General features: G+C 72.8%; 49 protein-coding genes and 1 tRNA gene (1 of these 50 running past the window's edge). 14 read left to right on the top strand and 36 right to left on the bottom strand.

Annotated features, from left to right (window positions below; genetic code table 11):
* A protein-coding gene (locus tag ABT106_RS05185; RefSeq protein ID WP_351272514.1) for an exodeoxyribonuclease III crosses the window boundary here: on the bottom strand, positions 1-574 show its 5' portion. The gene continues 230 nt to the left of window position 1, outside the view; only the first 574 of its 804 coding nucleotides appear in the window; the start codon lies at positions 572-574; the stop codon falls past the left edge of the window.
* A 38-nt stretch (positions 575-612) separates the two neighbouring features.
* Between ABT106_RS05185 and ABT106_RS05180 the strand changes: the two genes are divergently transcribed.
* The gene (locus tag ABT106_RS05180) at positions 613-1116 is read left to right on the top strand and encodes a GNAT family N-acetyltransferase (protein ID WP_351272512.1); all 504 of its coding nucleotides are present in this window, start codon (positions 613-615) and stop codon (positions 1114-1116) included.
* A 93-nt stretch (positions 1117-1209) separates the two neighbouring features.
* On the opposite strand, the gene ABT106_RS05175 is transcribed toward ABT106_RS05180, so the two are convergent.
* From ABT106_RS05175 to galU, 8 genes are all read right to left on the bottom strand, one after another.
* A complete protein-coding gene (locus ABT106_RS05175; RefSeq protein WP_351272509.1) occupies positions 1210-4533 on the bottom strand; it encodes a hypothetical protein in 3324 nt (1107 codons plus the stop codon).
* Positions 4534-4803: 270 nt separating this feature from the next.
* Positions 4804-4877, bottom strand: a tRNA-Ala gene (locus tag ABT106_RS05170).
* Between the two features lie 75 nt (positions 4878-4952).
* Positions 4953-5987 carry a divisome protein SepX/GlpR gene (gene sepX / locus ABT106_RS05165; RefSeq protein ID WP_351272507.1) on the bottom strand — a complete coding sequence of 345 codons (1035 nt, stop codon included), beginning with the start codon at positions 5985-5987 and terminating at the stop codon, positions 4953-4955.
* Between the two features lie 162 nt (positions 5988-6149).
* Complete coding sequence (locus ABT106_RS05160) at positions 6150-6758, bottom strand: GNAT family N-acetyltransferase (RefSeq protein WP_351272504.1); 609 nt, start codon at positions 6756-6758, stop codon at positions 6150-6152.
* 17 nt (positions 6759-6775) lie between these two features.
* Positions 6776-7309 carry a MogA/MoaB family molybdenum cofactor biosynthesis protein gene (locus ABT106_RS05155; RefSeq protein WP_351272574.1) on the bottom strand — a complete coding sequence of 178 codons (534 nt, stop codon included), beginning with the start codon at positions 7307-7309 and terminating at the stop codon, positions 6776-6778.
* Between the two features lie 56 nt (positions 7310-7365).
* Entirely contained in the window at positions 7366-7845 is a 480-nt protein-coding gene (gene moaC, locus ABT106_RS05150) for a cyclic pyranopterin monophosphate synthase MoaC (protein WP_351272502.1), read from the bottom strand.
* Positions 7846-7919: 74 nt separating this feature from the next.
* Entirely contained in the window at positions 7920-9272 is a 1353-nt protein-coding gene (gene glp / locus ABT106_RS05145) for a molybdotransferase-like divisome protein Glp (protein WP_351272499.1), read from the bottom strand.
* A gap of 4 nt (positions 9273-9276) precedes the next feature.
* Complete coding sequence (gene galU / locus ABT106_RS05140) at positions 9277-10179, bottom strand: UTP--glucose-1-phosphate uridylyltransferase GalU (protein ID WP_351272496.1); 903 nt, start codon at positions 10177-10179, stop codon at positions 9277-9279.
* A 94-nt stretch (positions 10180-10273) separates the two neighbouring features.
* Between galU and ABT106_RS05135 the strand changes: the two genes are divergently transcribed.
* Entirely contained in the window at positions 10274-10888 is a 615-nt protein-coding gene (locus tag ABT106_RS05135; RefSeq protein WP_351272493.1) for a 5-formyltetrahydrofolate cyclo-ligase, read from the top strand.
* 12 nt (positions 10889-10900) lie between these two features.
* Here ABT106_RS05135 and ABT106_RS05130 read toward each other — a convergent pair whose 3' ends face one another.
* On the bottom strand, positions 10901-13783 hold the full coding sequence (locus ABT106_RS05130; protein ID WP_351272490.1) for a penicillin acylase family protein: 2883 nt from the start codon (positions 13781-13783) through the stop codon (positions 10901-10903).
* 278 nt (positions 13784-14061) lie between these two features.
* Here ABT106_RS05130 and ABT106_RS05125 point away from each other — a divergent pair, with 278 nt between their 5' ends.
* The 6 genes from ABT106_RS05125 (at position 14062) to mscL (ending at position 20317) form a co-directional block, all read left to right on the top strand.
* Positions 14062-15522 carry a potassium/proton antiporter gene (locus tag ABT106_RS05125; RefSeq protein WP_351272487.1) on the top strand — a complete coding sequence of 487 codons (1461 nt, stop codon included), beginning with the start codon at positions 14062-14064 and terminating at the stop codon, positions 15520-15522.
* A 435-nt stretch (positions 15523-15957) separates the two neighbouring features.
* Positions 15958-17367: an MFS transporter gene (locus ABT106_RS05120; RefSeq protein WP_351272484.1), complete on the top strand. Its 1410-nt coding sequence runs from the start codon at positions 15958-15960 to the stop codon at positions 17365-17367.
* A gap of 67 nt (positions 17368-17434) precedes the next feature.
* Positions 17435-17749: an FmdB family zinc ribbon protein gene (locus ABT106_RS05115; RefSeq protein WP_351272481.1), complete on the top strand. Its 315-nt coding sequence runs from the start codon at positions 17435-17437 to the stop codon at positions 17747-17749.
* 69 nt (positions 17750-17818) lie between these two features.
* Positions 17819-18652 (top strand): S-methyl-5'-thioadenosine phosphorylase, encoded by an 834-nt coding sequence (locus ABT106_RS05110; protein WP_351272478.1) that lies wholly within the window; start codon positions 17819-17821, stop codon positions 18650-18652.
* A gap of 333 nt (positions 18653-18985) precedes the next feature.
* Positions 18986-19633 carry a hypothetical protein gene (locus ABT106_RS05105; RefSeq protein ID WP_351272476.1) on the top strand — a complete coding sequence of 216 codons (648 nt, stop codon included), beginning with the start codon at positions 18986-18988 and terminating at the stop codon, positions 19631-19633.
* Positions 19634-19753: 120 nt separating this feature from the next.
* On the top strand, positions 19754-20317 hold the full coding sequence (gene mscL, locus ABT106_RS05100; RefSeq protein ID WP_351272473.1) for a large conductance mechanosensitive channel protein MscL: 564 nt from the start codon (positions 19754-19756) through the stop codon (positions 20315-20317).
* A gap of 22 nt (positions 20318-20339) precedes the next feature.
* Here the strand turns inward: mscL and ABT106_RS05095 are convergent, their stop codons facing one another.
* From ABT106_RS05095 to ABT106_RS05050, 10 genes are all read right to left on the bottom strand, one after another.
* A complete protein-coding gene (locus tag ABT106_RS05095) occupies positions 20340-20573 on the bottom strand; it encodes a hypothetical protein (protein ID WP_351272471.1) in 234 nt (77 codons plus the stop codon).
* Between the two features lie 37 nt (positions 20574-20610).
* Entirely contained in the window at positions 20611-22038 is a 1428-nt protein-coding gene (locus tag ABT106_RS05090; RefSeq protein ID WP_351272468.1) for a NarK family nitrate/nitrite MFS transporter, read from the bottom strand.
* Positions 22039-22040: 2 nt separating this feature from the next.
* Complete coding sequence (locus ABT106_RS05085; protein ID WP_351272465.1) at positions 22041-22409, bottom strand: hypothetical protein; 369 nt, start codon at positions 22407-22409, stop codon at positions 22041-22043.
* Entirely contained in the window at positions 22406-23065 is a 660-nt protein-coding gene (locus ABT106_RS05080) for a QcrA and Rieske domain-containing protein (RefSeq protein WP_351272462.1), read from the bottom strand. Before ABT106_RS05080 ends, ABT106_RS05085 begins: the two co-directional genes overlap by 4 nt.
* Positions 23062-23661, bottom strand: coding sequence for a 4Fe-4S dicluster domain-containing protein (locus ABT106_RS05075; protein ID WP_351272459.1), 600 nt, complete (start codon positions 23659-23661; stop codon positions 23062-23064). Before ABT106_RS05075 ends, ABT106_RS05080 begins: the two co-directional genes overlap by 4 nt.
* 6 nt (positions 23662-23667) lie before the next feature.
* Positions 23668-26004 carry a molybdopterin oxidoreductase family protein gene (locus ABT106_RS05070; protein ID WP_351272456.1) on the bottom strand — a complete coding sequence of 779 codons (2337 nt, stop codon included), beginning with the start codon at positions 26002-26004 and terminating at the stop codon, positions 23668-23670.
* On the bottom strand, positions 26001-27110 hold the full coding sequence (locus ABT106_RS05065) for an MFS transporter (RefSeq protein ID WP_351272453.1): 1110 nt from the start codon (positions 27108-27110) through the stop codon (positions 26001-26003). Before ABT106_RS05065 ends, ABT106_RS05070 begins: the two co-directional genes overlap by 4 nt.
* A gap of 79 nt (positions 27111-27189) precedes the next feature.
* Positions 27190-28074, bottom strand: a complete 885-nt coding sequence (gene pflA / locus ABT106_RS05060) for a pyruvate formate-lyase-activating protein (protein WP_351272450.1) — start codon at positions 28072-28074, stop codon at positions 27190-27192.
* Between the two features lie 102 nt (positions 28075-28176).
* Positions 28177-30447 carry a formate C-acetyltransferase gene (gene pflB / locus ABT106_RS05055; protein WP_351272447.1) on the bottom strand — a complete coding sequence of 757 codons (2271 nt, stop codon included), beginning with the start codon at positions 30445-30447 and terminating at the stop codon, positions 28177-28179.
* Positions 30448-30727: 280 nt separating this feature from the next.
* Positions 30728-32134 carry an MFS transporter gene (locus tag ABT106_RS05050; protein ID WP_351272444.1) on the bottom strand — a complete coding sequence of 469 codons (1407 nt, stop codon included), beginning with the start codon at positions 32132-32134 and terminating at the stop codon, positions 30728-30730.
* A gap of 378 nt (positions 32135-32512) precedes the next feature.
* Here ABT106_RS05050 and ABT106_RS05045 point away from each other — a divergent pair, with 378 nt between their 5' ends.
* Positions 32513-33679 carry a low temperature requirement protein A gene (locus ABT106_RS05045; protein WP_351272441.1) on the top strand — a complete coding sequence of 389 codons (1167 nt, stop codon included), beginning with the start codon at positions 32513-32515 and terminating at the stop codon, positions 33677-33679.
* Positions 33680-33800: 121 nt separating this feature from the next.
* Complete coding sequence (locus tag ABT106_RS05040) at positions 33801-35066, top strand: cytochrome P450 (RefSeq protein ID WP_351272439.1); 1266 nt, start codon at positions 33801-33803, stop codon at positions 35064-35066.
* A 48-nt stretch (positions 35067-35114) separates the two neighbouring features.
* Here the strand turns inward: ABT106_RS05040 and ABT106_RS05035 are convergent, their stop codons facing one another.
* Complete coding sequence (locus tag ABT106_RS05035) at positions 35115-35612, bottom strand: DUF5949 family protein (RefSeq protein ID WP_351272436.1); 498 nt, start codon at positions 35610-35612, stop codon at positions 35115-35117.
* Positions 35613-35669: 57 nt separating this feature from the next.
* A complete protein-coding gene (locus tag ABT106_RS05030) occupies positions 35670-36281 on the bottom strand; it encodes a DUF4352 domain-containing protein (protein ID WP_351272433.1) in 612 nt (203 codons plus the stop codon).
* A 177-nt stretch (positions 36282-36458) separates the two neighbouring features.
* On the opposite strand from ABT106_RS05030, the gene ABT106_RS05025 reads away from it, so the two are divergent.
* The gene (locus ABT106_RS05025) at positions 36459-36905 is read left to right on the top strand and encodes a DUF6299 family protein (protein ID WP_351272431.1); all 447 of its coding nucleotides are present in this window, start codon (positions 36459-36461) and stop codon (positions 36903-36905) included.
* 48 nt (positions 36906-36953) lie between these two features.
* Here the strand turns inward: ABT106_RS05025 and ABT106_RS05020 are convergent, their stop codons facing one another.
* Genes ABT106_RS05020 through ABT106_RS05000 form a run of 5 tightly spaced genes read right to left on the bottom strand, consistent with a single transcriptional unit; the run spans position 36954 to position 42568 of the window.
* Complete coding sequence (locus ABT106_RS05020) at positions 36954-37154, bottom strand: hypothetical protein (RefSeq protein WP_351272429.1); 201 nt, start codon at positions 37152-37154, stop codon at positions 36954-36956.
* A gap of 53 nt (positions 37155-37207) precedes the next feature.
* Positions 37208-39295: a SpoIIE family protein phosphatase gene (locus ABT106_RS05015; RefSeq protein ID WP_351272428.1), complete on the bottom strand. Its 2088-nt coding sequence runs from the start codon at positions 39293-39295 to the stop codon at positions 37208-37210.
* Positions 39296-39309: 14 nt separating this feature from the next.
* Entirely contained in the window at positions 39310-39621 is a 312-nt protein-coding gene (locus tag ABT106_RS05010; RefSeq protein WP_351272426.1) for a hypothetical protein, read from the bottom strand.
* A 24-nt stretch (positions 39622-39645) separates the two neighbouring features.
* Positions 39646-40929 carry an NAD(P)-binding domain-containing protein gene (locus ABT106_RS05005; RefSeq protein WP_351272423.1) on the bottom strand — a complete coding sequence of 428 codons (1284 nt, stop codon included), beginning with the start codon at positions 40927-40929 and terminating at the stop codon, positions 39646-39648.
* A gap of 25 nt (positions 40930-40954) precedes the next feature.
* Positions 40955-42568 carry a carboxylate--amine ligase gene (locus ABT106_RS05000; RefSeq protein ID WP_351272420.1) on the bottom strand — a complete coding sequence of 538 codons (1614 nt, stop codon included), beginning with the start codon at positions 42566-42568 and terminating at the stop codon, positions 40955-40957.
* A 150-nt stretch (positions 42569-42718) separates the two neighbouring features.
* Between ABT106_RS05000 and ABT106_RS04995 the strand changes: the two genes are divergently transcribed.
* The gene (locus tag ABT106_RS04995) at positions 42719-44260 is read left to right on the top strand and encodes a glycoside hydrolase family 26 protein (RefSeq protein WP_351272417.1); all 1542 of its coding nucleotides are present in this window, start codon (positions 42719-42721) and stop codon (positions 44258-44260) included.
* Between the two features lie 32 nt (positions 44261-44292).
* On the opposite strand, the gene ABT106_RS04990 is transcribed toward ABT106_RS04995, so the two are convergent.
* From ABT106_RS04990 to ABT106_RS04950, 9 genes are all read right to left on the bottom strand, one after another.
* Positions 44293-45435, bottom strand: a complete 1143-nt coding sequence (locus ABT106_RS04990) for a GNAT family N-acetyltransferase (RefSeq protein ID WP_351272414.1) — start codon at positions 45433-45435, stop codon at positions 44293-44295.
* A complete protein-coding gene (locus ABT106_RS04985; RefSeq protein WP_351272411.1) occupies positions 45432-46154 on the bottom strand; it encodes a YveK family protein in 723 nt (240 codons plus the stop codon). The genes ABT106_RS04990 and ABT106_RS04985 overlap by 4 nt, the downstream gene beginning before the upstream one ends.
* A gap of 73 nt (positions 46155-46227) precedes the next feature.
* Positions 46228-47520: a glycosyltransferase gene (locus tag ABT106_RS04980; protein WP_351272408.1), complete on the bottom strand. Its 1293-nt coding sequence runs from the start codon at positions 47518-47520 to the stop codon at positions 46228-46230.
* Positions 47517-48293: a polysaccharide deacetylase family protein gene (locus ABT106_RS04975; RefSeq protein ID WP_351272405.1), complete on the bottom strand. Its 777-nt coding sequence runs from the start codon at positions 48291-48293 to the stop codon at positions 47517-47519. Before ABT106_RS04975 ends, ABT106_RS04980 begins: the two co-directional genes overlap by 4 nt.
* On the bottom strand, positions 48283-50076 hold the full coding sequence (gene murJ, locus ABT106_RS04970) for a murein biosynthesis integral membrane protein MurJ (RefSeq protein WP_351272403.1): 1794 nt from the start codon (positions 50074-50076) through the stop codon (positions 48283-48285). The genes ABT106_RS04975 and murJ overlap by 11 nt, the downstream gene beginning before the upstream one ends.
* Before the next feature lie 227 nt (positions 50077-50303).
* Complete coding sequence (locus ABT106_RS04965) at positions 50304-51680, bottom strand: O-antigen ligase family protein (RefSeq protein WP_351272400.1); 1377 nt, start codon at positions 51678-51680, stop codon at positions 50304-50306.
* Positions 51680-53212 carry an exopolysaccharide biosynthesis polyprenyl glycosylphosphotransferase gene (locus ABT106_RS04960; RefSeq protein WP_502979217.1) on the bottom strand — a complete coding sequence of 511 codons (1533 nt, stop codon included), beginning with the start codon at positions 53210-53212 and terminating at the stop codon, positions 51680-51682. The genes ABT106_RS04965 and ABT106_RS04960 overlap by 1 nt, the downstream gene beginning before the upstream one ends.
* A complete protein-coding gene (locus ABT106_RS04955; protein WP_351272397.1) occupies positions 53209-54402 on the bottom strand; it encodes a glycosyltransferase in 1194 nt (397 codons plus the stop codon). The genes ABT106_RS04960 and ABT106_RS04955 overlap by 4 nt, the downstream gene beginning before the upstream one ends.
* Before the next feature lie 19 nt (positions 54403-54421).
* Positions 54422-55516 carry a DUF3344 domain-containing protein gene (locus ABT106_RS04950; RefSeq protein WP_351272395.1) on the bottom strand — a complete coding sequence of 365 codons (1095 nt, stop codon included), beginning with the start codon at positions 55514-55516 and terminating at the stop codon, positions 54422-54424.
* Between the two features lie 471 nt (positions 55517-55987).
* On the opposite strand from ABT106_RS04950, the gene ABT106_RS04945 reads away from it, so the two are divergent.
* Together ABT106_RS04945 and ABT106_RS04940 are read left to right on the top strand one after the other, a co-directional pair.
* Positions 55988-56398 (top strand): rodlin, encoded by a 411-nt coding sequence (locus ABT106_RS04945; protein ID WP_267721697.1) that lies wholly within the window; start codon positions 55988-55990, stop codon positions 56396-56398.
* Positions 56399-56637: 239 nt separating this feature from the next.
* Complete coding sequence (locus ABT106_RS04940; RefSeq protein ID WP_351272392.1) at positions 56638-56871, top strand: chaplin; 234 nt, start codon at positions 56638-56640, stop codon at positions 56869-56871.
* Positions 56872-57038 lie beyond the last annotated feature (167 nt).

Here is a 57038-nt window from a genome sequence, read left to right as displayed (position 1 = left end):
AGCCGGCCTCCCCGTAGACCTTCCCGAGCCACTCCCGCTCCTCGGGGAGGAAGCCGGCGTTCTTGCGGTTGGTCTTCCAGTTCTTGAGGTCGGCTTCCCGGTGGCAGATGTTCCAGTCGCCGCAGACGACGACCTCGCGCCCGTCGGCGGCGGCCCGCGCCTTCAGTTCCCGGAGGTAGCCGAGGAACTCCTCCATGAACCGGTACTTCTCGTCCTGCTTCCCGGTCCCCGCCTCGCCCGAGGGCAGGTAGAGGCTGGCGACGGTCACCCCGGGGAAGTCCGCCTCGACGTACCGGCCGGAGGCGTCGAACTCGTCGCTGCCGAAGCCGATCCGCACCCGCTCCGGCTCGCGCCGGCTGTAGAGCGCGACCCCGGCCCGGCCCTTGACCGCGGCGGGCGCGAAGACGGTGTGCCAGCCCTCGGGCTCCCTGGCCTCGGCGGGAATCTGCCCCTCCTCGGCCCGCACCTCCTGGAGGCAGACGACGTCGGCGTCGGACCCGGCGAGCCACTCCACGAAGCCCTTCTTCGCGGCGGCGCGGATCCCATTCACATTCACGGAGGTCACAGTGAGCATCCCTGCACGATAGCGGGAGGCTTCCGTACGATATTCGAATGTCTCACGGGATGATCCAGCTCCGCGCCGTACCCTACGACCACTCTGACGCGGTCAAACTCAACGACCAGGTCCAGCTCGAGTATCAGGAGCGGTACCAGGGTGAGGGCGACGTCACGTACCTCGACCCGGCGATGTTCGCCCCGCCCCGGGGCCTCTACCTCATCGCCTACGACCTCCAGGACGCTCCCGTCGCGAGCGGCGGCTGGCGCCGCCAGGACGAGAACGACGAGGGGTACGCGGACGGCGACGCCGAACTCAAGCGGATGTACGTCGTCCCCGAGGCCCGCGGCCTGGGCCTCGCCCGGCGCATCCTGGCCGTGCTGGAGGACGACGCCCGCGCGGCGGGCCGTACCCGGATGGTCCTGGAAACGGGCGACCAGCAGCCGGAGGCGATAGCCCTGTACCTCTCCTCGGGCTACGCCCCGGCCGCCAAGTTCGGCCACTACCGCTTCCACGACTCCAGCCGCTGCATGGCCAAGGCGCTCCACACCCCCTCCTGACCCGGCCCGGGCCACGGCCCCGGCCCCGGCCCCGGAAACGACGGAGCCGCGGACGGCGCCGGCCTGAGGCCGGGCCGTACCGCGGCTCAGGTCTCAGCCGAGGTAGCCGAAGAGGTCGACGATCACGTGGGCGGAGCCCCAGCCGATGTTGGCGAACTCCACCTTGCCGTCGGCGCCCACCGGCACCGTCACCAGGTTGGCCACGGTGGCGCCGGCCGTCCAGTTGAGGTTGGACGAGTCGGGGCGGGTCGTGCCCGAGGGCCAGGCGGTCAGGTGACCGTCGGACTTCGGGTCGGTGACCGTCACGTTCAGCACGACCGCCTTGGCGCGGGCCGGCGCACCACTGCCGGAGAGGTCGAGCACGGTGCTCCCCCGCGCGGCCACCGGGCTGGTGGTGCGGGTGTCGAACATGCGCTGGGGACCGGCGGTGCGGAAGGTGGCGCCGGCCGGGTCGTCGGAGTAGTAGCCGAAGACGTCGGCGATCAGGTGGGCGGAGCCCCCGCTCGCGTTGTAGAGCTTCACCTTGCCGTCCGCGCCGACCGGGACCACCACGTGGTTGGGCACGGTCTGGCCGGCCGTCCAGTTGAGGCTGGAGGAGGTCGGCCGGGTGGTGCCCGACGGCCACACCGTCAGGTGCCCGGCGTCCTTGGCGTCCGTCAGCGTGAGGTTCAGCACGACGGCCTTGACCCCGCTCTGCGGGACACCGCCGCGGCCCGCCACGGTCAGCGACACCTCGCCGCGGGCCGGCACCGGGTCGGTGCCCGGCCTGCCGACGGCCGCCCGCGAGTCCAGCAGCCGCGCCGGTCCCGCCGAGGCGAAGGTGCTGCCGGCGGCGTCCGCCGAGTAGTAGCCGAAGACGTCGGCGATCACGTGCGCCGAGCCCGGGCTGGCGATGCGCAGGTTCACCTTGCCGTCCGCGCCCACCGGGACCACGACCTGGTTCGGCACGGTCCGCCCGGCCGTCCAGTTGAGGTTGGAGGAGCCGGGCCGGGTGGTGCCCGACGGCCAGGCGGTCAGGTGACCGTCGGCCTTCGGGTCGGTCACCGTCACGTTCAGCACGACGGCCTTCACCCCGGACTGGGGCACTCCCGCGCGGCCCGCGACCTGGAGCGACACCTCGCCGCCTCCCGCCACCGGCTGGGTTCCGGGACGGCCGAGGGCCTCCCGGGTGTCCAGCAGCCGTGCCGGGGAGAGCGCGGTGAAGCGGTCGCCCGCCGGGACGGCCGGAACGGCCGGGATGCCGTTGTTGGCGACGTGGACGCGCCTCCCGTCGGCATCGGTCCAGACGATGTTCGCGCCGGTGCGGTCGACGGACCAGGACCGGTGCGGCTGGCGCAGCGACTTCCACTCGTCGCCCTGGGCGAGCGTGCGCACCTGCACGGTGTTCTCGCCGCCGGAGGTCTTGATGCCCTCGTGGAAGTCGAGCAGCAGCAGCCGGCCGGTGGCCATGTCCTGGCGCACCAGGTAGCCGTCGCCGAGCAGCGACTCGCGGCCCCAGTTCACCTGGGACCAGCCGACGGTCTGCGCCGGCACCGAGAGGGTCTGGCGGGTCACCGTGTCGTACACGCCGCTGGTGCGCACGGTGCCGTGGTCGTCCTGGCAGTTCCAGGCGACGTAACGCCCGACGGCCTCGAGCAGTGTGGCCGGGCACGGCGTGGTGAAGCTGCCGCGGGCCTGCCCGCCCCGCACGTCGGTGGCGGAGACGGTGGTGCTGCCCTCCTTGGAGGTCCAGAGCGTGTCGCCCTGCAACGCGACGCCGGTCGCCTGCGTCGTGAACACCCGGGTGCTGGTGTCGAGGTCGTTGACGATCACCTGGTGGTTGGCGGTCCAGTTGCCGTACGCGGTCTGGGCGAGCGCCATGTAACGGCCCGAGACGTCAGCGGTCTGCATGCCGCTCTCGCCGTTCATGGGGATCGTGCCGGCCCACTCCTTGTTCCCCGCCTCGCGGACGACGACGTACCGGTCCCGCTCGACCGGCTCGTGCTCCAGGTAGCGGCCGTCTCCGGTGGACCGCAGGCCGACGCAGCCCGCGTTGAAGCTGAAGCAGTCGCTGATGCGGTGCTGGCCGTCGAGGTACTCGGCGGTCTTGACCGGGGTCGCGTCGTTCGAGACGCGGTAGCTGCGGTAGGCGCCCGTGATGTCGCCCGGCTGGAACTGGACGGTGTCCGAGGCGGCGGTGACCACGCCGCCGCCGATCGTCAGCCCGAAGACGGTGGCGGGCGCGTGGGGCACGTCGACCAGCTTGACGGCCTGTGGCTTGGCGGCGCCGGCCGCGGTGATCCGGTGGACGGCGGTCTGCGGCTGGGCGCCGTGCTCGGGGGCCTTCGCACTGCCGATCGCGATGAGCGAGCCGTCCGGCGCGGGCAGCAACTGGGAGTCGGCGAACTCCAGCAGGAACTCGACGCCCCCGGAGGTCGAGCCGACCTCCGCCAGGTGCAGCGGACGGCCGCGGTTGTCGCCCGAGGTCCCCGCGACGGACTGGGTGCCGAGCAGCCAGCCGCCGAGCAGCCGCAGTTCGCCGTCGACCGGGTTGAAGTAGGTGGAACTGACGACGGTCTGCGGCTGCGCCCGGTCCAGCACCTCGACCGTGTTCTGCTGGTCGGTGCGCAGCACCTTGCCCTTGGCCAGCCGGAATCCGTACGTGAAGTCGTACGGGCCCTCGTCCGGCAGCGCGGTGGTCTGCCCCGTCGCGACGTCCACGAGGACGGAGTGCGTGAGGTCGTCCAGGCGGTGACGCAGGATCAGCGCGTTCTGGTCGCCGTCGTGCACCGAGGTCGCGAGCACCGCGCCGGCGGGCAGCGCCACCTTGGTGCGGACGGTGGAGCCCGCGTCCAGCCGGTTCAGGAACCAGCCGGTGACGGCGGAGTCGCCGCCCTCGAAGGTCAGTACGGTGCGCCCGTACGTCCCGTAGTAGGTCTGCCCGGCGGGAATCGTGACCGTGCCCAGCACGACGGGCCGACCGGTCGTCAGGTCGTACAGGTCGACCTTGGCGGGTGCCTTCGCCTTGGCCGCCGTGTGGACCGCCACCGTGTCGGAGGAGGTTCCGTAGCGGGGGTCGGGGGCTCCGTTGTGGCCGCGCGAGGGCTGGCCGGCGTCCAGGTCCGCACTGAGCGGGGCGGGCAGGCGCAGCCCCGTGTCGGTGGTGGCGCCGGTGTCGTACAGGGTCCACAGCAAGCGGTCGCTGCCCTCGCGGGCGTGCAGGAGGCCGGTGGCGCCGGCCACGAACAGCCGGTCCCGGGCCGGGAGGCCGCGCGGGGCCGCGGGAAGCACCAGTTCGCCGGCTGCGGCGCCCGCGGCCGGGACGGCGACCGCCTCGGGCAGGGCCACGGTCAGTGACGTGGCGCCGGTGACCAGGGCCAGCGTGACGGCTCCCAGTCCTCGGCGGAGCCTCGACGATCGTCGTACGGTCGGATCCACAACCACCCTCTCTTGGGCGAGCACAGGAGAGGGGGATTGGCGCGGAGCGAACGACGTCCGGCCGCTCTCGCGGGCCGGGCGGATCTGACTCTTCGCGACCGGTCCCCCTCCGATCGTGTCGGATCATAACAACGGCGATCTTCCGTTCGCACAGGAGTTCTTGGCGCACCGCCGGGAGGAACGCCCCCGGAAACGCCGAGATCCCGCCCGGTCTTTCGACCGGACGGGATCTCATGACGTTCCCGAGAGCTACTCGCGAACTGTCGTTTGTGGACCTGTGGGGATTTGAACCCCAGACCCCCTCGATGCGAACGAGGTGCGCTACCAGACTGCGCCACAGGCCCTTGCGACGTGTGAAACATTAGCATCCCCTCGCGGGTGCTCCAAAACCGGATTCCGGGAGCTCCGCGCAGGTCCGCTCACTCGTTGGCGGCTCGCGGACGCTCGTCGCTCTCGTACTGGTCGAACAGCGGAGTACGGCCCCGCTCGCGCCCCCGGGGGCGCGGCGCGGTCTGCGGCTTGGGCTCCTGCGCGGGCGCGGGAACCGCGGGCTGGGCGCGCAGCCGCGGCTCCGTCGGCTCGGCGGTGCTGGAGCGGGTCGAGCTCCAGGCGTCCGGGGCGGCGGGTCCGGTGGCGCGCGGGGCGACCGGCGCCGTCACGTACGTGGGCAGCGGGACCGGGACCGGCTCCCAGCTGTCACCGCGGGCGGGGCCGCGCTCGCGCTCGCGCTGCTGGTCCACCCACTCGGCGTGGTCGGTCTGCTCCACGAGCGCCCTGCGGCCGGCTTCCTGCGGGGAGACCGGTGGCGCGGGGTCCGGATCGGCGCCCGCGGCGGCCTCGGGCTCGCGGCGGCGCGGGCGGTTCTCGCGCAGGTGCCGGGCGGCGGCCTCGGCGCGGCGTCGGTCCATCGTGAACTCGTAGCGGCGGCGCTCCTGGACCCGCAGGTGCACGATGTACGCGCTCAGCAGGAAGGCCGGTACGGCGGGAGCCCACAGCAGGCGCAGGCCGCCCACCGCGGCGACGACCGCACCCAGGGTGAAGACCAGGAACAGGAGCGCGGTGGTGCGCCGGCGGCGGGCGAGGACCTGGAGACGCTGCTCGCGCCGGGCCCGCTCCGCGCGCTGCTCGCGCTCGGCCTCGGCGCGTCTGGGCTCCGACCGGGTCGGGGGCACGACGAAGGCCCGGGCGTCGGCGTCCACGGATTCGACCTTTTCCGTGGCGGCGTCCGGGTCCGTGCGGGGCTGGGGCTCCGCCTCCTCGTCACCGCGCTCACGCAGTCCCTTGGCGTAACGGCGCTCCATTCCCGCCCGGCCGGAAAGCAGCCGAATGGCAGTGGAGAAGCGTTCCGTCGGACGGGCTTCGTTCAGCTCGTCCTGCCTCCGGAGCCACATGGGCACCAAGTAGGCGGCCCAGGCCCCGACAATGACTGCGTAGATGAGGCCGCTGCTGCTCACACCTCACACCGTAGAGGGGCGGGGCCGACGGGATCGGCCAATTGGGCCGGTGTGTCGCACGAACTCGCTGATATCACGGACTTTTTTTGTGATTCTTCGGATCAAGTTATGGGCGAATCGGTTCCGCGCCCCTTAATCCGAACATGTATTCGGTTTTGGTTTCTATTTCGTCGGGCTCTCCGGATGGCGGGCCCGGTGCCAGCGGCGCAGCAGTCCCTCCGGGAGTTCCTCCACCGTGACCGCGTACACGAGGTGGTCGCGCCAGGCCCCGTCGATGTGCAGGTAGCGCGGACGCAGCCCCTCCTCGCGCAGCCCCAGCTTCTCCACGACCCGGCGGCTCGGCCCGTTCTCCGGGCGGATGCACACCTCGATCCGGTGCAGCCCGACCCGGCCGAAGCAGTGGTCCACCGCGAGCGCGACCGCCGTCGGCATCACGCCGCGGCCCGCGACCTCACGGTCCACCCAGTAGCCGACGTGGCCCGCGCACATCGAGCCCCAGGTGATCCCGGCGACCGTCAGCTGCCCGACGAGCCGGCCCTGGTACTCGATGACGAAGGGCAGCATCCGGCCCGCGTTCGCCTCGGCCCGCAGGTGGCGCACCATCTGGCGGTACGTCGGCCGCTGGACCACCGGCCCCCACGGGGCGGGCGGCGGGATCGTCGCCTCCCACGGGCGGAGCCACTCGCGGTTGCGCCGGTTGACCTCGCGCCAGGCTTTCTGGTCCCGCAGCCTTATCGGCCGGAGCGTGACGTCGCCGTCCGCCAGGACCACCGGCCAGGTCGGGCCGTTCAGCTCGTGCTCCCGGAGGGTCCCGCCGGTCTGGGGTGGTCGCCGCCGCGGATCTGGTCCACGGCGTGCGGCAGGATCCGGGACAGGACGGCGAGGCCGTCCTTCACCCCGCCCGTCGAGCCCGGGAGGTTGACGATCAGGGTGTGCCCGGCCACGCCGGCCAGGCCCCGCGACAGGGCCGCGGTGGCGACCTTCGCCAGTCCCTCGGCGCGGATGGCCTGCGGGATGCCCGGGATCTCGTAGTCCAGCACCCGCGCGGTGGCGTCCGGGGTGCGGTCCGTGGGCGAGATGCCGGTGCCGCCGGTGGTGAGGATGACGTCGTACCCGGCGGCCACGCCCTCGCGGAGCGCCTGCCCGACGGGGTCGCCGTCCGGAACGATCCGGGGGCCGTCCACCGTGAAGCCGAGCTGCTCCAGGGCCTCGGCGAGCAGCGGCCCGCCCCGGTCGGGGTAGACGCCCTGCGAGGCCCGGTTCGAGGCGGTGACCACCAGGGCCCGCAGCGCCGCCGGGGCGGTCTCGGGCCCGGTCTCCACGGGCGCCGCGGGCACCGCGTGCAGGTGGCTGTGGACCTCGCCGCCGCGCGGGGCGTTCACGCGCGCGTCCAGTCGCCGGACTTGCCGCCGGTCTTCTCCTCCACCCGGACGTCCGTGATGACGGCGCCCTTGTCGACGGCCTTGACCATGTCGATGACGGTCAGCCCGGCGACCGCGACGGCGGTGAGCGCCTCCATCTCTACGCCCGTGCGGTCGGTCGTCTTCACGGTCGCCAGGATCTCCACGGCGTCGTCGGCGACCTTCAGGTCCACCTTGACCCCGGACACGGCCAGCGGGTGGCAGAGCGGGATCAGGTCGGGGGTCTTCTTCGCGCCCATGATCCCGGCGATCCGCGCGGTGGCGAGGGCGTCGCCCTTGGGGACGCCCTCGCCGCGCAACAGCTCGATCACCCGGGGGGACACGAGCACCCGTCCACTGGCCCGGGCCGTCCGGCTGGTGACGTCCTTCTCGGAGACGTCGACCATCCGGGCCGCACCGGCCTCGTCGAGGTGGGTCAGCCTGCTCTGCGTACTCATAGCTCTGCGCGCCGCTTCCGTCCGGGCCCCCGGGGGCCTGTGTGATGCAACACGCTACCCGCACCGGCCGGACTTCAGCCGAGCAGGACCACTTCCAGCTCGGCCCCGGGCTCCACCGAGGTGACGTCCTCCGGTACGACGATCAGCGAGTCGGCGTGCGCCAGCGCGGCGATCAGGTGGGAGCCCGCTCCGCCGACCGGGCTGACGGTTCCGCTTCCGGCGTCGTACGTGCCGCGCAGGAACTGGCGGCGGCCGGCCGGTGAGCCGATCGCCTTGTCTGCGGTGAGCACCGCGCGCACGGTCGGGCGGCTGACGTCGGCCTCCGGCAGGCCCATGAGCGTGCGGATCGCAGGGCGCACGAACAGCTCGAAGGAGACATAGGAGGAGACCGGGTTGCCGGGCAGCGCCAGCAGCGGGGTGTGGTCCGGGCCGATGACGCCGAAGCCCTGCGGCTTGCCGGGCTGCATGGCGAGCCTGCGGAAGTCGATCCCGGCGCCGTCGACGCCGTCCTCGCCGGTGGCGACGGCGGACAGCGCCTCCTTCACCACGTCGTACGCGCCGACGCTGACGCCGCCGGTGGTGACCAGCAGGTCGGCGCGGATCAGCTGGTCCTCGATGGTGGAGCGCAGGGTGTCGGCGTCGTCCGCGACGGCGCCGACCCGGTAGGCGATGGCGCCCGCGTCCCGGGCGGCGGCCGCCAGCGCGAAGCTGTTGGAGTCGTAGATCGTCCCGGCGGTCAGCTCCTCGCCGGGCTGGACCAGCTCGCTGCCGGTGGACAGGACGACCACGCGGGGGCGCGGCCGGACCCGGACGGTGCCCCGCCCGATCGCGGCCAGCAGGGCGATCTGCGGCGGCCCGAGGACCGTGCCGGACGCCAGGGCCAGGTCACCGGCCTGTACGTCGCTGCCCCGGGCGCGGACGTGCGCCCGCGCCTCGGCGGCGCGGTGGACGCGTACCTCGCCGCCCGCGCCCTCGGGGGCGGAGCTGGCCGGGGTCATCCCGGAGGCGGCGCCGCCGCCGGTGCCGCCGTCGGTCCACTCGACCGGGACGACGGCTTCCGCGCCGGGCGGCAGCGGGGCGCCGGTCATGATCCGCGCGGCCTGGCCGGGGCCGACGGTGGGCAGCTCGCCGCTGCCCGCCGCGACGTCCCCGATGACCGTCAGCACCGCGGGGAACTCCTCGCTCGCACCCTGGACATCGGCCGTGCGGACGGCGTAGCCGTCCATGGAGCTGTTGTCGAAGGGCGGGAGGGCGACGGGCACGGTGACGTCCTCGACCAGGACACAGCCCTGGGCGTCCAGCAGCTGGAGCTCGATGGGCTCCAGCGGCCGGACGGTGGCGAGGACGTCCGCGAGGTGCTCGTCCACCGACCAGAGGCGCTGCTCGCGCCGGGCCTGTCCGGTGTCCTGCGGTGCGGAACTGCTCAAGGTGCTACATCTCCTCCGTGACGTAACGGTGAAGCCAGGTGCGGAACTCCGGGCCCAGGTCCTCACGCTCGCACGCGAGGCGGACGATGGCCCGCAGGTAGTCCCCGCGGTCCCCGGTGTCGTAGCGGCGGCCCCGGAAGACCACGCCGTGCACCGGGCCGCCGATGGTCTCGTCGGCGGCCAGCTTCTGCAGGGCGTCGGTGAGCTGGATCTCCCCACCGCGGCCCGGCTCGGTCTCCCGCAGTATGTCGAAGATCGCGGGGTTGAGGACATAGCGTCCGATGACCGCGTAGTTGCTGGGCGCGTCCGCCGCGTCCGGCTTCTCGACGAGACCGGTGACGCGGACCACGTCCTCCTCGTCGGTGGCCTCGACGGCGGCGCAGCCGTAGAGGTGGACGCTGGCCGGGTCGACCTCCATCAGCGCGACGACGGTGCCGCCGGTGCGGGCGTAGATGTCGGTCATCTGACGCAGGAGCGGGTCGCGCGGGTCGATGAGGTCGTCGCCGAGCAGGACCGCGAAGGGCTCGCGGCCGACGTGCGGCTCGGCGCAGAGGACGGCGTGGCCGAGGCCGCGCGGGTCGCCCTGGCGGACGTAGTGCATCGTGGCCAGGTCGCTGGACTCCTGGACCTTCTTGAGCCGGTCGTCGTCGCCCTTGGCGATGAGGGCCGATTCCAGCTCGTAGTTCCGGTCGAAGTGGTCTTCCAGCGCGCGCTTGTTACGCCCTGTGATCATGAGTACGTCGTCCAGCCCGGCCGAGACGGCCTCCTCGACCACGTACTGGATGGCCGGCTTGTCCACGACCGGGAGCATTTCCTTCGGAGTGGCCTTGGTCGCCGGGAGGAACCGAGTACCCAGGCCCGCAGCCGGGATGACGGCCTTTTTGATCACGGGGTGCAACATAGTCATGGACGGAACGATAGTGGGTCCAGCCGAACGTGCGGCCGGATCGCGCCCAATATCATTATATATGTCCATCTTCACAAGGATATTTGAGTCAGTAGTGACCGAGAACCCGTCCTCTCCCACCGCGAAGGCGGAGCTGCGCCGAGAACTCCTCGCCGCCCGCCGGGCCTTGTCCCCCGACGACCGCGCCGCCGCGGCCCGCGCGCTCGCCCGCACCGCCCTCGCCCTGCCCGAACTGGCCGGTGCCCGCACGGTCGCGGCGTACGTCTCCGTCGGCGCCGAGCCCGGGACCCGCGAGCTGCTCGACGCCCTGCGCGCGGCCGGCAAGCGGGTCCTGCTGCCCGTCCTGCTGGCCGACAACGACCTCGACTGGGGCGCGTACGGCGGCCCCGGCACCCTCGCCGGGGCCGCGCACCCCGGGAAGATGCGGCTGCTGGAGCCGGCCGGGCCGCGGCTCGGGCCGCAGGCCGTCACCGGGGCGGACGCCGTGCTGCTCCCCGGACTGGCGGTGGACCGGCGCGGCATGCGCCTCGGCCGCGGCGGGGGCTCGTACGACCGGGTGCTGGAGCGGCTGGAGCGCGCAGGGGCCCGTCCCGCGCTGGTCGTGCTCCTCTACGACGACGAGGTGGTCGCGCGGGTCCCGGAGGAACCGCACGACCACCCCGTCCAGGCGGTCGCCACCCCGTCGGGGGTGCGCCGTTTCGGCTCGTGACCGACAGGCCCCCTAGGAGCCCGCGGGCTTCAGGGTCAGGGTGTCCACCGTCGCCTTGTCGACGGCGTCCTTGCCGAAGGGCCACTCCAGCAGCTCGCCCTTGGCCCACATCGTCGTCTGGTCGGTGTAGTTGCCGCTGTACGCGTGTCCCGAGGCGCCGGTCAGGTTGATCCAGCGGGACTTGTCCAGGTCGTTGAGGTTCACGACCATCCGCATCGACGGCACCCAGGTGACCCCGTAACCGCCGGAGGCGTTCCAGCCGGTCGCGTTGACCGTGGCCTCGCCGCCGCCCAGGTTCCACGGGCCGCGGTTGAGGAGCCACTGCATGAAGCCGGGCCCCTCGGTGCCGATCGTCTGGTTCTTCAGCGTCAGCTGGTGCAGCCGGCCCCAGGTCCAGGTGGACTGCTCCTTGCCGAGCTTGGCGGTCAGCTCCCAGCGGGCGTCCTCCATGGCGCGCGCGAAGATCTCGTCACGGTTGGTGGCCGCCGGCTCCCTGCGGGTCGCGGGCGCCGTCCACCACGGCGACTTCTCCTCCTTGACCAGGCGGCGGACCACCTCGAACCAGCGGTCGCCGCCGTCGGGCTGCGCCGATTCGGCGTCCCGGGCGCCGCACTCGCGGACCGTCTCGGCCAGGTCGTCGGCCGGGCCGGTGCCGTTGCCGCGCACGTTCATGCAGCTGCCCTCGATGCGCAGTTCCTTCGGCATCTTGTCGCCGAAGGACAGCTTGAGGATGTTGCGCCAGACCGCGTTGAAGTAGGCGGCGGCCGCCGAGTCGGGCTCCTGGGTGTAGTTCCAGCCCTCCAGGAGCTTCTGGGCGGAGCGCACGTCCGGATCGGACACCTCGATCTTGGCGAGCATCGGGGTCAGCAGCGCGGCGATCTCGCTGCTGTTGTCCATCTGCATGGTGCGCATGTCGTCGGTGGAGATCTTCCCGCTGTCCTTGATCTTCGCCTCGATGAGGTCGTTGATCCGCTGGCTGCGGGCTCCGTAGCCCCAGTCGGTGGTCAGCAGGTTCGGGTACTTGCCCGCGCCGGTGCCGGACTCCACGACGGCCTGGTTGGCGGTGACGATGTAGCCGCGGGACGGGTTGTAGTCCCAGGGCAGCTCGCTCTGCGGGAGGTAGCCGGTGCCACCGTCCTTGCCGCCCTTCCAGGCGTACTTGGAGTCCCAGCCGGGGGCGGGCATGCGGCCGTCGCCCTGGCCGCGGACCGGGATCCGGCCCGGGGCCTGGTAGCCGATATTGCCCTTGTTGTCCGCGTAGATCAGGTTCTGCGAGGGAACCTCGAAGTCGGCGGCCGCCTGCCGGAAGGCCGTGAAGTCCTTGGCCTTGTTCAGCTTGAAGACGGCGTCCATCGACTTGCCCGGGTCCAGGGCGGTCCAGCGCAGTGCGACGGCGTAGCCGTTGCCGCGGTCCGGGGCGGAGCTGGTGACGGGGGCGCGGGCGCCGACCGTGCCGAGCTCGTCGCTGCGGTCGGAGATCAGCGGTCCGTTGTTGGTGGTGCGGACGGTGATCTTCTTGCTGGCGCCGCCGGCGACCTTGATGACCTCTTCACGGGTGGTGAAGGGGAGCACCTTGTTGTCGTAGACGTAGCCCTCGGGCCTGACCTGCTCCAGGTAGAGGTCGGTGACGTCCGCGCCGAGGTTGGTCATGCCCCAGGCGATGTCCCCGTTGTGGCCGATGACCACGCCGGGCATGCCCGAGAAGGTGTAGCCGGCCACGTCGTACTGGCACTGGGCCGAGGCCGCCCGGCAGTGCAGGCCCATCTGATACCAGACCGAGGGCAGCTGCGGGGACAGGTGCGGGTCGTTCGCGAGCAGCGGCTTGCCGGTGGTCGTGTGCGCGCCCGAGATGACCCAGGAGTTCGAACCGATGCCGCTGCCGTTGGGGCCGAGGATCGCGGGGATCTCGTCCAGGGTCTTGGCGAGGGCGGTCAGCCGGGTGTTCAGGCCGACGGTCGCGCCCTGGGCGGTGGCGTTGCCGGCGAGGCCGGTGGGCGTACCCGTGCCCGTGCCCGTGCCCGTGCCCGTGCCCGTGCCCGTGCCGGCGGCCGGGGCCGTGGATGCCTGCGAGCCGTTGGCGCTGCCGGAGCCGGAGCCCGGGCCGCTGGAACCGCTGCCGGAGCCGGCGGAGCCCTGGGGGGTGTACTTGCCGCTGTCGGTCTTGCCGCCCTCGACGATCGGCTTGTTCCGGCCGAAGGGGTACGGCGGGTAGAGCTCGTCGATCTGCGCCTGCGTGAGCTTGCCGGACATCAGCGCCCGGTCGATCTCGTCCTGCATGTTGCCGCGCAGGTCCCAGGCCATCGCCTTGAGCCAGGCCACCGAGTCGACCGGCGTCCACTGCTCGGGCTGGTAGTCGCCGCTGAGCTTGAGGGCCGCGTGCTCGACGGACAGGTCCTTGCCGGACTTCCCCTTCAGGTACGCGTTGACCCCGTCGGCGTATGCCTGGAGGTTCTTCTTCGCCTCTTCCGAGAGCTTGCTGTCGAACTCGGCCTGCGCGACCTGGCGCCAGCCGAGCGTACGCAGGAAGGCGTCGGTCTCGACCTGGCCGGAACCGAACATCTCCGACAGCCGGCCGGAGGTCATGTGACGGCGTACGTCCATCTCCCAGAACCGGTCCTGGGCGTGGACGAAGCCCTGCGCGCGGAAGAGGTCCGAGTCGCTGTCCGCGTAGAGCTGGGGAATGCCGTGGGCATCGCGTTTGACGTCGACGGTCCCGGACAGGCCGGGCACGTCGAGGGAGCCGGTGGTCTGGGGGAAGGAGGCGCGCACGCTGTCCACGCCCCAGTACGCCCCGTAGCCGAGGCCCGCGACGAGAGCCAGGACCAGAACGAGCACGATCAGACGGGCGCGTCGCCCCTTCTTCTTGACGGGAGGAGCGGATTCGTTGGCGGGCATCGCTGTCCTTAGAGGGGCAGGGTGGTCCTGGGAGTGCTGGGAGCAACCATAGGCGCAGGACCCGACTCGTTGATCCGCCAGGGGTCGGGCTCCCGAGGACAGGGGCGAACGGGCGTTTCACAATGTGGGTATCGCGTCAAGAAAGCGTCAAAGATTAGGTAAGGTAACGAAGTACTTGCCGACGCGCCGCGGGAGCAACGATCCGCCGTGCGCTTTGAGGAAAGGGCCGCCCGCTGACTGTCCACGATCTCAATGAGCTGCTGCTGGTCTGCTCGCTCGTGCTGCTCATCGCCGTCGCGGCGGTGCGCGTCTCCTCGCGGAGCGGCCTCCCCAGCCTGCTCATCTACCTCGGCATAGGCATCGCGATAGGCCAGGACGGCATCGGCAACGTCGTCTTCGACAACGCCGAGCTGACCCAGGTCATCGGCTATGCCGCGCTCGTCGTGATCCTCGCCGAGGGCGGTCTGGGCACCAAGTGGAAAGAGATCAAACCCGCCCTGCCGGCAGCGATCGTGTTGTCACTGGTGGGTGTCGCGGTCAGCGTGGGCGTGACCGCGGCCGGGGCGCACTACCTCGTCGGGCTCGAATGGCGCCAGGCCCTGCTGATCGGCGCGGTCGTGTCCTCGACCGACGCGGCGGCCGTCTTCTCGGTCCTGCGCAAGGTCCCGCTGCCGTCGCGGATCACCGGTGTCCTGGAGGCCGAGTCCGGCTTCAACGACGCCCCCGTGGTGATCCTGGTGGTGGCGTTCGCGACCGTCGGCCCCGTGGACGACTGGTACGTCCTCATCGGCAAGATCGCGCTGGAGCTGACGATCGGCGCGGCCATCGGCCTGGCGGTCGGCTTCATGGGCGCGTACGGCCTGCGGCACGTGGCCCTGCCCGCCTCCGGCCTGTACCCGATCGCGGTGATGGCGATCGCGGTCGCGGCGTACGCGGCCGGCGCGATGGCGCACGGCTCCGGCTTCCTCGCCGTCTACCTGGCGGCCATGGTGCTGGGCAACGCGAAGCTCCCGCACTGGCCGGCCACCCGCGGCTTCGCGGACGGGCTCGGCTGGATCGCCCAGATCGGCATGTTCGTCCTGCTGGGCCTGCTGGTCACCCCGCACGAGCTGATCCACGACTTCTGGCCCGCCGTGATCATCGGGCTGGTGCTCACGATGGTGGCGCGGCCGCTGGAGGTCTACCTCAGCCTGCTGCCCTTCCGGGTGCCCTGGCAGGAGCAGGCCCTGATGTCGTGGGCCGGCCTGCGCGGCGCGGTCCCCATCATCCTGGCGACCATCCCCATGGTGTCCGGGATCGAGGGCAGCGACCGCGTCTTCAACATCGTCTTCGTGCTGGTCGTCGTCTACACCCTGGTCCAGGGGCCGACCCTGCCGTGGCTGGCGCGCAAGCTGGAGCTCGGCGGCAGCGACGAGGCCGCCTCCGACCTCGGCATCGAGTCGGCGCCGCTGGAGAAGCTGCGCGGGCACCTGCTCTCCTTCGCGATCCCGCCTGCCTCGCGGATGCACGGCGTCGAGGTGAGCGAGCTGCGGCTGCCGCACGGGGCGTCGGTGACGCTGGTGGTCCGGGACGCGACGAGCTTCGTGCCGGCGCCGTCCACGGTGCTGCGGCGCGGGGACGAGCTGCTGGTGGTGGCCACCGATCCGGTACGGGACGCGGCCGAGGCGCGGCTGCGGGCGGTGGCCAAGGGCGGCAAGCTGGCGGGCTGGCTCGGGACGGGTGGCGGGACACGGTCCTGAGGGCGGACGGTGTCCGACAGTCGGCTTTCGATGTCCGGAATCCGACGGATCTTCGTACGAGTTTGAATTAGAGCGGCATTCTAATTCGCCATTTCCGGGGGCGTGTGGGCTATTTTGCCCGCGTTTCAGGGGCTCCCACCGGCAAAATTTCCGTTAATCGCAGGTGAAGACCCGCCCTGTCGCCGGAATCACAGGGCCGGGTAGCCGCATTCCCTGTACGATGAAGGCACACCACATCGAACCAACTCTGCCTGACGCAGAGCTGGCGCGACCGCAAAGCGGCCGTGGCACCCCCCGCAGTGGGCGCCCAGGTATCACTCGGTATTGCGCAAGAGGACAGCTCTCGGGGCTCCCACATGTACGGGTGCGGTCGCTCACGAGGCGGCGCATCGTCCGCAGACGGGGAGTTCTACCAGGCAGCGGAAAGGCCAGGCCGTGACATCCGCGGTCACGACCGACACGTCCGCCCGCCCCGGTTACGGACAGCTCCTGCGCACACCCGGCGCCCTCGGCTTCCTGCTCCCCGGCTTCGCAGCCCGCCAGCCCTTCGCCATGCTGATCATCGGCATCGTCCTGCTGGTCCAGCACACCACCGGCTCGTACGGGGACGCCGGCATCGTCGCCACCGTCACCGGTGTGTCCATGGCCCTCTTCGCCCCCCAGATGGGCAAGCTCGTCGACCGCCGCGGCCAGAGCGCCGTCCTGGTCCCCGTCGTCTTCGCGCACGCCGCCGCCATCGGCGCCCTGACCACGCTCGCCCTGCTGGGCGCGCCGATGTGGGCGCTCGCGCTGGCCGCCGTGCCCGCCGGTGCCTCCGTACCGCAGGTCGGGCCGATGGTCCGGGCCCGCTGGGCCGCCAAGCTGGAGGGCTCGCCGCTGCTGCCGACCGCGGCCGCGTTCGAGTCCGTCACCGACGAGCTGACCTTCGTCGTCGGCCCGGTGCTCGCGACCTTCCTGTGCACCACGATCCACCCCTCCGCCGGCCTGATCGCCGAGGCGTCCCTGACACTGCTCGGCGGCCTGCTGTTCGCCGCCCAGCGCGGCACCCAGCCCAAGCCCGCACCGCGGCTCGCGAGCGGCGAGAAGCACACCTCGGCGCTGTCCATCCCCGGTCTGCGCGTCCTGGTCATCGCCTTCGTGGGGATCGGCGCCGTCTTCGGCGGCATGCTGATCTCGCTCGCCGCGTTCTCCAACGAGATCGGCAACCCGGGCGCCAACGGCCTGCTGTACGGCGTCTTCGCGGGCGGCAACATGATCGCGGGCATCGCCTGCGGCACGATCGCCTGGAAGATCGGCCCGCGCCGCCGGCTGATCCTCGGCTACGTCGGCCTCACCGCCGCCGCGTCCGTCCTGTGGGCCGCGAACTCCGCGATCCTGCTGGGCGCGCTCGGCCTGGTCGTCGGCCTGTGCATCGCCCCCGCCCTGATCACCGGCTACACCATGATCGAGCAGCTGGTGCCGGCCTCCTCCCGGACCGAGGCGTTCACCGCGCTGACCGGTGCGGTCGCCCTGGGCCAGGCCGCCGCCGTCACCGTCGCGGGCCGGCTGACCGACGCCTACGGCTCGGCCGCCGGGTTCCTGGTGCCGATGGCCGCGACCGCGCTCGCGCTGGTCGTCCTGCTGTCCCTGCGGGGCAAGCTGGCGCCCAAGGCGCCGAGCCGGATCGTGAGCTCGTCCTCGGACGCGGGATCCCCGAGCGCGGGAGCCTCCGGCGCCGGCTCCCCGAGCGCGGCGCCGTCGAACACCTCGGCGTCGAACACGGCGTCGTCCACGCGTCCGCCGGCCGCCCCGAACCGGGTGAACGAGCGTGGGATCGGTCACCGCGTGCCGGTGACGGTGGACTGATCGGCCGGAATACGTCACCATGGAGCGTCGTTAGCACTCATTGAGTCAGAGTGCCAGGAGGAAATTCGTGCCGACCTACCAGTACCAGTGCACCGAGTGCGGTGAGGGCCTTGAGGCCGTGCAGAAGTTCACCGATGACGCGCTGACCGTGTGCCCGAGCTGTGACGGACGCCTGAAGAAGGTGTTCTCCGCGGTCGGCATCGTCTTCAAGGGCTCCGGTTTCTACCGGAACGACAGTCGCGGCTCTTCGTCGAGCAGCACCCCCGCCTCGAAGCCGGCCTCGACCTCGTCGTCCTCGACGTCGACCGCCGCGCCCGCTCCCGCCGCTTCGTCCTCCACGACGTCGTCGAGCTCGAGCAGCAGCTCCACCTCGGCTGCCTGACCGCTGCCGCGAGACCCCGCCGCCCCACCGGGCAGCGGGGTCTTCCGCATGCCCGGTTAGGGTGACTCCATGGTGAACGCAGAGATCGGTGTCATCGGCGGCTCGGGCTTCTACTCCTTCCTGGAGGACGTCTCCGAGGTCCGGGTGGAGACCCCGTACGGACCCCCCAGCGACTCCCTGTACGTCGGTGAGCTGGCCGGCCGCCAGGTGGCCTTCCTCCCCCGGCACGGCAGCGGCCACACCGTTCCACCGCACAAGATCAACTACCGGGCCAACCTGTGGGCGCTGCGCTCGGTCGGTGTGCGCCAGGTGCTCGGCCCGTGCGCGGTCGGCGGCCTGCGGACCGAGTACGGCCCCGGCACGCTGCTCGTTCCCGACCAGCTGGTCGACCGTACGAAGGCCCGGGCGCAGACCTTCTTCGACGGAGAGCCCCTGCCCGACGGCAGCGTCCCGAACGTCGTGCACACCACCTTCGCCGACCCGTACTGCCCGGTCGGCCGCTCGGTCGCCCTCGCGGCGGCCCGGGGGCGCGACTGGGAGCCGGTGGACGGCGGCACCATGGTCGTCGTCGAGGGGCCCCGCTTCTCCACGCGCGCCGAGTCCCGGTGGCACGCGGCGGCCGGCTGGTCGGTGGTCGGCATGACGGGGCACCCGGAAGCGGTCCTCGCCCGCGAGCTGGGACTCTGCTACACCTCCATGGCCCTGGTCACGGACCTGGACGCGGGAGCCGAGACCGGGGAGGGCGTGTCCCACACCGAGGTCCTGAAGGTGTTCGGCGAGAACGTCGGCCGCCTGCGCGAGGTCCTCTTCGACGCGGTGGCGGCCCTGCCGTCGACGGAGTCGCGGGACTGCCTGTGCACGCACGCGCACGACGGCTGGGACCTGGGGATCGAGCTGCCTTAGCTCCGTAGCGCCGTAACTCCGTGGCCCTGGGAGGGGGCGGGGCGGGGACGTGCCTTCGCGGAGGGTGTCACTCTCCGCGAAGCTGCCCGGTCCCCATGGATTGAGGGCCCATCGGGACCGTCCGTCCGCGCCGGATCCCGGACGGACGGTGACTCCGCACGCGGCGGGTGGTGCGGGGGGCGGACCCGGGGTAACCCGTGGGGGTGACTCGGTTGTCCACAGGCCGGGGGCCGTCCACAGGCCGGAGCGGGACGCGGCGGGAGACCGGATCGTGGGGGTGGTCCGGACGCCGTGTCCGGACCCCGCAACCCACTCAGCTCGGCGGTGGTCGTCATGTCCCGTACGTCTTCGGCTTCTTCGGTCTCCTCGGTCTCTTCGGTCTCTTCGGCTTCTTGGGTCTCTCCGGCGTCTTCCGTTGCGCCGGCCGCTTCCGGCTTCCCGACGCACGCGGCGCTGCCCGCCCCTGCGGGGCTCGCCGTGGCGCCGGGGGCGCCGGTCTGTCCCTCCACGTGTCCCCCCGCGCGCCCGGTTCCGGCCTTCGCGCCGCTCCGGGTGGGGCGGGGCGGATACCGGCTGCGCCGGGCCGTGCGGCGCCGGCGGCGGGCGGCCGCGGCGGGGATGGCCGTTCTCGCGGCGGCCCTGGCGGTGGGCGCCACGGAGGCGCGGGCCTCGCGCGGGGCCGCGCCACCGGTGGTGAAGCCGCCCCCGGCGGCGGTCCGGCTGGTGTCGGCGCCGGTGCGCATCGCGGACGCTGCGACCGTACGGCTGCTGCGGCCCGGAGACCGGGTCGACGTGGTCGCGGCGGAGCGCGCGGGACCACCGAGGGTGGTGGCCGCGGGGGCGCGGGTCGCCGAAGTTCCGGCCCCTGAGCAGGGTGCTGGGGACGGCGGGGCGCTGGTGGTCCTGGCCGTGCCCCGGGACACGGCGCGGGTTCTCGTGGGTGCGGGCACCACGGCGCGGCTGGCGGTGACGTTGTGCTGAATCGCACACGCGCACAGTCAAGTCACCTTGAGGCGCGCCTCGATTGGACAGGCCGGGCCCGGACTGCCGTAACTTTCGGAACCGTTGGCTCCGAAATCGGCACATGTGAAGAAAGGCTCAATGGTGAGCGAGAAGAAGAAGGAGAGCGTCCTGGCGGGCTTCAAGGCCTTCCTGATGCGCGGCAACGTGGTCGACCTCGCGGTCGCCGTGGTCATCGGCGCGGCGTTCACGAACATCGTGAACTCCATCGTCAAGGGAATCATCGGGCCGCTGGTGGGCGCCATCGGCACCAAGAACCTCGACGTCTACAAGTCGTGCATCAAGGACCCGTGCGGCCTCGACGCGAAGGGGCAGCCCACGGGTGTCGAGATCCTCTGGGGCTCGGTCCTCAACGCGACGCTCACCTTCGTGATCACCGCGGCGGTCGTCTACTTCCTGATGGTCCTGCCGATGGCGAAGTACCTCGCCAAGGTGGAGGCGCGGCGCAAGGCCAAGGAGGGCGTCAAGGAGACCATGGAGATCACCGAGCTGGAGGTCCTCAAGGAGATCCGCGACACCCTGGTCGCCCAGCGGGGGGCCAACGGCGGCGGCGCGGGTCCGACGGGTACCGGTCCGACGGGTACCGGTCCGACGGGTACCGGTCCGACGGGTACGGGTCCCACGGGGTCGCGCGACGCGTTCTAGGCGTACGGGCCGCTCCGACGGCTCAGACGTGGTGCGGGGGCTTCTCGTCGAGGAAGCGGGCCAGGTCGGCCGTGCTTCCGCCGGCGGGCGGCCGCTCGCCCCAGCCGCGGTCGGTGTCGTCCGAGGACTGCTGGTCCAGCGGGTCGTCGAAGACCAGCCGGGCCTTCGGCCGGGGCTTCCCCCCGGCCGGCGAGGGCTCGGCAGGCCGCGGGGACGGCTGCGGGGACTGCGGGTCGGAGGCGGGGGCGGGGCTCATGCCTCCAGGGTACGGCCGCCCCCTCCCCCGGCCCCGGTCAGCTGGGGGCTTCGGCGCCCTTGCGGGCGTAGAACCACCAGCACACCACGAGGCACGTGGCGTAGAAGGCGATGAAGATCCACAGCGCGTTCGTGACCGCCATCGCGGCGAACATCGCCGGGATGAAGAAGAAGCCGTAGGCGGCGATCGCCGAGGAGAAGCCGGTGACGGCCCCGGCCTCCATCTCCGACTGCCTGAGGGCGGCGGCCTGCGCCTCCGGTCCCTTGCCCTCGGCCTCCCGCATGTGCTGGTCCCGGAAGATCACCGGGATCTGCCGGAAGGTCGAGCCGTTGCCGAGGCCGGAGAAGGCGAAGGCCGCGAGGAAGCCGATGAAGAAGGCCCAGAAACTGCCCTGGTCACCACCCGACGGCAGAGCGAAGACCACCACGACCAGGGCCGCGGCCATGCCCACGAAGGACAGCATGGTGACCCTGGCCCCGCCGATCCTGTCGGAGAGCCAGCCGCCGGCCCAGCGCATGAGCGCGCCGACGAACGGGCCGATCCAGGCATAGGTGGTGGCCTGATAGCCCTGCGCCTCGAAGTTGTTCTTGATCAGCAGGGGCAGGCCCGCGGCGAAGCCGATGAAGGATCCGAAGGTGCCGACGTAGAGCCAGGTCATCAGCCAGTTGTGCCTGCGCTTGAAGATGATCTTCTGCTGGCTGAAGGGGGCCGCGGCCACCTTGAGGTCGTTCATCAGGAACCAGGCCAGCAGCGCCATGATGACCAGCAGCGGCACCCAGAGGAAGGCGCCGTTCTGCAGCCAGATGTCGGTGTCCTTCTTCCCGTCGTACTGCGGGCCGCCCGCCGGGGCGCCGAGCACGGCGGCGGTGACCACCAGCGGGGCGACCAGCTGCACCACACTCACGCCGAGGTTGCCCAGGCCGCCGTTGAGGCCGTTGGCGCTGCCCTTCTCCCGCTTGGGGAAGAAGAACCCGATGTTCGCCATCGAGGAGGCGAAGTTCGCGCCGCCGATGCCGCAGACGGCGGCGATGAGGGCCAGTTCCCAGTACGGGGTTCCGGTGTCCTGGAGCGCGAAGCCCAGCCACAGCATGGGCGCGACCAGGATGACCGTGCTGAACGCGGTGAACTTCCGCTCGCCGAAGATCGGCCCGATGAAGGTGTACAGGATCCGGAAGGTGCCGCCGGTGAGGCCGGGGATGGCCGTCAGCCAGAACAGCTGGGACTTGGAGAACCCGAAGCCGACGTCGTTGAGCTTGACCACGGTCACCGACCAGACCTGCCAGACCACGAAGCCGAGCATCAGGGCCGGGATCGAGACCCAGAGGTTGCGCTGGGCGACCTTGCGGCCGGTGGACTGCCAGAAGCCGTCGTCCTCGGGCCGCCAGTCGCCGATGGTGGCGCCGGGCTTGTAGGTCTCCGCGCGGTGCGAGCGCACCGGGTTCGGGGCGGGCGGGGGTATCGACATGGTCATCGGTCCTTCGGGTCGAGGAGCCACAGCACGATCACGACGAGGAAGGACAGGACCAGGAATCCCGCCCCCCACCAGGCCGTACCGGAGTTGCCCTCCATCCACTCGTTGACGGTCACGGTGAGCGCCCAGAGCTGGCCGACGACCACGGAGAGGGCCAGGAGCAGACGGGCGTTGAGCCTGGAGGACCTCTCCGGCTCCTGTTCGGTGCCGGCGCCCGGGCCGGGGCCCGTGTGCCGGATCCGCGGATCTCCGTAGCCGCTCGTGGAGCGGATCTGCGGATACCGCTCCCGTACCGGCCGGTTCAGCCGGGGCTGGGCACTGCCCGGGTGGTACTCCGGGCGTGGAGGCAGCTGTGCGTCACTCATGTCCGCCCGCTTTCCGCCGACTTGGCGCGAGCCGCTCCGGGGCATCCCAGCTGCGCCGAGAACTCGGGGCGGGAGTCGCCGAACTGCCGGCAGAGGGCGTCCTTCGCCGGCTCTCCCGACCGGGCGGTGGCGACGGCCCAGACGCTGCCGTCGGCCTGCTCGGTCAAAAAGATCCTGGGGAGGGGGCGCGGCGGCGGCCCGGCCGTCACCTCGCCGGTGCGGGCGTTGAAAACGCCCTCGTGGCAGGGGCAGTACAGCTCCCCGTCCGGGCCCCGGTCCTCGCGCCACAGCACGGCGCAGGCGAGGTGGGTGCAGACGGCGGAGTAGCCGACGAGGGAACCGTCCTCCAGCCGCACCGCCAGGGCCCGGTCCTCGTCTCCGGGGAACCGGAAGGCCACGGACTGGCCGGGCGGCAGGCGGTCGGCGACCTTCCTGGCCTCGGGCATCGACTCGCTGTCCCCGTGCCGGTGCAGGATGCCGGCGGCGACGCCGACCCCGCCGATGGCCAGGCCGCCGGAGACGGTGGCGACGATCCGCAGGTAGTCGCGGCGGGTGGTGAGGGAGTCCGCGCTGATGCGGTCCCGCAGCTGGTCGGCGGCGGCGTCTCCGTCGGGGCTGGGGCCGGAGTGCGGGGCGGGCTGTTCGGTGACGCTCATCGGACGTCCACTCCGTTGATCTCGACGACGGGCAGACCGCCGGGGACGGGCCACTGGACCTTCTCGGCGGGTACGACCATCGCCACGCCGGTGCTCACGACGACGTCGCCGAAGACGAAGGAGTCGGCGACCTGGACGCCGGGGCGCTCGGCCTGGAGCTCTTCGAGCGTTCCGTAGAAGAGGGCGCCGGTGGGGCAGACGGTGGCGCACATGGGGGCCAGGCCGTAGGCGGTGCGGTCATAGCAGAGGTTGCACTTCATCTGGAGCTTCGCCTGGAGGTCGATCTTCGGGACGCCGAAGGGGCAGGCGTTGACGCAGTTGGCGCAGCCGATGCAGCGGGTGGTGTCGGCCTGCTGGACCACCCCGTCCGCGGTCACAAGGATCGCGTCGGCGGGACAGACCTCGGCGCAGGGCGCGACCGGGTCCTCGCAGTGCATGCAGACGGTCGGGAGGGAGGCGACGGACATGCCGGGGTCGGTGTAGTCCAGGTGGATCATCGACTTGCCGCGGTGCGAGTCGCACTCGCGGCAGGCCGAGACGCACGCCTGGCAGCCGATGCATCGACCCGGGTCGATGAAGATCGTGCGGCCCATCATGGCGGGTCAGCTCCTCTCCGCCGTGCCGCGGCCCTGGGGGGCCGTGGGCGGCAGGGGGTCGGTGCGGGAGACCTGGGTCTCCGGATATGCCTCGTGTCCCGGGGCCGTGGGCGGCGCGGGAACCTCGTCGATCCGCGCGGCGGCCTCGATCCGGGCGGCGCAGACCTTGTACTCGGGGATCTTCGAGCGGGGGTCGAGGGCGTCGATGGTCAGGGCGTTCGCGGACGTCGGAACGGGCCAGTGGTACGGGATGAAGACGGTGTCGGGGCGGATGGCCTCGGTGACCAGCGCCGGGAAGACCTCGCTGCCGCGGCGGGTCACCACCCGGACCGGGTCACCGTCGCGGAAACCGTGCGAGGGGTGGACCTCCACCCAGGGGCGAGGGGTCTGCTCGACGAGGGCGCCCAGACGGCGGGTCTGGTTGCCGGAGAGGAAGTGCGCGACGGTGCGGCCGGTGGTGAGGGAGAGGGGAAACTCCTCGGTGTAGGCGTCCATGGGCGGGTGCCATTCCACGACCTGGAGGTGGATCTTCCCGTCGGGATGGTAGGTCCGCCCGTCCTCGAACAGCCGCGGTGTGCCGGGATGATCGGTGGAGGGGCAGGGCCAGGCGATCCCGCCGGTCTCCTCCAGCCGGTCGTAGGTGATGCCGTAGTAGTCGTTCACCGTGCCGGCGGAGGCGACCCGCAGCTCCTCGAAGACCTCGCGGGAGCCGGGGAAGTCGAAGTGCCGCCCGGCGCCGAGGCGCCTGGCGAGTTCGCAGATCACCCAGGTGTCGGTGCGGACCCCGGCGGGCGGCTCCTGGGCCTTGTTGTGCTTGACCACCCGGGCCTCGGCGTTCGCCATGACGCCTTCGTCCTCGGCCCAGGTGGTGACGGGGAAGACGACGTGCGCGTTGGCCGCGGTCTCGGAGAGGAAGAAGTCGAACTGGGCGTGGAACTCGGCGGTGTCGTAGCCGTCCTTGACCACCCCGTAGTTGGGGAGGGAGACGAAGGGGTTGTTGCAGATCCCGATGAGCCCGCGGATCTCCCGCCGCTGCATCTGCCAGACCATCTCCATCATGGAGGTTCCGGCGCCGGGCAGTTCGGATTCCTCGATGCCCCAGATCTCGCAGATCTGGCGGCGGTGCTCAGGGTTGGTGATGGAGCGGCCGCCGGGGAGGAGGTCGGACTTCTGGCCGTGTTCGCGGCCGCCCTGCCCGTTGCCCTGGCCGGTGATGGTGCCGTAGCCGGCGCCCGGCTTGCCGATGTTGCCGGTGGCCACGCACAGGTTGATGACGGAGAGGCAGTTCTCGACGCCCTGGGAGTGGTGCTCGATGCCGCGGGCGTGCCAGGCCATGGCCCGTTCGGCGGCGGCGAAGACCCGTGCGACCTGCACGATCTGCGCGGCGGGGATCCCGCAGATCTCGGCCGAGCGGGCGGGCGGGTACGCGGCGACGGTCCGCTTCACCTCCTCCCAGCCGGTGCTGTGCGCGGCGAGGTACGCCTCGTCGGTGAGGCCCTCGGCGACGACCACGTGCAGGACGGCGTTGAAGAAGGCTGAGTCGGTGCCCGGCTTGAGGGCGACGTGGATGTCCGCGGTGCGGGCGACGGCCGTCTCGCGGGGGTCGATGACGATCAGCGAGGCGCCGCGGTCCCGCGCGCCCCACAGGTACTGGGTCATCACGGGGAAGCACTCCCCCACGTTCGACCCCGCGATGAGCAGGCAGTCGCTGAGGAGGATGTCGGAGAAGGGGTTGCCGGCCCGGTCGATGCCGAAGGCGAGCTTGTTGGCGCCGGCGGCACTGACCATGCACAGCCGGCCGTTGTAGTCGACGTGCTTGGTCTTCAGCGCGACCCTGCCGAACTTGCCGACCAGGTAGGTCTTCTCGGAGAACAGGCTGGCGCCGCCGAGCAGCCCGAAGGCGTCGTTGCCGTACCGCTCCTGGATGCGCCGGATCTCCGAGACGGTGAAGTCGAGGGCCTCGTCCCAGGACGCCTCCCGGAACTCCTCGTCGCGGGAGCGGCGCATCAGCGGGGCCGTCAGCCGGTCCGGGTGGTTGACCTGCTGGTAGGCGTTGATGCCCTTGGGGCACAGCCGCATCCGGTTGATGTCGTGGTTGCGGGGCTCGACGCCGAAGACCTTCCCGCCCTTGTCCACGCGCAGGTACATCCCGCACTGGACGCCGCAGAAGCAGCAGTGGGTGGGGACGAGGGTCTCGCCGTTCTGGTCGGCGTGCCACCGGTCGGCGGGGATGCCGCCGGCGTCGCGGAAGTTGCGGGTGCCGGGCGGGGCGATGGAGGGGTCGATGGAGATCGGTACGGGCGCGGGCCGGGCGGCGGCCTCGGAGGGGTCCGTCGCGGTCACTTGAAGCCCTTCTTGACGTGGGTCAGGTAGGCGCTGCCGCGCAGCACCCGCTTGCAGCGGGGGCAGTACTCGGCCCAGGCGTCGAAGTCGAGCTTCAGGTCCTTCATCGTGCCGCGCAGGTTCTCGACGTACGGGGCGGTGTCGACCGGTTCGCCGCAGCGCTTGCAGGCGAAGACCTGCTCGTCCTGGCGGGCCGTGTACTTGAACAGCTGCATGCCGACGGCGGCCGGGCGCTGGACGATGTGGAAGAACTTCCCGAACGGGATGTAGATGAGGGTGAACACCACCGACACCATGTGCAGGAGGGCGAGGAACTCGTATCCGCCGCCGTGCAGGAAGATCGACGAGAAGGTCAGCAGCAGCCCGGTCACCGAGATGACGATGAGGCAGATCAGCGGCAGCAGGTCGTAGGCGAAGCGCTGACCGGTCATGGCCCCGCGGTCCTTCATCCGCCGCCACAGGAAGTACGAGGCTCCGGGGATGACGAGGACGGCGGCGACGTCCAGGCCGTGGAACATCAGCCAGCCCAGGAGGTTCAGGGAGTCGAATCCGAGGACCTTGATGCCCCAGACGCGCATCTCGTAGCCGGGCCCGGAGCCGCTCCCGGAGGTGAAGGTGAACCAGCCCCAGGTGAGCGGGAAGGTGATGAGGGCCGCGAGGATGCAGCCCCAGAAGATGAGCTGGTGGGCGGCCCAGCGGGCGCGCGAGCGGGCGCCGAGGAACTTCTGGAAGCCGAGGTAGGTGGCGATCATCTTCGGCAGGGCGGTGGGTGCCTTGCGGAAGTTGGCGGCCGAGAAGAAGCTGCCGAAGCCCTTGGTGAAGAGCCGGCGCGCGCCGGGCGCCGAGACCCAGACGGTGTACCGGTAGGCGACGCCGAAGGCCAGGAAGACGGTCGCGACGGCGTACGGCAGCAGCGCCGAGTCGAAGTCGCGCAGCATCCGGCTGCCGAGCACGATCGCGGCGATGAGCAGGAGCGAGACGACGGTGCCGGCCAGGGTGGCCCGAGCGGTGACCGGCCGCCGGGCCGCGGGCGGCTCCTGGGGCGGCCCGGGCCGCTCGGGTGGCGGCGGTGGGGCGGCGGCGAGGACTTCCGTGGGCTCGGACACAGCACCACGCTAGGTGGTGCGTACCGTTTCAGCCCGTTATGCCGCTTATCGGGTTACGCCGTACGGGGTCGGACGGCGGTCAGACGGCGGTCAGGCCCCGGGCCGCGAAGACGGCCTTGGCCGCGGCCACCTGTTCCGGGGTGGGCGACGGCGTGTCGCGGAGGGTGAACGGCATGCCCAGGGCGTCCCACTTGCTCTCGCCCAGCTTGTGGAACGGCAGGACGTCGACGCGCGAGACGTTGCCGAGGCCGGCCGCGAAGGCGGCGACCCCCTCGATGTTCTCCCGGGCGTCGGTCAGCCCCGGCACCAGCACGAACCGCAGGTGCACCTCCTTGCCGAGGCCGGCGAGGCGGCGTGCGAAGTCCAGGGTGGGTTCCAGCGGGCGGCCGGTCACGCGCCGGTACGTCTCCCGGTCCCAGGACTTGATGTCGAGCAGGACCAGGTCGACGTCGCGCAGCAGCGCGTCGGTGGCCCGCGCGCCGAGGAATCCGGAGGTGTCCAGGGCGGTGTGCAGCCCGAGGTCGTTCTTCATGCGGTGGAGCAGCTCGCCCGCGAAGACCGGCTGGAGCAGCGGTTCGCCGCCCGAGACGGTGGCGCCGCCGCCCGCGGCGGAGATGAAGCGGGTGTACTTGCGGGCCTCGGCGATGACGTCGTCCGCGGAGGTGCGCCTGCCGCCCCGCATCCGCAGGGTGTCGGGGTTGTGGCAGTACAGGCAGGTCAGCGGGCAGCCGGCCAGGAACGTCACGAAGCGGGTCCCGGGCCCGTCGACCCCGGTGGACAGGTCCCACGAGTGCACCGACCCCTCGCTCGGCCGCTGGGTCGCGGCGGCGGCCGGCGTGCGGGACGCACCGGCGGATGCGGGCCCGGCGGCGGCTCCGGGGCCGACGACCGCGGCGGGCCCGGGGCGGACGACCGCGGCGTTGGCCTGGCCGACGGGGATGCTCGTACCGAAGAGGACGGTCATGGCAGGTGCTCCGGAGGTGATCTGGTGTGTCCATGGGACTCGCGCGGCCCCGGGGCCGGGGTGAGGGTGGGCCGGGCCCCGGGCCGCGCGGCCGGTGGGGCTCTACAGGGAGCCGTGGAAGGTGCGGTTCAGCACGTCGAGCTGCTGGTCCCGCGTGAGCCGGACGAAGTTCACCGCGTAGCCGCTGACGCGGATGGTCAGCTGCGGGTAGTTCTCCGGGTGCTCCATGGCGTCCATGAGCGTGTCGCGGTTCAGCACGTTCACGTTCATGTGGAAGCCGTCGACGGCCATGTAGCCGTCCAGTACGCCCGCCAGGTTCCTGATCCGCTCCTCGGGGGTGCGGCCCAGGCCGTCGGGGGTGACGGTGCTGGTCAGCGAGATGCCGTCCTCGGCGTCCTCGTACGGGAGCTTCGCGACCGACAGCGCCGAGGTGACGTAGCCGTGGGTGTCGCGGCCGTTCATCGGGTTGGCGCCCGGGGAGAAGGGCTCCCCGGCGCGGCGTCCGTCCGGGGTGTTGCCGGTCTTCTTGCCGTAGACGACGTTCGAGGTGATGGTCAGCACGGACTGGGTCTGCTCGGCGCCGCGGTAGGTCTCGTGCTTGCGGATCTTCCTCATGAACTCCTCGACGAGCCACACCGCGATGCCGTCGACACGGTCGTCGTTGTTGCCGTACGCCGGGTAGTCGCCCTCGACGCTGTAGTCGGTGACGAGCCCGGTCTCGTCGCGCAGGGCGCTGACCTCGGCGTACTTGATGGCGGACAGGGAGTCTGCGGCCACCGACAGGCCGGCGATGCCGCAGGCCATGGTGCGGCGCACGTCGCGGTCGTGCAGGGCCATCTCGATGCGCTCGTAGGCGTACCGGTCGTGCATGTAGTGGATGACGTTCAGGGCGTGCACGTAGGTTTCGGCGAGCCATTCCATCTGCTCGTCGAACTTCGCCATGACTTCGTCGTAGTCCAGCACCTCGGAGGTCAGGGCGCCGGTCTCGGGGCCGACCTGGGCGCCGGACTTCTCGTCCCGGCCGCCGTTGACGGCGTAGAGCAGGGTCTTGGCGAGGTTCACGCGGGCGCCGAAGAACTGCATCTGCTTGCCGACCGGCATCGCCGAGACGCAGCAGGCGATGGCGGTGTCGTCGCCGAAGCGCGGGCGCATCAGCTCGTCGGACTCGTACTGCACCGAGGAGGTGTCGATCGAGACGCGGGCGCAGAACTCCTTGAAGCCCTGCGGCAGCCGCGGCGACCAGAAGACCGTCATGTTCGGCTCGGGGGCGGGCCCGAGGTTGTAGAGGGTCTGGAGGTAGCGGAAGGAGGTCCGGGTGACCAGCGGACGGCCGTCCTCGCCCATGCCGGCGATCGACTCGGTGACCCACGTCGGGTCGCCGGAGAACAGCTGGTCGTAGTCCGGGGTGCGCAGGAAGCGGACGATGCGCAGCTTGATGATGAAGTCGTCGACCAGTTCCTGGGCCTGATCCTCGGTGAGGAGCCCGGCCTCGATGTCGCGCTGGAGGTAGACGTCGACGAAGGTGGAGGTGCGGCCCAGGGACATGGCCGCGCCGTTCTGCTCCTTCACGGCGGCGAGGTAGGCGAAGTACATCCACTGGATGGCCTCGCGGCCGGTCGCGGCCGGGCCGGAGATGTCGTGACCGTAGGAGGCGGCCATCGCCTTCAGTTCGGCGAGCGCGCGGATCTGCTCCGACAGCTCCTCGCGCAGGCGGATCGTCTCCTCCAGCGAACGGCCGCCCGCGGGAAGGGCGTTCAGACCCTCCTTCTCCTCCTTCTTGACGCAGACGAGGCGGTCGATGCCGTAGAGGGCCACGCGGCGGTAGTCGCCGATGATCCGGCCGCGGCCGTAGGCGTCCGGGAGGCCGGTGACGACGCCGGCCTTGCGGGCGGCCCGGATCGCGGGGGTGTAGGCGTCGAAGACGCCGGCGTTGTGGGTCTTGCGGTACTCGGTGAAGACCTTTTCCAGGTCCTCGGAGACCGGGTAGCCGTACGTCTCCAGGGCGCCGGCGACCATGCGCCACCCGCCGTACGGCATGATCGCGCGCTTGAGCGGGGCGTCGGTCTGGAGGCCGACGATGAGCTCCTTGTCGCGGTCGATGTAGCCGGGGGCGTGCGCGGTGATCGTCGACGGGATGTCGTGCGCGACGTCGTAGACGCCCTTCTCGCGCTCCTGCGGGAACTTGTCCGTGATCGCCTTCCACACGGCGGTGGTGCGCTCCGTGGGGCCGGCGAGGAAGGCGTCGTCACCCTCGTACGGCGTGTAGTTCCGCTGGATGAAGTCGCGGACGTCGACGGCGTCGCGCCACAGGCCGCCCTTGAAGCCGTCCCATGCCTCGCTGTCCTTCGTGGTCACCGCAGGGGTGGCAGTCATCGCCCGCACCTTCTTCAGTCGCCTGGTTGCTTGTATCCATTGCACGCCTTTTGATCGATCATTTGCCGCCGCGTTGGTCCCGAGCTGGGGCCCGAAGGTCCCGCGGTTACCGCCCTCCAGCCTCACTCACCCGTCTTGACCTGGCATTTCAAGTAGGCCGAAGGTCCCTCGTGTGCTTGTGAAATCATTCACAAGAATGTCGGGGCGGAGGTGGGCAGGACGGGAGGAACAGGGCCCGGCCGCACTTTCGCGGTATCCGGGCGCGGCACCAGCGCCGCCCCTAGCTGGGCGCTTCCGCGCCCTTGCGGGCGTAGAACCACCAGGCCACCACCACGCACGAGGCGTAGAAGGCCACGAAGCCCCACATCGCGCTCGTCACGGCGAAGTTCGCGAACATGGCCGGGATGAAGAAGAAGCCGTAGGCGGCGATGGCGGCCGTGAAGCCGGTCACCGCGCCGGACTCGATCTCCGCCTGCTTCAGGGCGGCCGCGTACTCCGGGGTGCCCTCGGTCAGGCCCTTCAGATGCTGCCCCCGGAAGATGACGGGGATCTGCCGGAAGGTCGAGCCGTTGCCGATGCCCGAGAAGAAGAAGGCCGACAGGAAGCAGAAGAAGAACCCGTAGAACGAGCCCTGGTCCGCGCCCGCCGGCAGGAAGGTGATCACGCCGATGATCGACGCGGCCATGCCCACGAAGGACAGGATCGTCACCCGGGCGCCGCCCAGCTTGTCGGCGATCCAGCCGCCCGCCCAGCGGGCCAGCGCGCCCAGCGCCGGGCCCATCCAGGCGTAGGTGGCCACCGAGTACGCCGGGAAGGTCGTCTTGATCAGCAGCGGGAGCGCCGCCGCGAAGCCGATGAAGGAGCCGAAGGTGCCGACGTAGAGCCAGGTCATCACCCAGTTGTGCTTGCGCTTGAAGATGATCTTCTGCTGGCTGAAGGGCGTGGAGGCCACCTTCAGGTCGTTCTGCCCGAACCACGCGACGGCCGCCAGCACGATCAGGACCGGCACCCACACGAAAGCGGCGTTCTGGAGGTAGATCTCCGAACCGTCCGCCTTCTTCTGGCCCGCGCCGATCGCGAGGACCGAGGACGTGATCAGGATCGGGGTGAGGAGCTGGACGACCGAGACGCCGAGGTTGCCCAGGCCGCCGTTGATGCCGGTCGCGTTGCCCTTCTCCTGCTTCGGGTAGAAGAAGCCGATGTTGGCCAGCGAGGAGGAGAAGTTCGCGCCGCCGATGCCGCACAGGGCCGCGATGGCGATCATCGTGCCGTACGGGGTGTCCGGGTTCTGCACCGCGAAGCCCAGCCACAGCAGCGGCACGATCAGCACGACCGTGGAGAGCGCCGTGAAGCGGCGCTGGCCGATCATCGGGCCGATGAACGTGTAGAGGATCCGCGCGGTGCCGCCGGTGATGCCGGGGACCGCCGTCAGCCAGAACAGCTGGGACTGCGAGAAACCGAAGCCGACGTCCTTGAGGTTGGTCGCCGTGATGCTCCAGACCTGCCAGACCACGAAGGCCACGAGCAGGGCGGGCACCGCGATCCACAGGTTGCGGGTCGCGACCTTCTTCCCCGTGGAGCGCCAGAAGGACGGATCCTCCGGCGTCCAGTCCGTGATGGTGCGGCCGGGGCGGTACTGCGCCGGGTCGGCGAGCGACCTCCGCGCTTCCTTGGTGGCGGTACTCATTGCACTTCCTGAAGTCAAAGGGGCCTGACCTGCGAGAAAGGTCCTGACCTATCCAGACTCCACTGCCCCGGCGCGCCCGCGGCAGAGGACAACGCACCGGGGACGACGGTCCGAAGTCCCGTCGCCCGAGGCGCCGGCCGCGCTCCTGGCGGCCGGGCACCGCCGGATCGCGGTGGCGGCGCACCTGCCGGCCCCGGGCCGGTTCACGCAGGACCTGGCGGGCCGCGGCGCGTGGACGGTGTCGGCACCGCCGGCCGGGCCACCCGCGCGTGGCCCGGCCGGTGCTGGAGCGGTACGAGACCTCCGCGCGGGGCACCGGAGCCGTCCGGGCAGCGCGCCTGGCCTGCTGACGGCGGCACTCCTGGTCTGCTGGCCGGCATGGCCTACTCACCCATGATCGCCCGCAGTCCCGGCGAGGGGCACCGCACGGCGACCCCGCTGGAGCTGTTCTTCGACCTCTGCTTCGTCGTCGCGATCGCCCAGTGCGGCGCCCGGCTGGTGCACGCGGTGGCCGAGGGCCACCCCCTGACCGGGGTGATCGGCTACTTCTTCGTCTTCTTCGGCGTGTGGTGGGCGTGGATGAACTTCACGTGGTTCGCCTCCGCCTACGACTGCGACGACGTCCCGTACCGGATCGCGACGCTGGTCCAGATCGCGGGCGTCCTCGTCTACGCGGCGGGCGTGACCCGGGCCTCCGACGACAACGACTGGACGGTGGCCGTCATCGGCTACCTGATCATGCGCGTGGCGCTGACCGCCCAGTGGCTGCGGGCCGCGGCCGGGGAGAGCGGTCCGGCCCGCCGGGCGGCCCTGACGTACGCGGCGGGACTCGTGGTCTGCCAGGCGGGGTGGGTGGCGCTGCTGTTCGCCCCCGGCGACCTGAAGCGGTGGCTGTTCCTGGTGGTCGCCGCGGCCGAGCTGCTGGTGCCGGTGGTGGCCGAGCGCGGCCACCGGACGCCGTGGCACGCGCACCACATCGTGGAGCGGTACGGCCTGTTCACCATCATCGTGCTGGGCGAGACGATCGCCGCGAGCACGGTGGCGGTGAAGTCGGCGCTGGACGAGCACGAGGCCCTCGGCGAGCTGCTGCCGATCGCCGCGGGCGGCCTGCTGATCGTCTTCGCCGCCTGGTGGATCTACTTCGCGGTCCCCATGCACCAGCGGCTGACCTCCAACCGCGAGGCCATCCCGTGGGGTTACGGCCACCTGCTGATCTTCGCTTCGGGTGCGGCGATCGGAGCGGGCATCGAGGTCGCCGTCGAGCACGCGGTCGGCAAGGCGCACATCTCCCAGGCCGCGGCGAACGCCGCCGTCACCATCCCGTCCGCGCTCTTCCTGCTGATGGTGTGGCTGCTGCACTCCCGCTACTTCAAGCGCGGCGTCGCCCAGCAGCTGACCCTGCCGCTCGCCGCCCTCGTGATCCTGGCGTGCACCTGGACGGGCCCGTACGCCGTCCTGTACGCGGGCCTCGCCGCGACGGCCACGATCGCCGTCGGCCTGACCCTGGCCACCCGGGGCGGCCACCCGGACCGCGTCGCGCCCTGAGGCCGCCCCGCGGGGCCCCGGGTCCGCCGCCCGGCAACGGCACCGCGCCGGGCCGTCACCCCCGCGCCGCCGCGAGCGTTCTCCAGCGCGGCACAACGGCGCGACAGGAAGAGGCACGACCATGACACTCCCGGCTCAGCGACACGGCACCGCAGCGAGCCCCGGCCCCGGCGGGGAACTGGCCGAGCCCGGCTTCTGGCAGCTCCCGCCGGAGCACCGCCTGGCCGCCTTCGGCCGCCTCCGCGCCCTCGGCGCCCCGGTGTTCGTCCCCGAGGGGGCCGGGCGCGGGCACTGGGCCCTCGTACGGCACGCCCAGGTGCAGGAGGCCAGCCGCCTGCCCAAGGTGTTCGCGAGCGCCCCCGGGGTGACCACCCCCGAACCGGCCCGCTGGGTGCGCGCGCTGTTCGGGGACTCGATGGTCAACCTGGACGGCCCCGACCACGCCCAGCTCCGCAAGATCGTCCAACGGGCCTTCACGCCCCGCCTGCTGGCGGCCGCCGAGGCGGACGTCCACGCGGTGGCGGCCCGGATCGTGGACGACGTGCTGGAGGAGCGGCCGGACGAGTTCGTGTCGGCGGTGGCCTCCCGGCTGCCCCTGGAGGTCATCTGCAACATGATGGGCATCCCGGAGCGCTACCGGGCGGAGATCGCCGACCGCGTCAACCACGCCTCCGAGCACATCGGTGTGGAACGGGGCCTGGCCGCCCGGCTGCGGATGCCCGGGCGCGGCCTGCGGGCGCTGGCCCGGATGCAGCGGATGGTGGCGGGCATCGGCCGTGAGCGGCGCAAGCACCCCACCGACGACCTGATCTCGGCCCTGGTCCGCGCGAACGTCGACGGCCAGGCGCTCGGCGCACGCCAACTCGGCGCGTTCTTCTCCCTCTTGATGGTCGCCGGGGTGGAGACCACCCGCAACGCGATCACCCACGGGCTGACTCTGCTGACCGACCATCCCGTCCAACGGGAGCTGCTGCTCTCGGACTTCGAGGCGTACGCGGACGGCGCGGTGGACGAGATGATCCGCCACTCGACGCCGATCATCCAGTTCCGCCGGACGGTCGCCGCCGAACACACCATGGACGGGCACCTGTTCCGCCCGGGCGACAAGGTGGTCCTCTACTACGCCTCCGCCAACCGCGACGAGGCCGTCTTCACGGACCCGAACGCCTTCGACATCACCCGCTCGCCCAATCCGCACCTGGGCTTCGGCGGCGGCGGCCCGCACTTCTGCCTGGGCGCGCACCTGGCCCGGGTGGAGATGCGGGCGCTCTTCCGCGAGCTGCTGACCCGGCCGGTCGGGCTGCGCGCGGTGGGCCTGCCGGACCTGGCGGGGTCGAACTTCGACAACCGGGTCCGCTCGCTCGGGTTCGCCTTCGAACGGCCCTGAGCCCGGCGGCCCCTCGCGGGCGCCGGGCGCGGGGCTCGGACGCGGGCGTCAGACCTGGAGGGTCTGCACCGCGAGGACGCAGTGGGCACTGCTGGTGAGGACTTCCTCGTCGCCCGCGAAGCCCTGGAGGACCTCCGCCGTCACCGGGCGTCCCGGGACCGCCTCGGGCCAGGCGCGCGTGGCGAAGAGGAAGTAGACCTGGCCGCTCTCGTTGGCGGCCGCGACCCACTCGTCGGGGGCGGTGCAGGTGGCGTTCAGCCCGGGAAGGGTCAGCGTGACCTGGTTGCCGGCCATCAGCACGATCTGGACCGCGAAGGTGCGCGGGTTGCGGGTGCCGTCCATGACCACGTCGCCGATGGGCAGGCCGATCTCCTCGAGCAGCCCGCGCGCGGCCGTCTCGCCGGCCTCCGGGCCCTCGGGGCCGTCGCCGAGCGTGTAGGCGAGGAGGTAGGGGATGTCGTGCCCGTCGGAGGGGTCGCCGATCCAGGCGAGCACCGAAAGGGTGCCGAGGTGGGACCGGTCGATCTCGGCTTGAGTAGAAGTCATGCGCCGCACCCTAGTGGTCCGGCGCCCGGCCCTTTCACGGCCTTTCACCCGGGCGGGCTAGACCGCCCAGAAACCCCCTCCGGAATTCGTCTGCGTGTTCGCGTCCTGGTACTGGAGCCGGGCGATGGAGGCGTTTTCCGGAATTTCGAACACCACCCATCCCTCGGCCCGCTCACCCACCGCGAGGGAATCGAAGACGAGTGGTTTGCCGGTCGTCAGCTCGCCGGTGGGCACCACCGCGTGGCGCTGCCCCGCGCTGTCGTGCGCCCACATGCGTCCGAGCGCCCCGTACGAGTCCCCGCCGACGTTGACGAACGACATCGAGGCGGCCACCCAGCGCTTGCCCGCAGCCGGGGCGAAGTTCTTCTCGACGCTGACCGCGGGGTCCACGTACGCGTTCAGCACCGCCTCGAGGTGCCGTCCGACCTGCTGCCCGCGCACCCGTACGGAGTCACCCACCCGGGCGTCCTTCACGACGGGCCGCGCGGGCCCCCCGGCCCCCGGCTCCCCCTCGGCCCCCGGCGCCCCGTCGTCCACCGGGACGGCGGGCGCCGCGGCGGGCGCGAGCGCGGCACCCTCGGGGGCGCTCTGGCAGGCCGTGGCACCGAACAGGAGGAGCGGGAGCAGGGCGGCGGCGATGAGCGGGGCGGGGACGGCGGACTGGCGCATGCGGAATCCCTTCGGGGATGTATTTCGGTCAGTCTCACGCGCCCGAGCGGGCAATTGCACACACCGACACGAGTGTGCGGAGCCGCTTGCCGCCCATATGCCAGCACAATGCGTTCCGGCGGATTCCCGCCGACCGAATCCGCACCACGTCAACAGCCGCGTCCCTTTGGAGGAATCATGCGCGTTTCCCGCCCCCGCCTGGCCTTGGCGGCCCTTTCCGCACTGGCCGCCGCCACCGTTCTCACCGCCACCGCGAGCGCCGCCCACGGCGGTCAGGAGATTTCCGTACAGCGGGACGCGCGGATCGGTGGGGACGGCACCGTCACTCTTTCCGGGACCTACCGCTGCACTCCGCCGTCACCCGTGGGGACGGTTCAGATCGCCGCGACCGTCCTCCAGGAGGGCACCAGGCTGGGCTTCGGCGGCGGCGAGGCCGACTGCGACGGCGAGGTGCACCGCTGGGAGGCCACGGGCTCCCTGCGCCTGACGCCCGACGTCCGCCCGGGCGCCGCCGGCGCCCATGTCCGTCTTCAGGAGATCCGCCGCTCGGGCGGCCTGCTCCCCAGCTCGCTGCGCACCGTCGCGGAGGACCGCCGGGACATCGAGCTGCACCCGTCCCGCTGAGCGGCCCGGGGGACGCCACCGCTGACGCACCGGGTCCGGTAGCCGCCGCTACCGGCACTCGGGCGCGACGCCCGTCATCGACATGAACGCCGTCGACTGGCACCCGGGGTCCGCGTGCGGGCGCCCAGTCGTCCAGTCCACGACCGTCGGCACCCCGGCCGCCAGCAGGAGCAGCGCGAGGATGCCCGTCGTGGCGCCCCTGCCCAGCCTGCGCACGGGCGCTGCCCGGCCCGAAGACTTCCGTTCCATAGCCGCATCATCACCCTGCCCCCGGCGCCCCACAACTCGGCGTCACCGGATGGTCACCCCGCGCTCCGGGGGCTTCCCCCGGCGTCGAACTCGCACCACACCGCCTTGCCGTCGCCCCGGGACTCCACGCCCCAGTGCGTCGCCAGCGCGTCCACCAGCAGCAGGCCGCGCCCCGTCGTGGCGGCCTCGCCGGGGGTGCGCCGGCGCGGCCACACGCTGGAGCGGTCCTTGACCCACAGCCGGATCCGCCGGACCGGCTCCGGCAGCACCTCCATGGTCAGCACCGCTCCGCCGTCCGTGTGCAGCAGGGCGTTGACCAGCAGTTCCCCGGCCGCCAGCTCCACGTCGTCGGCGATCTCGGGCATGCCCCAGTCGTGCAGCGCCTGCCGCAGGGCGTGACGGGCCTCGGAGAGCCCCTCGGGGTCGGCCTGGTGGACGTACTGGTGGATGCGCGGCGCCCGGTGGGTGCCCGGGTCGGGGGCCCGGCGCAGCACCAGAAGGGCCACGTCGTCACCGGAGCCCCAGCGCTCCCACAGCCGGTCCAGGAGGTGGTCGGCGAGCGCCCCGGCCCCCTGCGGGCCGCTGCGCACGGCGTGCGCGAGGGCCTCCATGCCCTGGGTGATGGCGGTGCCGGGCTCCTCCACCAGGCCGTCCGTGCAGAGCACCAGCGTCTCTCCGGGGACGAGATCGAGCCGGGTCTCGGGGAACTCCTCCTGCGCGAAGAGCGTGGCCACGCCCAGCGGCAGCCCGCCGCGTACTTTGGGCCAGCCCGTACGCCCGTCCGTGTGCCGGATCAGCGGGCCGAGGTGGCCCGCGCGGACCGCCCGTACGCTCCCCGACTCCAGGTCCACCTGCGCGTACATGCAGGTCGCGAAGCGTTCGGTGTCCAGCTCGGCGAGGAACCGAGAGGCCCGCGCCAGCACGGTGGACGGCGAATGGCCCTCCCCGGCGTACGCCCGCAGCGCGATCCGCAGCTGGCCCATGATGGCGGCCGCGTGCGTGTCGTGGCCCTGTACGTCGCCGACCACGATGCCCACCCGGTCCCGGGGCAGGGAGATCACGTCGTACCAGTCGCCGCCGACCTCCCGCCCGCTCCACGCGGCGTGGTAGCGGACCGCGATCTCCCCGCCCGTGATCTCGGGGATCCGGCGCGGCAGCATCGCCGCCTGGAGGCCGGTGGCGAACTCCCGCTCCTGGTCGAACAGGAGCGCCCGCTGGAGCGACTGCGCCACGATGCCCGCGAGGCCCAGGCACAGGTTGCGTTCCTCCGGGCTGAAATCGGTGCGCCGCCGGTAGAAGAGCACCAGCCCGCCGATGGCCCGGGCCTGCGCGATCAGCGGCAGGTAGGCGGCGGCGTCGTACCGGATGCGGCCGAGGTAGTCCCGCAGCAGGGGGAACTCCTCGCCGAGCGCGGCCAGGGAGGTGACGAAGCGCGCCTTGCGGGTCAGGACCGTCTGCGACAGCGGCAGCGAGCCGTCCAGCCGGGTCGTGCTGCGCTCGCCGAGGATCTCCAGGGACTCCCCGCTCATCGCGATCATCTTCATGGTGCCGCCCTCGACGAGGCCGAGGGCCAGTCCGTCCGCGCCGAGCCGCTCCAGCGCGCCGGCCCCGGTCAGCGCGGCCGTGACGTCGTCGACCGTCACCGCCCGCGACAGGGCGTCCGTGGTCCGCTGCACGATCGTCGACTGCTGGGCGCGCGCCGACTCCAGTTTGCGCAGCTGCGTCGCCTGGGCCAGTTCGGCCGTGGCGTCCCGGACGATCCCCACGATCCGGCGGGCCCGCCCGTCCGCGTCCCGGAGCACCCGGCCCTGGGTGTGCGTCCACTGGTCGCGGCCGTCGCGGCGGTGCACCGTGAAGTACGCGCCGTACGTCTCGCCGCCGCTGTCCAGGACGGCCACCACCGTCTCGCCCAGCCGGGCGCCGTCCTCGGGCGGGATCCGTACGCCGAGCCCTTCCGGCGTGCCGTCGAACTCGGCCGGCTCCAGGTCGAAGACGGTCATCCCGGCCTCGTCCAGCGCCAGGGTGCCGTCGCCGAGGTCCCACTCGAAGCTGCCCATGCCGTTCAGCGCGAGCCGCTCGCCCGGTCCGGTCAGGGGGGACCGCCGGCGCTCCTCGGGGCTGTCGCGCTCCGCCGCTGCCATGAGACGCACACCCCCTAACGGCCGGGCCAGTACGGTTGCGAGATCAGCCGCTCCCACTCCTCGTCAGGATGCCCCGGAAGGGTGCGCCCGGCCTCCCGCCAGCGTGTGACGAGGGACAGGTAGATCGGCGGCTGGGCGGGGTAGGCGGGCGCCGCGTACGGGGCACGGTCGTACCCGGCGTTCGTCGCGTAGGGCGGTCGGTCGTACCCGGCGTTCGTCGCGTAGGGCGCACGGTCGTACCCGGCGGTCCTGCCCGGCGCGGGCTGTTCCCCCCGGCTGGCGGGGATCCGTACCCAGCCTCTGCCTTGTGCTCGCTCCCCGCTCATCGCGGACCCCTCTCACCGCGGCTCTCACCGCAGGTACGTCTTCGGATGCCCGGCCGTGGCGCGGTCGGTCCGTGCGGCGCCGGTGGAGCCCGGCAGCGGACCCCGGGCGCCGAGGCGCCTGCGGACTCCATCCACCAGTCTCCCCGCCGTGAAGCCCGCACCGTGCACGAATCGCATGGAAGGGCCGAATGAGGGAGCCGTCAGCAGCCCCGCGAAGAACAGTCCCGGCCACGAGGACTCGAACCCGGCGCTCAGCTCAGGCGTCCGGCTCTGCCCCACGGTCTCCAGCGCGGCCCGCAGCCCCGCGTCGAGGAGTTGGAGCCGGTCCAGGTCGGGGCTGAAGCCGGTCGCCGCGATGACGTGCGCGGCGTCCAGCACCAGCGGCTCCCCGGACGGGGAGGTCAGCTCCAGCCGGGTGCGGTCGCCCACCGCCGTCGCCCGGTGCAGCCGGTGCCCGAGCAGGGCCGGTACGCGCCGCTCGAAGCGGTCCCGCAGCCACCAGGCGCCCGCCGGGCCCAGCGCGGTCGCCGCGATCCGCTCCCGGGTGGCGGCGGGCAGCCGGTGCACCGCCCAGGGCAGCTCCGACCACACCCAGCTGCGCCAGCCGGTGCCCAGCCCGCTGTGCGGTGCGCGCAGGGCGCGCAGCGGGGGCCGGCTCAGGGGCTGCGGCGGCGTGTTCCAGTTCAGCCGGGCGCGCCGGGCCACCAGGCAGGGCCGGGCGCCCTGCTCGGCCAGCAGGGCGGCGGTCTCCAGGGCCGCCTGTCCGGCGCCGAGCACGGCGACCTCGCTCCCGGCGAAGCGGGCCAGGTCGCCGTGGCCGCTGCTGTGCGAGTAGTGCGCGGGGGGCAGGTCCCGCAGGGCCCGGGGGTGGTGGACGAAGGGCATCACCCCGACCGCGAGGGCGATCGTACGGGCGAGGAGCGGCGGTCCCTCGGCGGTGTGGACGCGGAAGCCGGCGCCGTGCGGGGTCACCTCCGTCACGGTCACCTCCTCCACCTCGGGCACGGCGTGGCGGGCGAACCACATCCCGTACGCGCTGAACGTTCCGATCGGCAGCGGAGTGCCGTGCTCCGCCGCCGTTCCGCGCGTGGCGCAGTAGTCGGCGAGCGAGTGCCGCCCGTCCGGTGCGGACAGGTTGGAGGACCAGGGCTCCGACTTCAGGTACATGCCGCCGGGCATGTGGTCGCGCCAGGAGGCCATCGGCCGCCCGAGCACGCGCACGCCGAGCCCGGCGCCCGCCGCGTGCGCGGCGATCGACAGCCCGTACGGGCCCGCGCCGATCACCACGAGATCGTCCGTCCGTGTCACAGCCGCCGTCCTTTCCTCTCCACGGTCAACGGGTCACCAGCTCGTCCGGCTCCGCCGGGGCCTCCGGCGGGGCCGGCCGGGAGGCCGCGGCGCCGCCCGCGGCGTCCGGCCGGTCGCGGCCGCGCTGGCGGGGGGCGCGGACCACCGCACGGGCGGTCCGGCGGCCGTGGGCGGGTACCCCGCGCAGGGCGCGCACGCCCTTGCCGGCGCCCCGGCCGAGGAAGGCGGCCAGCATCGCCAGGAACGGCAGCGGGTCGTCGGACGCGAACCAGGCCGCCTCGACCCGCCCCCGCTCGCCCCGCGGCAGCACCCGCGCGGGTCCCCGCCCCGCGGTACCCGCCGGCTCGGCAGCGGCAGGGGGCGGGGCGGGGGCCGCGGCCGCGGCCCCGGGCGCGGACCGGGGTCCGGCGACCACCGGCCCGGTCCGCCGGCCGGGGACCGCCTGGGCGCCGACGGCGGGCCGGACGGGAGGTACGGGAGGTACGGGAGGGGCCGGCCGGCCGGGGGGCACCCTCGGAGCGGCCCCCGCCGCGGGGGGCCTGGGGCCCGCCGGGAGGCGGCGCGGCAGCGACCCGCCCCGCAGCAGCGACAGCAGCGCGTAGTTCTCGGCGACGAACACCCGGCCCGGGCCGCCCGACGGCTCCGGGACCCGCTGCCCCGTCAGGTCCAGGTACATCGCCTGGACGACGTCCAGCCCGGACGCGTCCGTGAACAGCCGGAACTGCGCCCCCGGCCGGGGGTTGAAGTCCACCAGCCGGAAGGTGCCGCGCTCGTCCCGGCGGAAGTCCAGGTCCAGGATCCCCTGGTAGCCGAGGCGTTCGGCGAGCTTCAGCCCCGCCTCCTCGACCGCCGGGTCCGGCAGCCAGCGGCCCACCGCCGTCAGGCCCGTCCGCACCGGCCAGGACATCTCCTTGCGGCCCGAGCCGGCCAGCAGCGGGCGTCCGCCGCGCGCGAAGGCCCCGTGGAAGAACCAGTCGGTGTCCGGCCCGGCCGGCAGGAACCGCTGGAGCAGCAGCCTGCTCCCGGCCTCGGCCGAGCGTTCGTAGAGGCGGCGCGCCTCGGCCACGGTGTGCACGAGCTGGGTGCTGCGCAAGCCGTCGGCCCCGGCGGGCAGCAGCCACGGCCGGCTCCACTTGGCGATCACCGGCAGCCCCAGGCTCCACGCGGCCTCCGCCGCCTCCGCCCCGCTCGCCGGGATCACGGTCTCCGGGTGCGGGACGTCCCACCGCGCGCAGAGCCGGGACAGCTCCGCCTTGTCCGCCACCCGGGCGGGCAGGTGGTCGGGCTGATGGGGGATCCGGAAACGGTCCGTCAGGCCGGGGGCGATCCGGGACACGGCGATGGCGCTCAGATCGTCCATGGCGATGAGGACGGCGGGCCGCCCGATCCGCTCGGACACCCCGGCCAGGCACTCCCGCAGCGCCTCGGGCGCCTCCGGGTCCAACCCTCCGTCAGGTCCCGCGTGCACGGCGCGCAGATACCGCGAACGCCCCATGGGACCTCCCCCGGCCTCGACGACGGCATGGACCTCCACGCCCTTGCGGCCAAGGGATCTGACGGCGCCGAGGGTTCCGTGGTGGAACGGATTGCGATCGAGTCTGAGCAGGACGGCCGGCACATGGTTGGTGAACGCGTGCATGGGAACGGTGTCTTTCACCTAGTCGGACCAAGCGGGGAGGGTGCGCAGCTGCGAATGGCCTAGGCGGCGGTGACCGAACAGGCCATTCGTCAGATCTGATGTCTAACGTCTCTGGTAAGCACACCGATTCAGGAAAGCCCGGGAGACGCCATGCCCAGACCACGCCGCCGACTGGCGAGCACCTGCATCGGTACGGTCACGGCCGGACTGCTTGCGACCGGGGCCGCGCTCGCGGCACCCGAGGAGGACCGGCCCAAGGGCTCCGACATCGCCATGGGCGCCTATCTCGACTACGGGCCCCCCGGGGTGGCCCGCATCCCGCTCCTGTCGCGCTGGCTGGGCGGCAGGGAGATCCGGGTGGGGCACACCTATCTCCCGGGCGACCAGTGGGCGGGCATCGAGGGGAACGTGTCGTTCCTCGCGGACTGGGCCGCCTGGCGGCTGGCCGACGACGACCGGATGTTCGTCCTCAACGTGCCCATGCAGGCACGGAACGAGGAGCGGGTGCCCGACTACCAGGTGGCCCAGCTGATCCGGGCGGGCGCGGAGGGCCAGTACGACCGGCACTTCCGCAGGCTCGCCGAGAAGCTGGTGGCGCTGGACGTCCCGGACACGGTGATCGTGCTCGGCTGGGAGATGAACGGCACCACCTACACCCACCGCTGCGGGCCGGACCCGGAGGGCTGGAAGACGTACTGGAAGCGCGCCGTCAGCGCGATGCGGTCCGTGCCGGGACAGAAGTTCAAGTTCGATTTCGCCCCGAACCGGGGTACGGACGCGATCGGCTGGACCAAGTGCTACCCCGGCGACGACGTGGTCGACATCATCGGGATGGACTCGTACGACCAGGCTCCCGGCCGGACCTTCGACGACCAGATCACCCAGCCGTACGGACTCCAGCAGCACGTCGACTTCGCGAAAGCACACGGCAAGCGGATCTCCTACCCGGAGTGGGGGCTGTTCCGGCACGGGGACAATCCGGAGTACGTGCGCCGCATGCTGAAGTGGATCGAGCAGCACAAGCCGCTCTACCACACCATCACCGACTACTGCCCGCACGGCGTGTGGCAGTGCAAGCAGAACCCGGACTCGGCGAAGGTCTTCCGCGACGCGCTGACGCCCGAGAAGCCCGGCCCGGTGATCCCGACCCCGGTGATCCCGACGCCCGTGATCCCGACCCCCGTGGTTCCCACTCCCGTGGTTCCGACCCCGGTCGTCCCGACCCCGCAGGTCCCGACCCCCGAGATCCCCACCCCGCAGGTTCCCACTCCGGAGATCCCGAGCCCGGTCGCCCCGAGCCCGGTCGTGCCCAGCCCGCTCGTCCCCGCACCCGAGGTCCCGACTCCGCAGGTCCCGACTCCGCAGGTCCCGACCCCGGAAGTCCCGGCGCCCGAGGTCCCCTCGCCGGTCGCGCCGAGCCCGGTGGTCCCGAGCCCGGTGATCCCGAGCCCGGTCGTCCCGGCGCCCGAGAGCCCGGCGCCCTCGCCCTCGCCCGCGGCGCCGAGCCCGCTCGTCCCGACGCCCGCGCCCCTGCCCACGCCGCCCAAGCCCCAGCCGCCGAAGCCGCCGGCCAACAGCAAGCAGTGGTGCGTGCCGCTCAACTTCGGCGAGTGGCTCTCCAAGCTGGTCGGCAAACAGTCGGTCTGCGTCCAGGTCGACTGGAAGGACGGCTACGGTTTCTGGCCCTTCTAGCCCGGCCGGTCCGGCCGGCCCGGCCGGCCGGGTCACCGCACCCGCAGTTCGTTGAGCCGCGCCCGCCAGTCCCTGGCGGCCGGCAGCGCCTCCCGCAGTACGTCCACCGCCCGCCCGCGCCCCGCGAGCTGCGACTCGTGCAGCCGCAGCAGGGGCGCGAGCGCGGTCGTGGCCAGCAGGAACCGCTGGTTGACGACCGTCTCGGGCCGCCAGTGGTTCTTGTACGGCTCATTGCCGCGCAGGAAGCTGACCACCGGGCGGCCGTCGGCCAGCGCCCGGCCGGCCTCGTAGCGCAGCAGCAGCGTCGCCACGTCGACCTTGCGCGTGCGCAGGTCCGGGTCGGCGCCGTACAGGTAGCCGCCGCTCAGCCCGGCCGACAGCAGCGTCACGTTCGCCGCCACCACCTCGCCGTCGAGGCGGAACTCCGTCAGCCGGCCCTCCCCGGCCCGCACCATCCGCCGGGTGGCCCGGGTCAGGTGCTCGGCGAACCGGGGCCTCAGGTGCTCGGGGGTCACCCCGCGGCCGCGCCACTGCTTCTCGTGCAGCCGCAGCAGGGTCCGTACGGCGCGCGGCACCTCCTGCTCGGTGACCTCGTGCTCCTCGATCCCGGCCGCGTCGGTCTTGCGGAGCTTGGCCCGCACCCGCTGGCCCCCGGAGGCCGGCATCCGCTTGACCAGCTCGTCGAAGGGGAGCGTCGGCAACTCCATGCAGGTGGAGTCGGTGAGCTTGCTGCGGGCCCCCGTCCAGTGCTCGTACACGCCCTCCGCCGCGGCCCCCGGGCGCACCTCCCTCAGGTCGACGACCGCGCTCCGGGCGGCCCGGTGCAGCCCGCGGGCCAGCGCCGGGACGACCTGGCCGGCGTGCTCGGCGGCCACGAGCACGTCGAAGTAGTCGGTGATGTTGCCGCCGAGCGGCACCAGCAGCGGCAGCGGCCGGTGAACGAGCATCAGCGCGGCCGCGCCGACCAGCTCCCCGTCGCGCCGCACCAGGACGATCCGCAGCCGGCCCTCCTTCCCGTACGACAGCCACCAGGAGTGCAGCCAGGCGTGGCTCTGGAAGGGGGTGGCGGTGGGACAGCCGCGGACGAGCCGGTTCCACGGCTCCTCCAGCGCGGCGAACTGCCGGGGATCGCGGCACAGCGTCACCGCCAGGGCCCCGGCGGAGCCCGGACTCATCGCACGGACTCCTTCTCCTTGGTCTCGGCGTGGTCGCCCTGCGCCGGGAGCGTGGCGTACTCCTCGACCGGGGGCGCGCCCGCGGCGACGGCCGCGCCGGCCTGGTCCCGGCGCCGTCCGCGCGCCGGGCGGGCCAGCAGCCACAGCCCGCCCAGCAGACCGCCCGCGCACATCCCGACGGCGCCGCTGATCGGCGCGGACGGGGAGGCCGGGTCGGTGGGGGCCACGGCCTGGTTGAACAGCAGCAGCTGGACGCCGGTGTTCTTCGCGGCCTGATTGCTGCTCAGGGACAGCGCGTCCGCGACGGCGTTGGCGATGTCGGCGGCCTCGGCGGGGCTCTTGGAGGTGCCGGTGATGGCGATCATCGGGGACTCGGGGGAGGTCTCCGCCCGCACCTGGGTCCGCAGCCGCCGCACGGTGATGCCCGCGCGCGGCTGGGCGTACGCGAGGGTGGAACTGCTGGTGGCGATGCGGGCGTACGCCTGGGCGAAGCCCAGCGCGGTGGCCGGCTCGGTGGTGTCGTCGGGAACGGCGACGACGTAGCTGGTGGCAGCGTACTCGGGGGCCTTGAGCACCCCGTACGCACCGCCCGCGGCCAGCCCGAGCAGGGCGCAGGCGGGCAGCGGCCACCACGCGGGCGGCGGCACGAGCCCGCGACGGGCGGCCTTCTTCTTCTCCGAGCGGTGGTCGGGCTTCTTCTGGTCGGCGGTGTCGGCCATGGGCGTGCTCGCTTCCTGGGAGTGGAGAGAGTTCTCGGGGTCCCGGCCGTTCCCGTGGCCGGGGGTGTGCGGATCAGCCGGGCCCGGGCGCGCCGGCCCCGTTCCGTCCGGAGCGGGGGCGGGCCGGGTCCGGGGGCGCCGGGGGCGCCGGCGCGGGCCCCGGTGTCCTTGCCGGCAGCGGGGACGCGGCGGCCGGTACCGTCCGGGCCCGGTCCGCCGGCCCGGCCAGCGCGAGGGCGTAGACGTCCAGGAGCCGCTCCGCGCTGCGGGCGATGTCGTAGCGGCGGACCACGGGCGGCGGCGGCAGCCGTCGGGCGCCCGCCTCCATGTGGCCGCGCAGGGCCGCGACCAGCTCCTCCGTGCCGGTGCCGATACGCCGGGCGCCGGGCGCCTGGGCGGCCGGCAGGTCGTCGATGGCGGGACAGGTCACGTGCAGTACCGGCAGGCCCGCGGCCAGCGCCTCCACCACCGCCAGGCCGAACGCCTCCTCCCGGGACGGGGAGACGAAGACGTCCATGGCGGCCAGCAGCGCCGGGATGCCCGGGGTGCGGCCGTCGGCGCTGTCGCCGAGCGGGTCCCGCTCCCCCAGCAGGTGAATGCGGCTCTGCGCGCCCAGCTCGGCGGCCAGCAGCCGCAGCGCGGCCCGCTCCGGCCCGTCGCCGGCCAGCAGGAGGTGCGCCCCGGGCAGCGCGGCGACGGCCCGGACGAGGACGTCGAACCGCTTGCCCGGCACCAGCCTGCCGACGCCGCCGACGACGAAGGCCCGTTCCGGCAGCCCGGTGCGGGCGCGGGTGGAGCGCCGTACGCCCTCGTCGAAGCGGAAGCGGACGGCCTCGATGCCGTTGGGCACGACGTGCACCCGCGCGGCCGGCACCCCCCAGCCCTCCAGCCGGGCCGCCACGGTGTCCGAGACGGCCACGGTCGCGGCGCCGAGGCGCTCGCTGGCCAGGTACAGGGCCCGTACGCCGCCCGACAGCGCCCGGCCCTCGATCTCGCCCGCGCCGAGGGAGTGCTCGGTGGCCACGGTCGCCCCGACGCCGGCGAGGCGGGCCGCGAGCCGCCCGTACACGCAGGCCCGGTACAGGTGCGTGTGCACGAGGTCGTACCGGCCGCGGCGGATGAACTTCACCATCCTCGGCAGCGCGCCCAGGTCCCGGTTCCCGTTCATCCCCAGGTGGACGACGCGCACCCCGTCGGCGCGCAGCCCCTCGGCGACCGGCCCGGGGTTCGTCAGCGTCAGTACGTCGCAGGGCATGGGCAGGTGCCGCAGCAGCAGCCGCAGCTGCTGCTCGGCGCCGCCCACTCCGAGCCCGGTGATGATGTGGAGCGTCCGGGCCTCCCGCACGTCCTTGCGTACGTCCTTCACCGGCGCACCCCCCGCCGGAGCTCCCGCACCTGGTGGCGCAGCCGCTTGATCCGCAGCCGCGCCCCGCCGTCGGCCTGGCTGACGTGGGTGCGGGGCAGCGCGTGCCGTCCGGCGAGCGGGCCCGGGTCGATGGCGCAGGCGTAGCCGTACCCGGCGGCCCGTGTCGCGTCGACGACCCGGGCGTCGAGGTGCCCGTACGGGTAGCAGAAGCCCTCGGGCAGGGTCCCGGTCAGCCCGCCCAGCAGGTCGCGGCTGCTCCGCAGCTCCTGCGCGAGCACGTCGTCGTCGGCGGCGGTGAGGTCCTGGTGGAGCAGCCCGTGCGAGCCGATCTCCTGTCCGGCGGCGGCGACTTCGCGGACGCCCTCGGCGGTGAGGAGGCCCTTGCGCGGGCCCAGCGGGTCCCACACGTTGTCGACGCCGAGCCGGCCGGGCAGCACGAAGAGGGTGGAGGTGCAGTCGTGGCGGCGCAGCAGCGGCAGGGCCCGGGTCAGGAAGTCGGTGTACCCGTCGTCGAAGGTGAGGCCGACGAGCCCGTCGCCGCGTCCGGCGGCCCGGGCCCGGAGCAGTTCACCGACGGACACGCCGCGCAGGCCCCGGGAGCGCAGCCACAGCAGCTGGGCCTCCAGGGCGCGCGGGGTGACGGTGATCCCGTACGGGTCCTCGGCGGGGTCGGTGAACTCGGCGACCGAGTGGTACATCAGGACCCACGGCGAAGCGGCCCGTCGGGCGGGGACCACCACGGCGGCGGGAGCCGTGTCGGTGTCAGCGGACATTGCGGAACCTCTGCGTGAGCTGGGAGGAGAGCTGGGCGATCTGACCGGGCAGGGCGGTGACTTCGAGTGCGCGTATGGCCATGCCGGTGGCCCCGAACATGGCGGGGACGAGCAGGCAGCCGAGGGCGGCGCTGACCGTCGGGTCGGGGATCATCGGGCCGGCGATCCAGCCGGTGCCGCAGGCGGCGACGGCGGCGACGGCGAGCCGGCCGATGCTGACGGCGACCCGGCGGACCTGGATGGCGACGATCCGGGAGCCGAGGCCGGTGAGGAGGAGGACGGCGGTGGTGCTGATGCCGGCGGCGTTGGCGGCGGCGATGCCGTAGGTGCCCCACCAGCCGACGGCGAAGGCTCCGGCCACGATGTTGACGAGGAGTCCGGCGCCCATCGCGAGCGCCGGGAACCAGGTGGGCCGGGCGGTCGAGAAGAAGGGCCGGGAGAGCGCGCCGACGAGGCAGTGGCCGAGGAGTCCGAGTCCGTAGACCCGCATGACGGAGGCGGTGGCGAGGGTGTCCTCGTGGGTGAAGGCGCCGCGTTCGAAGAGGACCTGGATGATCTGCGGGGCGTAGCCGATGACGAGTGCGGTCCCCATCAGGACGGCGAGGGAGGCCAGCGCGAGGTCCTGCTCCACGCGGCGGCGGGCCTTCTCGCGCTCTCCGGCGGCCATGGCCTGGGCCACCACCGGGAAGGTGACGGTGCAGATCATCAGCGACAGCACCATCGGCATCTGCGCCACCTTCTGGGCGTAGTTCAGGTGCGAGATGGCGCCGGAGGGCAGGGAGGCGGCGAGGAACCGCTCCACCAGGACCTGGGACTGCCGGAACACCGCGAAGAAGATCACGGGCGCGATGAGGCCGAAGGCGATGAGGGTGGGCCGGTCGCGGTCGCGCTGGCTGCGGGGGGCGCGCTTGGCCCGGGCCGGCCCGAAGCCGACGTTCCGGATGAAGGCGGGCAGTTGGACGAGGACCATCAGCAGCCCGCCGACGGCGACCCCGGCGGCCGCCGCCCGCACCCCCCACAGGGCGTGCAGGGCGAGCATGGTGCCGATGATGCCGACGTTGTACGAGACGTAGATCGCGGCCGGCGGTACGAACGACCGGTGCGCCCGCAGCGCGGCGCTGAAGTACCCGGCGATCCCGAAGGTGAGCACGGTCAGCGCGGTCAGCCGGGTGCACTGCACGGCCAGCCCGGGATCGGGCAGGCCCGGCGCGAGGACGGCGACGACGAGCGGCGCGGCGACGATGAGCACGGAGGCGACGGCGGCGAGCAGCACCGCCAGCCGCGGCAGGGTCGCCGCCACCAGCATCCGCACGGGGTCCTGCGCGCGGGCCTCCTTGCGGGTGAGCCCGGCCCGGCCGGCGGCCCGCCGGGCCAGGGCGTGGCTGAAGGCGGGGACCATCAGCAGCGCCATGGCGTCCTCGATGAGGAGCGTCGAGGCCATCTCCGGCACGGTCCACGCGATGAGGAAGGCGTCGCTGTCGTGCCCGGCGCCGAAGAGGTGCGCGATGGTCTGGTCGCGTACGAGCCCGAACACCGCCCCGGCGGCGGTGAGCCCGGCGGTGACGGCGGCGGCCTTGGCGAGGAACCGCCCCAGCGGCGCGGGCGCGTTCCCGCCCGGCGAGGCGGGCGTCCGCGGGGGCGCGGCCGCGGCGGCCCGGCGGGTGGCGGCCCGGCGGGTGGCGGTCCGGACCCCGGGGGCGGCGCCGCCCGCGTACCGGGCGGGCCCGGCGGGCCCGGCGGGCCCGTACGCCCCGGCGGCGGGCTCCTCCGCGCCCCTGGGCACGACGCGCACGCTGCGGGGTTCCGCGGCGGCCCCGGGGTGAGCGCCGGGGCCCCGGGCGCCCTGGCGGCGGACACGGTCCCGCGCGGCGGGCCCGGCGGGCTCCCCCGGCGGCCGGTCCGGGTCCGGGGCGGCCGCCGGGCCGGCGGTGAGGTCCGGGGTCCCCGGCACACGGGTGGGGCCCGCCCCGGCCGGAGGGCCGGAGGCGGGCCGCCAGGGCGTGGTGTCCGTCACCGGCCGGCCGCAGCCGAGGCGGTGCGCGGGCCGGCCGCAGGGCCGCCGCGCCCGGCCTCGGTGTCCCGCGGGGGAAGGGCCCACCAGGCGGCCAGGCCGATGATCACCCCGGTCAGGACGGTGGACGGTCCGCCGATGTCCGCGTAGAGGAAGTCGGTCAGCTGCCAGGCGAGCAGGCCGACCGCGATCAGCCCGCAGTCCCGCGCCGGCCCGCCGCCCGCGAGCCGTCTCAGGCCCGCGACCAGCAGCGCCGCCCAGCCGCCCACCAGGGCGGTCAGCCCGATCAGGCCCTGCTCGCTGAGGATCAGGAGGTACATGTTGTGCGGGGACAGCAGCGGCTGGCGGACGTACGCCTGCCCGGCCCCGGCGGTGTCGCTGCCGGAGGACAGCCCCAGCGAGGAGTGCCCGTCCCGGTGGGCGGGGAACCCCTTGAGGCCCACCCCCGCCGCCGGCCGCTCGCGCCACATCGACTCGGCGGCGGCCCACATCGTGTAGCGGTCGGTCACGGACTGGTCGGGGGCGCTGGAGACCTGGGTGATGGAGGTCAGCCGCTCCGCGACCATCTCGGAGCCGACCCCGAGCCCGCCCACCAGCACCACACCGGTCGCGGCCAGCGCGAGGAGCACCGTCAGCGCCCGCCGGATCCCGGCCAGCAGCATCACCAGCACGGCCGCTCCCAGGGTGGCGATCCAGGCGCCCCGGCTGAACGACAGAACCAGCGGCAGGGCGAGCGCGAGCGCCGCGCCCGCGGCCGCCCGGCGGACCGTGCGGGGCAGTCCCGGCGCCAGCGCGGCGGCGGTCGCCACGATCAGCCCGTACGCCACGACGGTGGCCATGCCCATGACGTCACCGGGGCCGAAGGTGCCCACCGCGCGGATGTCCTCGCCCTGGTACGAGGCCCCGGTGCGGGTCGCGAACTGCACGACCCCGACCGCTCCCTGGACCAGCGCCAGCACCACGAAGCACCCGGCGGCGATCCGGAACTCCCCGGCGTCGCGGACCAGCAGCACCACGGCCGCCGGGACCAGGACGAAGACCTGGAGGTAGCGCACGAAGCCCGGCAGGGCGGCGTACGGGTCGCCCGCCGTCACCGTCGCCACCGCGAGCCCCACGGCGGGCGTCCCGAGGACCAGGACGCCCAGCGGGCTCAGCTCGCGGACCCGCCCGCGCAGCGCCTGCACCGCGCAGACGAACACCAGCAGCAGCGAGGCGGCGTCGGCCGGTCCCACCTTGCCGGAGGCGGTCGCGTCGCCCGCCGGGAGCGGGGCGAGCAGGAACAGCACGGTCGCGGCGAGCGGCAGCAGCGGCCAGTGCCGGCGCAGCAGGTCCGGCAGCCCGGACCGTACGCGGTGCGGGGACACGGCCAGGCTCATCAACTGCCCCCCAGCCGGAAGCGGAAGAAGGAGGCCGCGGTGCGGGCGAGGATCCACAGGTCCTGCCACAGCGACCAGGTGTCGATGTAGTGGTTGTCGAAGCGGGCCCGGTCCTCGATGGAGGTGTCCCCGCGCAGGCCGTTGATCTGGGCGAGCCCGGTGATGCCGACGGGCATCCGGTGACGGGCCTCGTAGCCGGGGTGGACGGTGGAGAACTTCGCGACGAAGAAGGGCCGTTCGGGCCGCGGGCCGACCAGGCTCATGTCACCGCGTACGACGTTCCACAGCTGCGGCAGCTCGTCCAGCGAGGACTTGCGCAGGAAGGAACCGACCCGGCTCATCCTGCGGTCCCCGGCGACCGTCCAGCGGGTGGCGGACTCGTGGGCGTCGGCGCGCAGGGTGCGGAACTTCAGCAGGGTGAAGGGGCGCCCGTACAGGCCGGCCCGTTCCTGCCGGAAGATCACCCCGGGACCGTCGCAGGTCCGTACGGCGAGCGCGCACAGCGCCATCACGGGTGCGGCGGCGACCAGGGCGAGCAGGGCGAGCGCGGCGTCGATGCCCCGCTTGGCCCAGCGCTCCAGCGGCCGCGCGGGGCGGGGCAGCAGCGGCTGGACGGCGTACCCCCACAGCTGGTCGGCGGGGTGCGCCAGCCGCATGCCGGTGACCTTCGCGGTTCCGGCCGGGTCGGCGAGCCAGAGCCGGCAGCCGTGGTCGTGGAAGAGGCGGACCAGCGAGGCCGTGCGCTCGTCGGCCTCCGGCGGGCGGGTGAACACCGCGTGCCGCACCGAGTTCTGGATGACCGCGCGGCGGACGTCCTCGTGGGTCGCGAGGACCGGCAGGGGGCCGGCGTCCGCCGCGTCCCCGGGGGCGGTGCCGGCGAGGCCGACGGGCCGCAGCCCGTACTCGGGGCGGCCGTGCAGGGCGGCGGCCACCGCCCCGGCCCCGGCGCCGGGGCCGACGACGAGCGCGGAGTCGGGCCTGCGGACGGCGGTGCGGCGCCGGAGCTGGTTGACGACCCCGCGGCCCGCGCACGCCAGGACGACCTGGAGGCAGACGGCGGTCAGCAGCGCGGCCCAGCCCAGGGCCCGGCCGGGGGCCACGGCGGCGACGACGGCGGCGGTTCCGGCCCACAGGACGGCGGAGCGCCCGGCGAGCGCGGGGAGTTCGAGGAGGGCGGAGGGGGCCAGGCGCGGCCGGTACAGCCCGGCCTGCGCGTGCAGCGCGGCCAGCAGCACGGCGGCGGGTACGGCCGCGGCGGCGGGCAGCGCCGCGGTACCCAGCGGGGCGGCGGCGGGCAGGGCCGCCGCGGTGAGGACGGCGGCGAGGGCGTCGGCGGTGAGCAGCGGGAGCACCCCGTCCCGGCGGCGGACCCGCTGCGGCCGCAGGGCGGGCCGGGCCAGGCCGGCCCGGGGCCCGCGCGGGGGGTGGATGGCGGCCCGGGAACGGCGGACGGCGGTGGTCGCGGCGGCCGCGCCGCCGTGCCCCGTGCCGCCCTGCCCGGTGTGCCGGGCGGGTGCGCTGTCCATCGTCATCGGCTGATGCGCTCCTGGTTCAAGGGCCGGGGCCTGCCCAGCAGTTCGTGGTACAGACTGGTGACCGCGTCCGTGGTCCGCCGCACATCGAATTCGGTCCGGGCGTGCTGCCGGGCCTGCTCGCCGAGTTCGGCGAGGAGCCGCGGTTCGGCGAGGAGCCGTCCCAGGGCCTTGGCCAGGGCCGTCGGGTCCTCCGGCGGTACCAGGCACAGCCGTCCCTGGCCGGACGGCAGGCTCTCCCGGGCTCCGCTGACGTCCGAGACCAGGACCGGGCGGCCGCAGGCCATGGCTTCGAGCGGGGCGAGCGCCATGCCTTCCCACCGCGACGGCAGTACAACGAGATCGGCGGCCCGAAGCCACGGTCGGATGTCGGGGGCGGGGCCCGCGAAGAGGACTCCGGGCGGCGCGGCGCGGCGCAGCCGCTCGGTGTCGGGGCCGTCCCCGACGAGTGCGAGCCGGGCCCCGGGGACCGTGCCCAGCACCTCCGGCCAGGCCCTCAGCAGGACGTCCTGGCCCTTCTGCGGGCAGATCCGGCCGACGCACACGACGAGCGGTCCGTCGCCCCGGAAGGCGGCGGGCAGCGGCAGTCCGGCCCGGGCGCCGGCGCGGACGGGGCCGGGGTCGGGGTCGGGGCCGCCGGGACCGAAGTGGTCGAGGTCGACGCCGTTGCGGATCACCGACCAGCGGGCGGTGATCCCCTCGGTCTCCCCGGCGCGGCGCTCGGCCTCGCTGACGCAGAGCACCCGGTCGGCCCAGCGGGCCCCGTACCGCTCCCAGCGCAGGGCGAGCGCGCCGGTGGCCCCGGAGACGGCGTCGAAGGACCAGGCGTGGGGCTGGAAGACGGTGGGTACGGATCCGCGTGCGGCGAGCCGGCCGGCCAGTCCGGCCTTGGCGCTGTGCGCGTGCAGCAGGTCGGGGCGGACGTGGCGGAGCAGCCGCCGGGCGCCGATCACCTCGGCGGGCAGTCCGGGCCCGGGGGCCCGCCCGGCCCGCCAGGTGAGCACCCGCGCACCGGCTTCCCGGGCGGCGTCGGCGAGGAACCCGCCGGGCGGGCAGCCGACGACGGCGCGCAGGCCCGCGGCGCTCTGCGCGCGGACGAGGTCGACGACGACGCGGGCGACCCCGCCGTCGACGGGCTGGACGAGGTGGAGGACGGTCGGCAGGTGACCTGCCAAAGGCTGTGTGGGCACGTGGAGTGGTCCCCTGGGTTCAGCGGCGCGCGTCTGTCTGTACGAAGAGCACACCGAGGAAATGACCCTGACTTTCGCCCGTGAACCTGAAGCTCAGACTGCGGGCACCACCGGACAGGGCGGGACTCAAATCGAACACGTCCGCGTCATATCCGAGATTATTCATATGTTCGGGCTGTCGCACGAACGAGTGATGCCCGAATTCCGTGATCGTGGAATTCATAACATCATTAAAAGGATTTTCTGAGTCGCTGAGATTGACCCTCCGACCGCTGTCCGACGTCACGGTGAGCGAGTCCCCGAGGACACCGCGGTCCCCGTCGTACCCGACCACCCCGACCCGCCCCGCGGCGCCGGGCGGTGCGTCCAGACCCTCGACCTCGACGATCCCGTCGGCGGCCCGGGCCGCCAGCCCCTCGAAGCCGTCCCACAGCGAGATCCGGCGCACCGGCTCCCGCGGGTGCTCGTAGGCGACGACCAGCGTCCAGCCGCCCCAGGCGCCCACCTCGGAGTGCCCCATGGCGATGTTGAGCTGGGCCACCGTCCACATCCCCGCGCCGCCCTTGCGGACCAGCGGGGTCACGTCCGCACTGGCCTGGTAGGCGTCGCTGCCGGCGTCCACGCGGTGTCCCATCACCGTGTCGGCGAGGACCTCCTTGTACGCGCCGCCCGGCTCGGCGACCAGTACCCGGCCGTTGTCCTGCGGCGGCTTCTGCTCGCCGACGCGCAGGTTGCCGCCCCAGTAGAGGCGGGCGTACGCGACCTTCGCGCCCTGCGGCACCTTGAGCTCGGCTCGGGTGGAGTTGTAGGTGTCGGGGTCCTTGTCGACCTCGCTGTAGAACATCTCGAAGTCGCCGTTGACCCCGGCCGCGCCCCGCTTGACCTCGGCGCACGGCTCGGCGTCCGGGGACTCCTCCCGGCGGCAGCTGATGCCGGAGTTGGAGGCCCGCACCAGCCCGCCGTGGAGGACGGCCTGGTAACGCTCGGTGAACGGGACCCGGGCCAGCTCCCCGGGGGCGGGAGCCCCCGCGGCCAGCGCCGGGGGAACGTACGGGGAAAGTGCGAGGCAGGACAGCAGACCGAGCGTGCCGAGGATTCTGCGGGAGGAACCCATGACCCTGTCTCCATTTTCGATCAAGGGGACAAAACAGGAGTGAACTTTGTCAGAAATCAGGCCGGAAATCACGTCGGACTCGCCTGTACGGCCTTTTGGGCGATAGCGCGCACCCTCATAGCGAACGGGTCGTTATCGCATGCACCATTGTTCGAACGAAAAGGAAAAACGGAGAAGGACGCGCCGTCCGCGGCCGGCGGACCGCTCACCCCGGCGCTCCCCCGGACCCCGGCGGCGGCCGCACCCCGGATCCCCGACACCGCCCGGCGAGCGCGCGCGGCGGATCCGAGCACCCGATCGCCTCGTGCACAGCCCCCGTTCGGCGGCTTCCGCGTCAACATCCGGGCACCGGAACGTCAACCTCGCCGTCCGAAACTTCGGCATCCGGGTGAAGCCACGCAACCCAAACAGGGTCCGGGCCGTTGATCCGAGTGCTCCGGTACCGGGCAATCCTGCAAAAAAGGGACGACAATGATCAAGAAGATGATGGCCACGGCAGCGGTTGCGGCCTCGGTCGTGGGCATGGGTGCCGCCATGGCGCCGCAGGCGATGGCCATCGGGAACGACAACGGCGTCAACACCTCGAACGGCAACAACGCCGCGCAGATCTACGGCAACCAGGCCACCTACGGCAACATGAGCCCGCAGATGGCGCTGATCCAGGGCTCGTTCAACAAGCCCTGCATCGCCCTCCCCGCGAAGGCCAACGTGCAGTCCGTGCTGGCCCTGGTCAACGTCGGCGTCCAGGACATCCCCGTCCTGTCCAGCCCGCAGAACCAGCAGTGCACCGAGAACTCCACCCAGGCCAAGGGCGACGAGGCTCTCTCGCACATCCTCAGCAACATCCCGGTCCTCTCGGGCAACGTCTCCTCCGGCAGCTGACCGAACGGTCCGCGCCAGCGAGGCCGCCGCACCCACGGGTCGCGGCGGCCTCGCCGCGTGTAGGGCCCGGCCCGGCCGCCCGCACGAATAGCGACGCATATCAACCGGCGGCCCTATTTCCAGCCGGGCATCGGGGTGAATTGCCGAAGCGTCGCCAAAAACATGCGGTTTCTTTTCCGGAACCCGCTCGTTGTTATTTCTGCAGTGGATACGCCTCTGCGGGAAAGGATCGAAATCAAATGATGTACAAGAAGGCACTCGTGCTGACCGCCGGCGTTCTGATGGCCGCCGGTGCCGCCTCCCCCGCCATGGCCGACGCCGGTGCCTCGGGCCAGGCCGTGGGGTCCCCCGGCGTCCTGTCCGGCAACCTGCTCCAGGTCCCGGTGCACGTCCCGGTCAACGTCTGCGGCAACACCGTCAACGTGATCGCGCTGCTGAACCCCGCGTTCGGCAACACCTGCGTCAACGCCTGACGAAGCGCCTGCGCCCGCGAGGGCGGACCTCCTCGGAGGTGGCCCCGGAGTGCACGGCGGTGCACTCCGGGGCTTCGTCGAGGACCAGCCCGGCGTGAAGAACCCGGTCGACGTCGAGGTCCTGCCCGGTCCGCTGGCCATCGGTCCGCAGGGCGGCAACCCGGCCG

Origin of the sequence: Streptomyces sp. NPDC002044 (genome assembly GCF_040296725.1) — a bacterium.
In the GTDB taxonomy this organism is placed as follows: Bacteria; Actinomycetota; Actinomycetes; order Streptomycetales; family Streptomycetaceae; genus Streptomyces; species Streptomyces antarcticus.
The sequence above is the reverse complement of the archived record's forward strand: the minus strand, read 5'-3'. Positions and strand labels throughout refer to the sequence as shown.

Bases quoted from the DNA above. Each gene is read 5' to 3' on its own strand.
- ABT106_RS05020 (WP_351272429.1), bottom strand. From the start codon at position 37,154: ATGGAACGGAAGTCTTCGGGCCGGGCAGCGCCCGTGCGCAGGCTGGGC.
- ABT106_RS05030 (WP_351272433.1), bottom strand. From the start codon at position 36,281: ATGCGCCAGTCCGCCGTCCCCGCCCCGCTCATCGCCGCCGCCCTGCTC.
- mscL (WP_351272473.1), top strand. From the start codon at position 19,754: ATGGTGAGCGAGAAGAAGAAGGAGAGCGTCCTGGCGGGCTTCAAGGCC.
- ABT106_RS05010 (WP_351272426.1), bottom strand. From the start codon at position 39,621: ATGAGCGGGGAGCGAGCACAAGGCAGAGGCTGGGTACGGATCCCCGCC.
- ABT106_RS04990 (WP_351272414.1), bottom strand. From the start codon at position 45,435: ATGAGTCCGGGCTCCGCCGGGGCCCTGGCGGTGACGCTGTGCCGCGAT.
- ABT106_RS05085 (WP_351272465.1), bottom strand. From the start codon at position 22,409: ATGAGTGACGCACAGCTGCCTCCACGCCCGGAGTACCACCCGGGCAGT.
- galU (WP_351272496.1), bottom strand. From the start codon at position 10,179: ATGACTATGTTGCACCCCGTGATCAAAAAGGCCGTCATCCCGGCTGCG.
- moaC (WP_351272502.1), bottom strand. From the start codon at position 7,845: ATGAGTACGCAGAGCAGGCTGACCCACCTCGACGAGGCCGGTGCGGCC.
- ABT106_RS04950 (WP_351272395.1), bottom strand. From the start codon at position 55,516: ATGGGTTCCTCCCGCAGAATCCTCGGCACGCTCGGTCTGCTGTCCTGC.
- ABT106_RS04940 (WP_351272392.1), top strand. From the start codon at position 56,638: ATGATGTACAAGAAGGCACTCGTGCTGACCGCCGGCGTTCTGATGGCC.
- ABT106_RS05080 (WP_351272462.1), bottom strand. From the start codon at position 23,065: ATGAGCGTCACCGAACAGCCCGCCCCGCACTCCGGCCCCAGCCCCGAC.
- ABT106_RS04985 (WP_351272411.1), bottom strand. From the start codon at position 46,154: ATGGCCGACACCGCCGACCAGAAGAAGCCCGACCACCGCTCGGAGAAG.
- ABT106_RS05110 (WP_351272478.1), top strand. From the start codon at position 17,819: ATGGTGAACGCAGAGATCGGTGTCATCGGCGGCTCGGGCTTCTACTCC.
- ABT106_RS05075 (WP_351272459.1), bottom strand. From the start codon at position 23,661: ATGATGGGCCGCACGATCTTCATCGACCCGGGTCGATGCATCGGCTGC.
- ABT106_RS05095 (WP_351272471.1), bottom strand. From the start codon at position 20,573: ATGAGCCCCGCCCCCGCCTCCGACCCGCAGTCCCCGCAGCCGTCCCCG.
- ABT106_RS05040 (WP_351272439.1), top strand. From the start codon at position 33,801: ATGACACTCCCGGCTCAGCGACACGGCACCGCAGCGAGCCCCGGCCCC.
- ABT106_RS05050 (WP_351272444.1), bottom strand. From the start codon at position 32,134: ATGAGTACCGCCACCAAGGAAGCGCGGAGGTCGCTCGCCGACCCGGCG.
- ABT106_RS04960 (WP_502979217.1), bottom strand. From the start codon at position 53,212: ATGACGATGGACAGCGCACCCGCCCGGCACACCGGGCAGGGCGGCACG.
- ABT106_RS05025 (WP_351272431.1), top strand. From the start codon at position 36,459: ATGCGCGTTTCCCGCCCCCGCCTGGCCTTGGCGGCCCTTTCCGCACTG.
- ABT106_RS04945 (WP_267721697.1), top strand. From the start codon at position 55,988: ATGATCAAGAAGATGATGGCCACGGCAGCGGTTGCGGCCTCGGTCGTG.
- ABT106_RS04995 (WP_351272417.1), top strand. From the start codon at position 42,719: ATGCCCAGACCACGCCGCCGACTGGCGAGCACCTGCATCGGTACGGTC.
- ABT106_RS05130 (WP_351272490.1), bottom strand. From the start codon at position 13,783: ATGCCCGCCAACGAATCCGCTCCTCCCGTCAAGAAGAAGGGGCGACGC.
- ABT106_RS05035 (WP_351272436.1), bottom strand. From the start codon at position 35,612: ATGACTTCTACTCAAGCCGAGATCGACCGGTCCCACCTCGGCACCCTT.
- pflA (WP_351272450.1), bottom strand. From the start codon at position 28,074: ATGACCGTCCTCTTCGGTACGAGCATCCCCGTCGGCCAGGCCAACGCC.
- ABT106_RS04975 (WP_351272405.1), bottom strand. From the start codon at position 48,293: ATGTCCGCTGACACCGACACGGCTCCCGCCGCCGTGGTGGTCCCCGCC.
- ABT106_RS05015 (WP_351272428.1), bottom strand. From the start codon at position 39,295: ATGGCAGCGGCGGAGCGCGACAGCCCCGAGGAGCGCCGGCGGTCCCCC.
- ABT106_RS04965 (WP_351272400.1), bottom strand. From the start codon at position 51,680: ATGAGCCTGGCCGTGTCCCCGCACCGCGTACGGTCCGGGCTGCCGGAC.
- ABT106_RS05090 (WP_351272468.1), bottom strand. From the start codon at position 22,038: ATGTCGATACCCCCGCCCGCCCCGAACCCGGTGCGCTCGCACCGCGCG.
- ABT106_RS05000 (WP_351272420.1), bottom strand. From the start codon at position 42,568: ATGCACGCGTTCACCAACCATGTGCCGGCCGTCCTGCTCAGACTCGAT.
- ABT106_RS05180 (WP_351272512.1), top strand. From the start codon at position 613: ATGTCTCACGGGATGATCCAGCTCCGCGCCGTACCCTACGACCACTCT.
- pflB (WP_351272447.1), bottom strand. From the start codon at position 30,447: ATGACTGCCACCCCTGCGGTGACCACGAAGGACAGCGAGGCATGGGAC.
- ABT106_RS05105 (WP_351272476.1), top strand. From the start codon at position 18,986: ATGTCCCGTACGTCTTCGGCTTCTTCGGTCTCCTCGGTCTCTTCGGTC.
- ABT106_RS05045 (WP_351272441.1), top strand. From the start codon at position 32,513: ATGGCCTACTCACCCATGATCGCCCGCAGTCCCGGCGAGGGGCACCGC.